Genomic DNA, 57671 nt, shown 5'->3' with positions numbered 1-57671 from the left:
GTAAGACTACCCCTGAAGAGTGCTGTAGAGGCAAGGTCTACCCGCCCGTGCTAAGGTAAGCTTTCTTGCAAGATAAAGTCTAAAGTCTTTATTTAAAAGGAAAGTTTGGGTGTATAGAAGAAAGTGCCCCGAACATACTCAAACCTTATTAAAGCTGCTCGGTTGTTGTGCATTGAATTTGGACAATCCTAGCGAACATCTTGTTTGCAGTCCTAGGAGCTGACATTTTTAATTTTTAATTGCTTACCTGCTAGGCGATCGCTGATATGGCAAAGATTCTGGTAATTGAAGATGAAATATCTATCAGAGAGAACATTCTGGAGTTGTTAGAAGCAGAGGGATTTGACGCTATTGCAGCCGAAAATGGTCAAATAGGGTTGCAGTTAGCTCAAGCAGAAATCCCCGATTTAATTCTCTCCGATGCGCTAATGCCGGAACTCGACGGTTATGGCGTTCTGAAGGCACTTCGCTCTAACCCTGTCACGGCAACGATTCCCTTTATCTTTCTCACTGCCAAAGCAGCGAAAACCGATTGGCGTCAAGGGATGGAATTGGGTGCAGACGACTACCTCACCAAGCCATTTACGAGAGCGGAATTACTGAGAGCGATCGCAGCGCGGATGGAAAAACAGGCGGCGATTGAGCGACATTCGCAAAAAAAACTCGATGATTTACGCAGCAATATCTCTTTCTCCCTCCCTCACGAACTCCATACTCCCCTCAATGGCATTTTGTGTTGTTCGCAAATGTTAATTGATGAAGCCGACTCCCTAGAACCGCAAGAAATTCTAGAAATGGCAGTCGATATTCGTACCTCTGCGGAACGTTTATCTAAGTTAGTCCAGAATTTTTTACTCTTCGCTCAATTAGAGCTAATCGGAACCGATCCGCTTCAGATAGCGGATCTTAGACAAAACAGCCGAACTGATTCAGCGAAGAGCGCGATCGCAGAAGCGGCGATTAAAAAAGCCAAGCAAGTTTGTCGGGAAATGGATTTGGAATTAGACCTCCAAGAAGCTGCCGTCTTAATTTCAGAGCCAAAATTGCGAAAAATTGTGGAAGAACTAATCGATAATGCCTGTAAATTTTCGTCTCCCAACACCGCAATTCGCGTTGCCAGTCGATGTAAAAATAGCACTTTTGTACTGTCCGTGAGCAACTTCGGACAGGGGATGACACCAGAGCAAATTGCGACAATTGGAGCCTATATGCGATTTGAGCGCAAACTCGCTTCACAGCAAGGCTCTGGTTTGGGCTTGCTCATTGCTAAACGCCTAGCCGAACTACACGCTGGCGAATTATCAATTGAGAGTATTCCCACTCAAAAAACCATTCTGCGTGTTGCCCTGCCTATGTGAACGAATTTAAAACTATGTGCAATTTGTAGCACAACTGTTATCAGTAAATAGACGTAAATAAACTGCTAAATTAAATCTCTCCCCTTGCTGAGGAAAAATCAAAGTTTTGATTTTACATCTCTAATTGAGAGCCGATCGCTAATCGCCCATAACTATTAACAATTAGCCACGAGCGATTAGCCATTAGCGATTATCTGGTCTTAATTCAACCACGGAAACTGGCTGGAAGTAGCATCGGGTTCTTCAACTAAATGAGCCATATCGCCCTGGTAGTTCTCGTTAATGAAAACCGCTTTACTCTTCAAATGTTCGGGTACATAGCGGAGGTTGACAGGGATACCATGCGCCAGCAGAAATTCTGCCAGATGATCGGGATGAATGTACAAACCTTCTGCATGAAGCCGTTGCAACATTTCCTCAAAATTAGACCAATGATTATGGTGCTGGCTCTGAGATGCTGATTGAACTCTAACTGGATTGCGAGAGGAAAGATTGCTTGCCATCTTGTCATATTGACTGGACTGAGACAAAATCCTTCTCTGGATTAAAGCCATGAGAATGACCTTTTTCCAGTTTACAAAAATTTGAGATTTATCGAATTGTGGCGATCGCTTTTGCGATCCCCGCAGGGAGCTTTGCAACACCCCTATGATGGCAATTATGACTCAGCCGGTCTTGGTCAGTTTTTTGTGCTAAGGGAAAAAATCCCATGATTTTAGGCAAAATTGCAATCGTTCAAGGTGATATAACTCAGCAAAAGGTAGATGCGATCGTCAACGCAGCGAATACCTCCTTACTCGGTGGTGGCGGCGTCGATGGGGCAATTCACCGCGCCGCTGGACCAGAATTGTTGTCAGAATGTCGCCAGTTGAAGGGCTGTGCCACGGGTGAAGCAAAGATTACAAAAGGTTACAATCTCCCCGCCGAGTGGATAATCCACACAGTTGGCCCAATTTGGCGAGGGGGCGATCGCCAGGAAGATGAGCTGCTAGCTAGATGTTATCGCAATTCTCTGGCGTTGGCGGAGCAATACGAGATACGCAGCATTGCCTTCCCAGCTATTAGCACGGGTGTCTATGGGTTCCCGATAGAACGCGCCACTAGAATTGCTGTAACTGAAGTGAAGAAGTTTCTGGAGCGCACTACCTCGATAGAGCAGACGATTTTCGTTTGCTTTGGGGATACTGCCTATAATTCTTACTCGGCTGCGATCAAAGAAATTATTTAACACAAGGTAGCGATCGCCTGAAAAAATCCTAAGTGCTGTAAGGGCAAAAAGACCCCACCGATACTGAGTAGAATTCAATCAGATAAGGGATGGCGCGATCGCGATCGCTGCTTACCCGACAAAATTATCTGCGTGAGGATGCAACGAGTGCGATCGCTCTAGCGCTCATTTATCTTTTCCCCACACTTATATTTTTCCTGCTCCAGTTGGGTTTCTGACTCGCTTTTGCTGGTTATAGTTGACAATGCGGTTCATTCTTTTAAAAGTAAAAAATGTCACAACTGCCCGGTAACAAAATCGCACCCGCCCCCATGCCGACAGCAATTAATGTTGTCGATCTAATTGATGGTTACTTCAGCGCCTACAACTCAGCTCGTCTGCGGGAAATGTGTCACTTGCTCAGCCGAGAGGTCATGCGCGAGGGCGTCACCGTCGGAGTCAGCCTATCAGGCGCGATGACTCCCGCTGGAATGGGTGTGGGAATTTTGGCTCCCCTAATTCGCCACGGTTTTATTGACTGGATGATCAGTACGGGTGCCAATCTTTACCACGATATGCATTTCGGGCTGGGTTTCGACCTCTACGCGGGGAATCCGTTTGCAGATGATGTGAAACTGCGCGAAGAAGGCACCATTCGCATTTATGACATTATCTTTGGCTACGATGTGCTGCTGGAAACTGATGCCTTCATCCGAAAGATTTTGCAAGCAGAACCGTTCCAAAAACGGATGGGAACTGCTGAATTTCACTACCTGCTCGGCAAATATGTCCGGGAAGTGGAAAAGCAGTTGGGAGTGAAAAATTCCTGCTTATTGGCGACCGCTTATGAATGTGGTGTCCCCATCTATACTTCTTCTCCCGGAGATAGTTCGATTGGGATGAACGTAGCAGCATTGTCCTTGGAAGGCTCAAACTTAGTGTTAGATCCAGCCATTGATGTGAATGAGACAGCTGCGATCGCCTACTGCGCTCGTGAAACCGGCAACCCAGACGTAGAGGGCAAAAGCGCCGCCGTGATTATTGGCGGTGGTAGTCCCAAAAACTTCCTGCTGCAAACTCAACCGCAACTTCACGAAGTGTTGGGATTAGAGGAACGAGGTCACGATTACTTCGTACAAGTCACCGATGCGCGTCCTGATACCGGCGGACTCTCTGGTGCAACACCCAGCGAAGCCGTTAGCTGGGGCAAGATTGACCCCGAAGAGTTACCTAGCACCATTGTCTGTTACACCGACAGCACAATTGCCCTGCCTCTCATCGCCGCCTACGTGATGAACCAATGTCAGCCCCGCCCCCTGAAGCACTTGTACGATCGTCGAGAAGAAATGTTCTCAAAATTGCGGACGGACTATCAAGCAGCAAAAACCCAGCCTTCCGATGAAATTCCTGCCGCTGTTGCCGAAAATGCTTCTGAACAACCTGTAGCAACTTATCCCTGCGGCAGGCTAATTCCTAATACCCAATAGCAGGCTGCTTTTGGATCAAATCCCCCAGGTTGATGCAACTTGGGGGATTTTTTATTCCGTTTTATGCTCAATAAACTATCTTAATTGTTTACTCAACTAAGACTCAGTTTACTATTATCAAAGTGAAATCAAATTGTTTGCTCGTATCTTAATAAAAATTATTAAAATAGGGGGTTTTCGTAAATTTACGGAACGCCTAAAATTCTAAAAATATTTCAGTAAAATTACTGAGACTTGTTATTTCTATATAGTGCTATTAATTAAATTAATAGGCTTTTTTATCAGAAATATTTATAAATGTAAACTCTGGTTTTCGCTAAAGTCAAGCGAACTTTGCAAGAAGGAATCAAGAATTATGACCGCCCAACCTATGACGATTACTGCTTTTGCTAGCAAGCTGACTACTTTGAAGGAAGCTCGCTTTAGTGGGCGGCTGTTCCTGAAAGGTACTTTGGGGCGAGAGTGGATTCTTTACTTCTACCTGGGTCGGATTTTGTACGCAACTGGAGGAACTCATCCAGTTAGAAGGTGGCAAAGACATTTAGGAATAAATTGTTCTAATGTTAGTCCGAATCAACTTAGTTTACAAACTGATATTTCTGAAACTTCTTCCGATCTTAGCAAAAACTGTCGAGAATATTATTTGTTATGTTTATGGCTGAAGCAGCAAAAAATTACCCGTGAACAAGTTGTAAAAATAATTCAAGGCATTGTTCTTGAATTATTGTTTGACATTACTCAAGAAGTACCAAAAGCATTACAAATCAAGCAAGAAAATGCCTTAGCCCCCCAGTTGTTATTGATTGATGCCGAACAAGCGATCGCGAAAACTCAAGAAATTTGGCAAGCCTGGAAAATCGCTAAAATTTCTGATGTGCTTCCCAATCGAGCGCCATCGATCAAGCAACCAGAACAACTCCAACAAAAAACCTCGCCTACCGTTTATAAATCTCTGACATTGTTATTAGATGGGCAAAGAACCTTACGAGATATTGCGGTTCAAACTAAGCGCAATGTTGCGGAAGTAACCCGATCTCTATTGCCTTACCTTGAAACTGGATTAGTAGAGTTAAATGATATTCCTGATTTAGCAAATCCAGTTTCCCCGACTTCTTCAGAATTAACTGCTAAAAATCCTCCGACTTCTTCAGGCAAAATACCCGCTCAAGCGGCGACTCGAAAACCACTCATTGCTTGTGTGGATGATAGCCCGTTGGTTTGCAAAAATATGGAAAAGATTCTTACGTCAGCCGGGTATCAATTTTTGGCAGTACCAGATTCGATGCGAGCGATCGCTACTTTATTAAACCGCAAACCTCATATCATCTTTTTAGACTTGGTAATGCCCAATACGAACGGCTATGAAATTTGTACCCAATTGCGTAAAGTTTCTGCTTTCCGAGACACCCCAATTATTATTTTGACAGGAAATGACGGTATCATTGACCGAGTCCGAGCTAAGGTTGTCGGAGCTTCAGATTTCATGGGGAAACCAGTCGATGCAGAAAAGGTGCTAGCGATAACCAACAAGTACCTCAAGCACCTCAAAAACAGTTCCCTCGTGGTCAGTTGATTTTTGTTTTTCCTAGGAGCGTTAATACAATGCATACTGCTTTAATCGTTGAAGATACCCTAACTGAAAGGGAAACTTTTGCTAGCTGCTTGCGACGAGGTGGATTAAATGTTTTAACAGCCAATACTGGAGAAGAAGCCTTAGAAAAAATCAGTAGCCATAAACCTGATGTGATCATTTTAGACGTTGTATTGCCTGGTCGTAGCGGCTTTGAACTCTGCCGCGAACTCAAAGCAGATGCAGAAACCAGCAAAATTCCAGTCGTGATGTGTTCCACCAAAAGCACTGATATGGATAAATTTTGGGGCATGAAACAAGGAGCAGATGCCTACATTCCAAAACCAGTCGATCAAGAGGAACTACTGCGTACTGTTAATCAATTAATTAAAGGTTAGGAAAAATCTTCGTCAGCACCGTCAAGAGACAAGCAATGGAATCTGAATTTTTGTCTGGAAACAAAGCTTTAATTCAACAATTTGAAATCCCAACCGCAGAACATAAAGCAGTCGTGGGAGAGCAATTTTTGCGGTTTCATCTTTTTCCTGACATTACCGCACTATTCCCCATGCACCAAATGACAGAGGTGCTGACAATTCCAGTTAGTCAGATTGTCCCCATTCCTCATATGCCAGCTTGGGTGATGGGAGTTTATAACTGGCGCGGTGAGATTTTATGGATTGCGGATCTCGGTCATTTAGTAGGGCTGACTCCCTTATACTTACAGGCAATTAACCGATCAACCTACACAGTCATTGTGATTCATGGGGAACAGCAAATCCTTGGTAAACAGCGAACTGGTAGCCAAATCACAGGAAAAAAGATGCTGGGATTGGTAGTGAATCGAGTCGAAGACATCGAAAGCTGCGATCCAGATTTAATTCAATCTCCTCCGCAATCATCTGTCACCCCGGAATTGGTGCCATTTTTACGGGGATATTGGCTGAAATCAAATGGTGAAATACTGGTGGTTCTAGAGGGAGAATCCATCATGGCTGGAATGCCTAAGCCAGAAGTTTGAATGGCTGTTTGAATATCCAGATGTCTTTCTTTGGGTCTGGAATTTCAATTTTTTAACCTCTATCTGTATCCCTTAATCAACTCAACTCGCCACACTCATCTACCTTTAGCAAAGTTTAAACTATGAAGACGCCTTCCGATCCTCAATCAGATACAACAAAAGCCAATATTAAGCGTCGTCTCCGGGGTCGCAAGACAGGTGTTAGCCATCAACCCCCTCCTCTTAAGCTCATTCCAAACCAACAAGATTTAAACGGCTCTCAAAATCTTGAGCAAAAGGTAGAGAACAAGGGAAAAGAGCAGCTAGAGCAAACAGAGCAAGACCACATTAACCCGCCGCCTCCACAACTGAATCTATCTAAAAGCCCCACGCTCCGCAGCCAATTGTTGAGGACAATCTTACCTGTGGTACTAGCACCGCTAGCGATCGCAGGTATCGTGAGCTGGGGGATGACGAATTATCAAGCATCTGGGCGCACCGAGACGAAATTATGGAATGACGCGATGCTATCCTCCAACTTGGCTGGCGTAAAGGTCAAGGATGCTTTGATTTCGTCGTCTTTGGCAGAAAATTCCTTAACTATTGATGTTGCGCGTGCTGCTAACTTTGACGAACTAGCGGTGCCGTTGGAGCATGTAGGACTGAGTAACACTGAAAAAATTCAGATTTTGGCTCCGGCAAGCAAAGCCGTTATTAGTACCATTACATCTAATGGCGCGATCGCTCAAAAAGAAGTATTGGGTGGCGATGCGGTTTTACAAACAGCCACCGCTCTGTTAGCCGAACTAGAAGTACAAAAGGCTAATTTTGGGGAAAACGCCACCCTAGGGAAAAAACCAAGCTACGTTGCCACTACAGGTCAACTCCAGGGACTTACCATTGTCCCTTACGTTCGCCAAGAGGGACAATTAGTTCTGAGTACTTCATTCGATCGGGACGGCAGAAAGTATAGCCTTGCCGCAGTTCCTGGCATCGATTTGGTCAGTGTCACCTCAATTGAACTTTCGGAAATTGCTGCCGCAGGAAATGAGCATGGGCTAATTTTTGTCCTAATTTTTCTTTCCTTGGGAGCCGTAGGTGCAGGCATTGTGGTGAGTTTAGCACGCCGCTGGTCTGCTCCTTTGAAAGAATTGACGGGTACATCAGAGCAGGTTGCTGCCGGAAATTTGGATGCCTACGTTGAACCTCGCGGGACTACTGAAACGCAAACTCTAGCTGTCAGCTTCAATAACTTGGTAGCACGAGTTAAAGACTTATTAAGCAAGCAAGAAGTTGAAGGCAAGCGATTACAACTATGTGCTGATATTGCTACCAGTGCCAGAGAATCTCTTGATATTCACGAAGTATTCAAGAAAGCAGTTCAAGGCACGCAACAAATCCTGAATGCAGAACGAGTATTCATCTATCGCTTCAATCCAGACTGGAGTGGCTATGTTGTTGCCGAAGCGGTAGCGCCCGGATTGCCGACCTGCATGAAAATCAAGGTAGCTGATACCTACTTCACCTCTTCAAAGGTGGGAGTAGAACTCTATCGGAAGGGCCGCGTCTTTGTCATTGATGACATCTATAAAGCCAATCTCACACCTTGCCACATTGAATTATATGAGCGATTAAAAATCAAAGCCAATGTAATTACCCCGCTGATTAGCGGCGACAAACTACTCGGCTTGATGTGTACGCAGCAGTGTTCTAATCCTCGGACTTGGCAGCAGTCTGAAGTCGATTTCTGTACCCAGGTGTCCACTCAATTAGGGCTAGCCATAGATCGGATTGGCTATTTGCAAAAGCGGGAAGTTGAAGCTAAACAACAAGAAGTTGAAGCCAAGCGATTACAGTTGTGTGCCGATATTGCCACCAGCGCTAGAGAATCGTTAGATGTCAAAGAAATTTTCGAGAAAGCCGTTCAAGGAACTCAACAAATCCTCAAAGCAGAACGGGTGTTTTTGTATCGCTTCAATCCAGACTGGAGTGGAGATATCGTCGCGGAATCTATTGCTCCAGGTTGGCCTTCCTGCTTAAAAATGACCGTCACGGATACCTACTTCACCGACTCTCCCGCAGGGGTAGAACGATACCGCAATGGTCGCGTGTTTGTCATCAATGACATCTACAAAGCCAATCTTACGGGTTGCCACATTGAGTTGTATGAGCGATTAAAAATCAAAGCCAATGTGATTACCCCGATTGTCAGCGGTGATAAACTATTAGGTTTGCTGTGTACGCAGCAGTGTTCAAATTCTCGGAATTGGCAGCAGTATGAAGTCGATTTTTGCTCCCAGTTGTCTACTCAAGTCGGCTTAGCTCTAGACCGAATCAGTTTCTTAGAACAGAAGGAAGCTGAAGCAAAACAGCAAGAAGTTGAAGCTAAGCGCATTCAACTGTGTGCCGATATTGCTACTAGCGCTCGTGAATCTCTCGATGTTAAGGAAGTATTTGAAAAAGCCGTTGTTGGCGCTCAACAAATCCTGAATGCGGAACGGGTGTTTTTATATCGCTTCAACCCAGATTGGAGTGGGGATGTAGTTGCTGAATCAGTAATGCCGGGTTGGCCTTCCTGTCTAAAAATGACTGTTACCGATACTTACTTCACCGACTCGAATGTGGGGGTAGAAAGATATCGCAATGGTCGCGTATTTGTCATTAATGATATTTATCAATCTGGTTTGACTTATTGCCACGTTGAGTTGTATGAGCGATTAAGAATTAGAGCCAATGTGATTACCCCGATTGTCAGCGGTGATAAACTATTAGGCTTGCTGTGTACGCAACAGTGTTCAAATCCTCGGAATTGGCAGCAGTATGAAGTAGACTTTTGCTCGCAATTATCTACTCAAGTCGGCTTAGCTTTAGACAGAATCAGTTTCCTAGAACAGAAAGAAACTGAAGCAAAACAGCAAGAAGTTGAAGCTAAGCGCATTCAACTATGTGCTGATATTGCTAGTAGCGCTCGTGAGTTGCTAGATGTCAAGGAAGTATTTGAAAAAGCCGTTGTTGGCGCTCAACAAATCCTGAATGCGGAACGAGTGTTTTTGTATCGCTTTAACTCGGATTGGAGTGGAGATGTTGTTGCGGAAGCGGTGACAACCGGCTTACCTTCGTGCCTGAAAATGACCGTGACCGATACTTACTTCACCGACTCGAATGTGGGTGTAGAAAAGTATCGCAAGGGTCGCGTATTTGTCATTAATGACATCTATCAAGCCAATCTTACAGGTTGTCACATTGAGCTGTACGAGCGATTAAAAATCAAAGCCAATGTAATCACCCCAATTGTCAGCGGTGACAAACTATTAGGCTTGATGTGTACGCAGCAGTGTTCTACTCCTCGGACTTGGCAGCAGTATGAAGTAGATTTTTGCTCGCAGTTATCTACTCAAATCGGCTTAGCATTAGACCGAATTAGTTTCCTCAAACAGAAGGAAGCGGAAGCCAAACAGCGAGAAGTCGAAGCCAATTTGACCCAACTGTTTGCAGATATTGCCAACAGCGCTCGTGAATCTCTCAATGTCAAAGAGGTTTTCGAGAAAGCAGTGATTGGCGCTCAACAAATCCTGAATGCGGAACGGGTGTTTTTGTATCGCTTTAACCCGGACTGGAGTGGGAATGTAGTTGCGGAAGCGGTGACACCTGGATTACCGACCTGCATGAACATGAAAGTAGCAGATACCTATTTCACCGACTCAGAGGCGGGGGTAGAGTTGTACCGCAAAGGTCGCGTGTTTGTTATCGATGACATTTATCAAGCGAATCTCGCCCCTTGTCACGTTGAGTTGTACGAGCGATTAAAAATCAAAGCCAATGTGATCACCCCGATTGTTAGCGGTGACAAACTACTGGGCTTAATGTGTACCCAGCAGTGTTCAACCCCTCGGACTTGGCAGCAGTCTGAAGTCGCTATCTGCACGCAGTTGTCCACTCAAGTTGGTTTGGCGATAGACCGCATCAGCTATCTGGAACAGAAAGAAGCTCAAGCTACGCGATCGCAACTTTTGTCGATGATTACCCTCCGCATTCGGGAATCTCTGAAGCTGGAAGACATTCTGAATACAGCGGTCGAAGAGGTGCGACGCGCGTTTAAAACAGATCGCTTAATCGTCTATCGCTTCGATGCGAACTGGGATGGGACGGTAATTGCAGAATCTGTAGCGACGGGTTGGATGCCCACTCAAGGCGTCAAAATCGAAGATACCTGCTTGAAAGAGACGCAGGGGGGAAGCTACAACAAAGGGCGCATTCGTGCCATTGAGGATATTTATCAAGCGGGTCTGAACGAGTGTCACATTAAAATGTTGGAGCGCTTTCAAGTCAAAGCCAACTTGGTCGTGCCCATCGTAGTAGATAACGAGCTATTCGGCTTGATGATTGCTCATCAATGTTCGGGGACTCGCATTTGGCAGAAGGGTGAAATCGATTTGTTCACCCAGTTGACAACTCAAGTGGGTATTGCCCTCAACCAAGCGACGCTGCTGGAACAGATTCAAACTTTGCTGGCGGCGCAAGAGGAAGCGACCCGCCAACAATCTGCAAATGCCGAACAGCAAAGGTCAGCCAAGGAAGCCCTGCAAAAACGAGCGCTGGAACTGCTGCTGGAAGTCGATCCTGTCAGTAAAGGAGACCTCACCATTCGGGCGCAGGTGACTGAGGATGAAATCGGCACGATTGCTGACTCCTACAATGCCACGATCGGTAGCTTACGGAAAATTGTTAGCCAGGTGCAAACCGCCGCCAAACAAGTGGCAGCAACCACCAGCAGCAATGAAGTCTCTGTTCAAGAGCTATCGGCAGAAGCTTTACGGCAATCAGAGGAAATTTTAGCTGCTCTGGATCGAATTCAGGAAATGTCCACCTCGATTCGAGCGGTTGCTGCCAATGCCGAACAAGCGGAAGCTGCGGTTCAACAAGCGACGCAGATTGTGAAGGAGGGTGACGCTGCCATGAACCGCACGGTGGACGGGATTCTAGCGATTCGGGAAACTGTTGCAGAAACCTCTAAAAAAGTCAAGCGTTTGGGCGAATCTTCGCAAAAGATTTCCAAAGTGGTGAACCTAATTGGCACCTTTGCCGCTCAAACGAACTTGTTGGCGCTCAATGCTTCAATTGAGGCGGCACGCGCTGGGGAAGAGGGTCGAGGCTTCGCCGTCGTTGCGGATGAAGTGCGATCGCTAGCGCGGCAATCGGCGGCAGCAACGGCGGAAATCGAAAAGCTGGTTGCAGGCATTCAGGCAGAAACCAATGAGGTGGTAGCGGCGATGGAAGCAGGCACCGAGCAGGTCGTTACGGGTACGAAACTGGTGGATGAAACCCGCCAAAGCCTGAACAAAATTACGACTGCCAGCGCCCAGATCAGCGCCTTGGTGGAAGCGATCGCCCAAGCGGCTGTCGTGCAATCCAAAGCTTCCGATGCAGTCACCAAAACCATGACCGATGTGGCAGCGATCGCCACTAAAACCTCAACGGGAGCCACCGATGTATCGGCATCCTTTAAGGAATTGCTAGCGTTGGCGCAAGAACTGCAAGCAAACGTGGGTCGATTTAAAGTTAGCTAATGGGTAATTGGTAATGGGTAATTGGTAATGGGTAATTGGTAATGGGTAATTGGTAATGGGTAATTGGTAATGGGTAATTGGTAGGGGGAAGAATCCAGCCAATTATTAATTACTAAACCCCTTTTCCCCAATTATCAATTACCAATTCCAAATTCCCATACGCCTATTCCCCAATTACCAATTACTAATTACCAATTACCAATTCAGTATTATGGCGCTCGACTCTGATATCCGCGACCAAGCCTATCAGTTCTTCATTCAAGAAGCTCCAGAGCTGTTGCAGGTCATCGAATCGGAACTGCTGACGCTCAAGACAGAGCGGACTACTGCTAAAATTCACAGTCTCATGCGTGCGGCTCACTCGATTAAAGGGGGATCTGCTTGCGTGGGACTCGAAACAATCAAAACGATAGCTCACCGCCTTGAAGACATCTTTAAGGCGCTCCACAACAAAGAGTTAGAGATTGATGCCGAACTAGAAAGCTTATTGCTGCAAGCCTATGATTGTCTCCGCCTCCCTTTAACGGAGCAGATTCTGGCGGGTCATTTCAACGCAGAACAGGCGATCGCGATCGCCGAACCCGTGTTTGCCAAAATTGAGGCGCAATTAGGAGATTTCCTCACCGGAGAGGAAGTTTTACCCAATGCGGTGGAATTGGGAATTGATATCACCTTATCGATATTTGAAGTGGACGTGGCGCAAGAACTAGAGCGCCTCACCCATGTTTTAGCCCATCCTGAAAGCAATCAAGTAGCCGGAGAATTGCGGGCACTCGCTGATGTATTTACCGGCATCGCAGAATTATTAAGTTTGCCAGGATTTGGAGCGATCGCGCAAACTACTTTGGCGGCGCTCGATGCTCATCCCGAACAAGCCTTGCAGATTGCTAAACTGGCATTAGCTGATTTTCTAGCAGCGAGAGAAGGCGTACTCGCAGGAGATCGCTTGATTGGCGGTTCTCCCTCTACCGCTTTAACAAAACTTGCTGCTACTTCTCCAGTTCAAACTTCCCCTGGATCAACGGTTACAGGCGTCCAACTGGCTCCCGAATTAGAGCTACTGACACTGACTGAAGATGAAGAGGAATCAGCGCTCTCCTTTTCCTTTTCTTCTATTGAAGATATTTTTGGTAGCTCTGTCCTCCCTTCTGAAATCAATGAAGATTTCCTAGACGTTTCGGCACTATTCACATCTGAAGAAATTTCCGAAACCGAGTTAGGCATTCCAGGGGAAACGCTAACTTCTATCGCTGCTTTCGACGAAATTCTTGATTTCTCAGATTCCAGCCTATCAACTCAAAATCAACTCCCTCTTCTCAAAGTTGATGAACCTGAGCATCTAACCTTAACTACAGATGAGGAAAGTCTCAAACCAAACTTAGACGAGCGAAAACAGAAACAAACTTCAGATAAAATTTTTAAGGATTCAAAATTAACAGCAGAAATTACAGATTTTTATAATAATTCATCTTTCGACGGGCTGAAACTTCCGGCGCTACCAGCAGCTAATCTAAATCAAGAATTTGAGTTAATCGCTCAAGAAGAAATCCTCGCTTACCCTCCTTCTCTAGATGAAGTTTTTGGTAGTTTTGCCTCAAATTTACCAGAGATAGAAATTGAAAACTCATCTTCTTTTGAAGTAGCTGAGCCGATGGCGCTGATTGAGGAAATTCCTGAATTAGAGCTAGCTGTTGAAGAAACTAACCTAGTTACTATTTCTCCCCCAGCTCCAGAACTACACTCAGAATTAATTGAAACAAAATCCCCAACGAATATTCAAGCAGTTGTTCAGAAAATCGAGCAATTATTTGAGACTTTACCTTCCGTAACCGAGCTTCCGGTCAATCTAGCCAACCCAGAAAATTCGCCTCAGCTAATTCAGGCTGAAATCGACAAACTAGGATCTAAAACCTCTAAACCTGCTAAATTGCCTGCTGCCAAAGACAAGAAGGAAACCATCGCCCCTACCAATTCTACTCCCCAACTTTCTGTTCGCGTTGACTTAGATCGACTGGAACGAATGAATAACTTGGTGGGTGAACTTGCCATTAACCGAAACGGTCTTTTCCTCCAAAACGAACAACTGCAAGCAACGGTGCAAGAACTGCTGCGGCGGTTTACTAAATTTCAGGAAATCGCCAATCATCTGCGCGATTTATCAGACCAGATGATAGTGGCTCCAGAACGCCATTCTATTGCGTCAGACCAGCAAACTTTCATACCTCGAAAAGCAGAAAAGCCGGATGTAAAAACGCGATTTCCTTCGTCTGAAACCGAGGAAAATATAGAGCATAATCCCCTGTCTTCTAGCACCTCTACACCCCTAACTTCTTCGTTTGACTCCCTAGAGATGGACAGCTATGGAGCATTGCACTCAATGGTGCAAGAGAGCCTCGAAGAGATGGTGCAACTCGAAGAAATCGTCGGGGATGTGGCACACTTAGCTGGCCAGTCAAGCCAAACTTTAGAAAGTCAACGTCAAATGATCGCCCACTTGCGGGATGATTTGATGTGGGCGCGGATGCTTCCCCTGCGCGAAGTGTTGAGCCGCTTTCCTAGAGTTTTGCGCGACCTTTCCACAAAATACAAAAAGCCAGTCGAGCTGAAATTAAGCGGGACGGGAGTTTTAGTTGATAAAGCCGCTTTAGAAAAACTCAACGATCCTTTACTGCACTTGCTCCGCAATGCCTTCGATCACGGGATTGAGCCACCAGAAGTACGCCGTCAGCAAGGGAAACCGGAGCGGGGTCAGATTGAAATTCAGGCTTATCATCAGGGGAGTCACACGATTATTGAAGTACGGGATGACGGTCAAGGAGTCAACCTAGAACGCATCCGTTTGAAAGCACTAGAGTTGGGGTTGCTTTCACCAGAACAAGTGGTTACAACTTCAACCACTCGACTTTTAGATTTACTATTTGAGCCAGGATTTTCCACTGCGGCTCAAGTCAGCGAACTGTCGGGTCGAGGTGTGGGATTAGATGTGGCGCGATCGCAACTGCGATCGCTCAAAGGTACCATCACGGTCACGACCACTCCTGGAAAAGGTACCACCTTTACGTTACGCATCCCGCTGACGCTGACGATTGCTAAATTACTCGTCTGCTTGGTTGGTTCCACTGCTTACGCCTTCCCCGCTGACAGCATTGAAGAGATCGTCATTCCGAAAACTGACCAGATGAAGCACTCTGGAAAACAGAGATTCTTGCACTGGCGCAAGCGAATCGTTCCTGTCTATCACTTATCAGAATTACTGGACTATAGTTGTCCGTTGCCTGAATCAATTCCCAGCCAAGCTTTAGTCGCCGTTCCCACTCCCGAAGCTTGGGCACCACCGATGCTGCTAATCCGCCGAGATAACCAAATTCTTGCCTTAGAAATCGATCGCTTGGTCACAGAGCAAGAATTGGTGATCAAACCCTTTGGTGCAGCGATCGCGCCTCCAAGTTATATTTACGGTTGCACGATTTTAGGAGATGGGAGCCTGATTCCGGTAATTGATGGGGCAACGCTTCTCACCCAGATGGTTGGGCAAAGTAAGAACGCGATCGCTACGACTACTTTCACCGATCTGCCAACTGCTTCCCCCATCCAAACTGCATCAATTGACAAAACTAAAGTATCCGCAAACACAGCTAAATCGCCTTTGATATTAATCGTAGATGACTCGATTACCCTCAGACAAACTTTAGCTTTAACACTCCAAAAAGCAGGATACCGCGTTTTACAAGCAAGAGATGGACGGGAAGCCATCGAACAGTTACAGCAAAATTCCAACATTCAAATGGTGGTTTGCGATGTAGAAATGCCGAATCTAAATGGCTTTGAATTTCTCAACCATCGTCGTCAAGATCCGCAGCTATCAAAAATACCCGTAGCGATGCTGACTTCCCGTAGTAGTGAAAAACATCGACAATTAGCAACTCACTTGGGAGCCAGTGCTTACTTTAGCAAACCTTACTTAGAGCAAGAATTCTTAGCAGCCCTCAAAGCCCTTTTTGAAAAAAGTGGATCTTTAGGAGCTGCCGTTCGTAGCTCATAATAATGAGAGCATCTCAATGTTTTTAAAGACATCAATTACAGTCCAGAAACCCACCCCAACCCTCTGGGTGAATCGGGAGGGATGAATCCTACTTTCCCCTGAAAAAAAAGGCATGAACAGCACTTTAATCAACTCAACCCCCCCGGATTTCGATCGGTTAGATGTTTCCGCGTCTGTACCCGCTATTAAAGTGCTTGTGTTTAGCATTGGTAGCTTAAACTTGGGTTTGCGGATTGAGTCTATCTACAAAGTGCTGAATTCTACCCAAATTTTTGGCAGCGGACTGAATGGAGTCGGTATTGCTCATGTAGGCGATCGCGAAGTGACCGTTTTGGCTCTACAGCAGCGGTTATTTTCATCCAACTCAACCCACGAAACCCTTCAGGGAGCCTATCTGATCGTTCTTCAAAATACCGAAAGAGAGTTGTATGGTATCCCCGTTGAAACCGTTCCCGCTTTGATAGATGTACCCTTATCCACGATTCGAGTCTTACCCGAATCCTTTCGTCACGCTAATACCCTAGGGATAGCCAGTCACGTTGCTGTCATTTCTCAACCAGAAACTTCTCTAACCTTATTTCTGTTAGATATTGATACAACAACAAAACTTTCTGGGGGCAATTTCGCTCTGCCACCTGCTACGGACGAGGAGACACGGCAGCATCAATAATACTCGGTTGGAATAGGTAGGAGTTAGCGATCGCATCCTCATCTCCTGAAGCGCGATCGATCTCATTAATTGATATCGACTCAAAACAAAATCCCCCAGTACCCTAAAACAGAGGGGTGCTGGGGGATCAAAATAATGAAATTGTCGATTAGCGGATTGGCGGACAGGGAACGGGTGGAAAACCTCCCGCCTCAATCACGAAGTCATCGAAATCCTCATCTTTTCCTGGTTGGGGTAGCCCTGTATCATCCCAGGCGATGCGAACACCAGTAATTTCTTCGTTCGTGCCCCCATCCAATCTGCCATTAAACGCAGCTGCTAGGTTGGTGGTGGATCTGACACTGCGGCGAGTTTGACCTGTAGGGCTAACAGATTCCAGGTAGAAAGCATACCGGGTATTCGCTTTAAAAGTATATTCGCTGAGTCGATTTTCTACAGCTCCCCCATCAACTGTCCCCAGAAAATCGATTGCCGTGCCAATATTATTTTGACCGGGCGAGGAAGGCTGAGGCTGTTCGCTTCCGAAGCCGTCATAGGGTTTGACTTCCTGAAACAGCACGGTCTCTTCACCCGTATCTAAATTGACAACGCCAAGCGTTGATCGATAAGCTCCGTGGGACTCTTTGAATTCAAATTCAATCGTCGTATCCACCGGGAACTGGACAGCTTCATTGCCAAACAAATCTTCAGCGTGAACGGGCGTTGCCACGCCCATAAACCCAGCCGCGATCGCTCCCAGTAGCCACTTGAACCCGGCGGTTCTACCGTTTTTACGCTTCATCTGCCTCATCGTATTCTTGCTCCTGCTCACACTAGAATGACTCTGCAACTGACAACCGAACCGCTACCAAGTCCGCAAACCGGAGTTGGCTCTGGAAATGTCTTTTTGCTGCAAAGTCGTTCTCAAGTTTTCGACTTCTGTCCTTAACTCCTCTAGACGCTGACACGCCTGGGGAACAGGGGGTGGTGTTTGAGGCTGTCGAGTAAACCGGCGGGTACCAGGAGTTTGTTCCGTCAGAGCAGCCCCGCAGGCTTGAAAGGCTGTTTCTGACTCTTGGTTAAGCCGGGTAATATTTGCCGTTAGTTCCGGATCTAACTTGTCATCAGTATCAAAAATGGGTGCCGTATTGTTCCAGATATTCGTTCCCGTGATATCAGAATAACTACGGTCGGCTCTCGCAGGCGCAGCCATACCCAGCGCCACAATTGATAAGCCAACAACCCAACCCAGAGATTTTATGGTGTGCATTTGGGGTACTCCTCCTTAAAACTTCAATGCTGTCCCAACACCTAATACAAATCGAGAGCCATCACCCGCACCCGCAACGTCGCGCAAGGCTGGAGTAATCACAAAAGGAAAGTTTTTGAAGGGAGCGATGGAAAGACCCAATGCTAAGTCCTGTCCTGTCCATTCCGCAATCAAACTAACAGGTCGAACAACACGAACTGCCAAATTTCCAAATACATTGATATTGTTTTCACCCGCATCAACCGCACCGTTGGAACGGAACTGTCCATCGCCGACACCAACCGTAAAAGCAACGCGGCTGAAAGCATCATTGAGAGATTCTCGCGTTCGGAATATTTTGGTAACAACTCCATATTTGGACTGTTCAAAGTCGTTGTGACCAATATTTAAAAAACCATTCCAGCCTAATGCTGCTGATACATCTCCCCCAAATCGACGATGCAGCTTGCCATTAAAACCACCTTCGCCGAAGCTGTCATTTGTCGCTAAAGCGTAGGATAGTTCTACCCCGACGGCTTTATCAGCATTGCCTAAGCCGATGCCGATTCCCGCAGCCCCCACAGAACCACTATCTTCTCGCACGTTGGGTTGATAGGTGCCGCTGATAAAGGCGGTGTTTCTATCGGCACCATAGCCAACTGGGATATAAATGCTCAGGGCGGGCGAAGCTTCAAATTCCTCGATGGGTGCTGGCAACGCTAGCGGCGCAACAGGTTCCGGACCCGGACAGCGTTCTGTAGCCGGTGTGCTTACTTCTTGAGCAACTTGATAAGTTGCATTATCTAAGGATTTAACGTTCTTGATTCTTTGCGAGGCACAGGTATTTCTGGCTTTCGGTTCCGTTGCCATTGACTGGCTGGTTTGTACCGTTGACGAGTTAGCGATCGCCTCATCTGGACGGAGTGCCTCAGCCTTGGATGTAAATACACCTCCACTGGGTATCGTTCGTTCATTTACAGCCGCTTCGTTAACAGTTTCCCCGTTTCGGAAGGAAGCTAAGTCAGAAGCTTTCCTCCCGGATTCCTCAGATGCAGACTGGTTAATATCAGAAGCTGTTGATAACTGGGAGAGGAGGTTATTTGAGGGAAGCGCCGCAGTTTCAGGGATTTCTGGCAAATCAGTTTGGGGGGCAGCTGTCAATGCCGGAAGTTGCCTTGCAGCGAATCCTGGGGCATTCTGAGAAGGCAACGGAAATTCCTGCCTGGATGCCAATTGTGGTTCTGGTTGGATTTCTGGTGCAGCGATCGCTGTCATACTTCTAGGAGTCACCATCGGGGTGGCAACACTCCCCTCATCGGTCACGGCTGCCTGGGGAGAACCTTCGGAACTCGGACTTTCACTTGCTTGGGCTGTCATCCCTCCAGCCACAAAAGCAGCTAAAGTACAAACAGCAACATGAGGAAAACGCATAAATTAGCCCTACTAAACTCACACCGCTCCAATTGAGAAGTCGGTCTTCCCAAATCGTTGAATAGATACTTATACAGAGTTGGGCGCGTGTATCCGCAGTGATAATCGCGCAAATTTTGCCTCGATTTGAGTAAAAATCATCGCTTCAAATCCCGATCGCCGCTTCCTCTCCCTTCAGCGCGATCGCGTTAGAGAAGCGAGGCGTTAGCCGCACGCTGAGTTCTCAGTTCGCTCCCCTATCCTTCACCGGATAAACTAGCTGTGTCGATATCTATATTTACGGCATGATTGTTTTTGTTGCCCTGCTAGCTTTCTACGTTGCCTGGAATCTGGGCGCAAACGACGTTGCTAACTCGATGGGAACGTCGGTGGGATCGAAGGCTGTCACCCTACGGCAGGCATTGGTGATTGCCGGAGTGTTGGAATTTACAGGTGCCGTGCTGTTTGGTCGTTCCGTATCGGAGACGCTGGCAACCGGGGTTGTCAATCCAGAACTGTTCGCTGCCGTACCTCAGATGCTACTGATTGGCATGGTTTCGGTATTGATAGCCTGTGGCGTCTGGCTGCAAATTGCCACCAGTCTGGGCTTGCCAGTCGCATCATCTCATGCGGTAGTCGGCGCGATCGCCGGTTTTAGCTGGGTGGCGGCGGGTGTCGGTGCCATTGATTGGTCATTAATTGGTCTAATCAGCTTCGCCTGGGTGATAACGCCGATCATCAGTGGCACGATTGCCGCGTTATTCTACAGCGTTGTCAAGCGTTGGATTCTCGATCAACCCAACCCACTTTTTCAACTGCGCGAATGGATCCCCTGGTTGAGCGTGACGTTGCTGGGCGTCTTTGGGGTGATTGTTCTACCCTCTGTGAGTCAACCCATCGATACCTGGCTGACAAATCGTTTCGGCATCAACCTTCCTGCCCACGATATCCCTCTCTTGATTGGCGCGATCGCATCAGTTGCCCTTACCCGGTTCATCTGGCGACAATTAGCCCGCGAGGAAGCAGAGCAGCTTGTAGACACAAGGGTTATCGCGGGAGCCAATGAGACGGACAACCGCGAAATCCCAAACTCCCCATCTAAAATTCTCAATCCTATTGAGCGTCAGCTAGCACGGTTTCAGCTATTAAGTGCCTGCTTCGTCGCCTTTGCCCACGGTTCCAATGATGTTGGCAACGCGATCGCTCCCTTAGCGGCGATCGTTTATATCAATCGCACAGGTTCCGTTCCTATCACTGGCTTTAGCATTCCCCTCTGGATTCTAGTATTGGGCGGTGCCGGTATCGTTGCCGGTCTTGCCGTCTGGGGCAAAAAAGTCATTGCGACAATTGGAGAAGGCATTATTGCCCTCCAGCCGAGCGGTGGCTTCTGCGCCGAACTCGCAACCGCTACGACCATCTTGCTTGCTTCCCGGCTCGGCTTGCCCGTCTCCACCTCCCACGCCCTTGTCGGTGCTGTGGTTGGCATTGGTGCAGTCAAAGACTGGAAATCCATCCGGTTCCAAACGCTGCAATCGATTGGACTCGCTTGGCTAATTACCCTTCCCATTAGTGCGGGTTTGGGGGCAATTATCTTTCTAGTTATCCGTCAGATAGGGGGACAATTCGGAATTTTCCACTTGATGGATTCAATTTAAAACTTTACATCCCCTCTCCGGTTGCCCGATTGGGATACACTCTTTCTGGAAGGAGTTTCTAGGCGGCGGCTGCTACCCTGTTGGGGAAAATGCGTCCGCGTCCAAAAACTCGATCCTAAATGCCAGCGATCAATTGGCTTTCAGGCAGGGAGACACGGCGCTGTTTCATCCGCGTATTGCAAAGCTCAAACCTCTGCTTTTAAACGTGGCGCGAACTTTCTTCCCCCTTTTATTGGGGCTTTAGGGATCAAAATATTAGACTTCTTGCAAAAGTTGTCTGAACCCTCCAAAAGTCTCTCGCTCGCGGGAAGAAGAAACTCCCTCTTTGTTCTTCAATATGTCGAGGGAGGATAGTGTCTAAGTAGTTTTTCTTGCAGGCACTGCAAGATTCAACAGTCTAGAAAAAAATTAAATTCACCAGAAAAATCTCTTAAAAATCACCAGAATTTTGGAGTAATCTGTCAGGATTGATGACAAAAAATCAAACACTTTCCTTCATCAGAGAAACAACACCTAGTTGAGCAAAATCACATCCATCAGAAAGTGTATCTGCCAAAATATCAGAAATACTAACAAGACTTAAGTAAACTAAGTTAAAACTACACTTCGTTATAGCCAATCGTACCGAGGTTATACGCTAATGGGGCAACTGGACAATCTACCGGAAAATCACAACACCGGAAATGCTACGGCAACAGAGGCTCTTTTGAGGGCGATGACGCAGGAACTTGAGAACCTGAAGCAAAATCTCATCGTCCAGTTGAATCAAGACGTTGAGCGACTCCAGGCTGAGAAATCCCGGTTGGTCGATGAGATCAATCATCTACAAGCTCAGCGTCAGCAATTACCCTCGTCCCAAAGCTCTCTGCCTCAAGAACAAATTGATCAGGATCAGCAGCAATATTTAGTTGGGCAACTCACCCAAGCGATCGCAGAACACCTGCAAGATCTGCTGATGCAACGGCTGTCCCAGCAACCAGGTAGCTCCTATCACCCGCTGGGTGGCACTAGCAGCGCCAATTTGCCGCCCTCGGCAAATGACTACAACGACAGTGCCTACCGAATCCTCTCTTCCTTGGATACAACCCTAAGAACGACTTTTAAAACACTGCAACAAGACATCAGCAGCTATCAAAGTTCGTTCTCCCAGCAGCTGTCACGGATGCACGGCTTGGAGCAACAAGGAGAAGCAATTTTAGAAACTCTCGTCAATCGCCTGCACGAACAACTGCAAGCAGAAAGCGATGCGCTGCCATTAGTACCATCAGAGTCAGAGGTGGGAGGGCAAGCTTATAGCGATCGCAAACAGCCTCCAGAAGCGAATGCGATTCCGTTCTCGGTTCCGGCTGCCCCGCTACCACCGCCACGCCAACCTAAACCAAGCTCCCAAGGTCAGTTAGGGTTATTGTTGATTTTAATTTCTACCGTGGCGCTGTCGGTTCATAACGTGGTTGTCCAAATCATTGGCAGAGAAAGTCAAATTTTTAACTTGTTTTCCTTGGGAGGATTCATCAAGCTAGGTTTGGGCAACTCGCTGTTAATTTTGTGGTTCCGGATGATGGTGGTGCTGCCTTTAATGGCTTTACTTGCCATCGTTCTCTATCCCAACGTGTGGAGGGATATTAAGAAGTTTTTATTAGATCCAGACCGGCGCGGACTTTTAACGGTAGTCGGGAGTGGATTCTTCCTGTTTTTGTCGCAAGTCCTGATTTATATCGCCATCCCCCAAATTGGCCCAGGGGTTGCAGTGACAATTCTGTTTATGTATCCAATTATTACAGTCCCGCTGGCGTGGCTGTTTTTTGGCGATCGCCCCACCTTCCTGCGCGTTGGAGTGATGTGTACGATTTCCTTGGGTGTTATCCTCGCAGCTTGGCCTAAAATCTTCCCGGCGGTTAATAGTGGGGTGGCAAGCATTTCTGGGGTGGGAGTTGGCACCGCCGCCGCCTCAGGAATCGCCTTTGCCTTCTACCTGATTTTTATGCAGCTTGGCTTTCAAAAGCTTCACCCCGTCCCCGTCAGCTTGGTTCAGTTTACAACCATCTTTGTCCTGGCTAGCATCAGTCTGATGTTGCCATTACCAGAAAATTTGGCTGTTCAGGTCATCCCGGATAAGCGCCTGGGTTTGATTATCGGCGGCGTTGTCTTGGGGATATTAACTCTAGCGGGCTATTTGTTAAATAACTTTGGCGTTCGCTTCTTGGGTGCCGCACGAGCCTCGATTATCGCTTCTAGTGGCCCTGTGTTAACAGCAGTTTTGGCATTTTTGATTATTCCGAGCGCTCAGAATGCTTTACAGCCGATATCAATTTTCGGCATCGTACTGGTGACGCTGGGAGTGTTTGCCCTAAGTTTTGAGCGGCTGCTGGTTCAAAACAAGGCGCAACCCGCAAAATAAACGATGCTGTTGGTTAATTGATTCGTCTTAGGGTGGGCAATGCTCACCCTTTTTTTATTGTTTTTTATTAGGCACTTCTAATTTATTCAAAAGGCGCGATCGCGTCTTTCTCTCTAGTCAAATTTGAATCCGATCGCTCTTACCCCACCAACGTCAACACTCCTGCTGCAAAATCAAATACCAATCGCTTTTTCTGCTGGGGATTCACGCGCTGATACTGAAGCGCTCCCCAAAAATAAATATCGCCCCAGAGGATACTTCTAGGGCGATAAGCCTCTCAGCAATGCTGAGTTTTGATTTTCAACGGAGAGGGTGGGATTCGAACCCACGTTAAGTTGCCCTAAACAGCATTTCCAGTGCTGCGCCTTCAACCACTCGGCCACCTCTCCAGAGGTTTATTTATTTTGAAATGTGCAACTCAAAGCTGCGATTTTTAATAATACACTAAAACTATGACGAATTACCACACCATTCGGATACGCAATCGCCAAACCGGCACTCACCATGACCTTCAGGTGCCAGAAGATCGCTATATCCTATCTAGCGTCGAGCATCAGAGCGTCGAGTTGCCTTTTTCCTGTCGCAATGGCGCTTGTACCACCTGTGCCGTGCGCGTCCTCTCAGGGGAAATCCATCAGCCAGAAGCAATGGGGCTTTCTCCGCAACTGCGCGACAAAGGCTATGCTCTACTCTGCGTAAGTTATCCCCGCTCCGACTTGGAAGTAGAAACTCAGGATGAGGATGAAGTTTACGAACTCCAGTTCGGTCGCTATTTTGGCAAGGGCAAAGTCCGTTTCGGTTTACCGCTGGATGAAGAATAACCAAAGGCGATCGCGAAAAACAAAAAGGCAAAAGAATTTTCTCTTTTGCCTTTTGGCTTTTGGCTTTTGGTTTTTCTTGGTTGGTTGCCAAGCGAAAGAAGTTCCGACAGGCGTCACCGTGAAGGTGGAGCGGGTTGTCACCGGACAAACCCTGGAAGTGCTGGATACCAGCAAGCAATCCGCTTTGGTAGAGCGAGTGCGACTGCTGGGAATCGAGGCACCCGACATGAAACAGCAGCCTTGGGGATCGGCGGCTCAAGAGCGGCTCAAGCAGTTGATTGCCGGACAATCCGTTTTGTTAGAGTCGGATGGGTCAAGCAAAGACCAGTTTGAGCGCCGATTAGCTTATGTGTGGAAAGATGGGGTATTGCTGAACGAGCAGATGGTGGTAGAAGGGTATGTGTTTGTACCGCGATCGCTCAACAACAAATATGACCAACGGCTCACCACCGCTCAAGAATATGCTCGAATTATGGGCAAAGGCATTTGGAACCCAGAAAAACCCATGCGCTGGACTCCAGCAGAGTTTCGGCGTCAAAATCGCTAACGGCTTATTGCGAATGGCTAATTATTCATTGTTCAATGCCATTAGCTATTAGCCACAAATATGACACACCATACCCCTGACCAACTGCAAATTTTTCTAGATATTGCCACCGAGGCGGCGCTAGCTGCTGGTGCCGTCTTGCAAAGCTACTGGGGCAAATTAGAAGCCGTTGAAGAAAAAGGACGTCCAGGCGACCTCGTAACTGAAGCAGATAAAGCCGCCGAAGCCACCATTCTTTCAGTCATCAATCGTCATTTTCCCCACCATCAAATCCTGGCAGAAGAATCAGGGCAACTGGGAGATACAAAAAGCGAATACCTCTGGGCAATCGATCCCCTAGATGGCACCACAAATTATGCTCATCAGTATCCCTTTTTCTCCGCCTCAATCGGGTTACTAATTGACGGAGTTCCCCAAGTCGGTGTCGTTTACGATCCATTTCATCAGGAGTTGTATCGCGCTGCCAAAGGCTTAGGAGCCACTTGCAACCGGAGGAGCATCCGAGTTTCCAAAACAGCCGAGTTGAGCAAAAGCTTGCTTGTCACCGGCTTTGCTTACGATCGACGCGAAACCGCAGACAATAACTACGCTGAATTTTGTCACCTTACCCATCTCACTCAGGGTGTCAGGCGCAGCGGTTCCGCATCCATCGATCTCGTGTATGTTGCCTGCGGACGCCTGGATGGTTACTGGGAAAGGGGTTTACAGCCTTGGGATCTGGCAGCCGGAGTGGTAATCGTGGAGGAAGCTGGGGGCAAAGTCAGCGCCTATGATGGGAGTCCTTTAGCAATTCATTCCGGTCGGATTTTGGCAACAAATGGTTATCTACACCCACAGCTCAGTCAAGAACTTTTGCAAATTCCACCTCTAAGTAGATGGCAATAAGCAGATGGCAAAGTGCTAAAAATCAGGATTCTCTGTAAGCAAGGTCACACATAGCTTTCGCAAGGGCAGTATATTAGAAAGAATACTCGGCTCTGACGGTGGGAAAGCGGGCTATGTCATTTCGGATCGACCGTGGACTGTTCAAGTTTGATTTCACAGACCACCACGCAATTTTAGGGGTGCCAGTAGATGCAGGCGTCAATGACATCCGCAAACGGTATCTCAAAATTGCCCGGAGATTGCATCCGGATAGTTGCAAGGCTGAAAACGAAGCAGAAAAACAGCGTGCCAGCCAGATGTTGTCAAAATTGGTAAATCCTGCCTACGAGCAACTGTCTCAGGATCGCACGCGGGCAGAATACGTGGTTATGGTCGGGCGAATGGGTAAGCGCTTGGCTGGGGAAGGGGCGAACGCTCAACCCCAAGGTGAAACCGCGAAACAGTTAGCTCAGGCGGGGGGCGATTTAGAGCATTCCTACAAAACGGCACTGCAAAAGCTAGCACAAACGCAATATGAATCTTTGAGCCAAGTCCTAGAAGTGACGGCTCAAATCAGCGAACTGAATATGGTTTATCTGAGGCGGAAGGGGGGTTCTGGGGTAGCAACCCCGATGATGTCAGATAAACGTCCTGTCACGGGGGCTGCTGGCGGAAATGCATCGCCGCCCCCAGCGCCGCCCCCACCGCCACCAACACCAACACCATCATCAGTGGCGGAACCCTATTTCCGTCGTGCTGATGAGTTGATAACGAAGAACCAGTTTGCGAAGGCGGAGATAGAGTTGCGGGAAGCCCTGAAAATGGAGCCGAACAATAGCCGTTGCCATAGCTTATTGGGGATGGTTTATTTAAAGCAAACTCCGCCTAAGGTGACAATGGCGAAGGTACATATCACCCAAGCTTTGAAATTAAACCCTCAAGATCCGATTGGGATAGAGGGCAAACAGGCACTAGACAAGCTGGCACAAAAAGTTGCGGGTGGCAAGACAACGACGCCGCCTAAGCCAGGGCAGGGCAAGCCAGGGCAGGGCAAGCCGGAGGATAAGTCTGGAGGCGGTTTATTTGGTATGTTTGGTAAGAAGAAATAAGAAAGCGATTTCTTCGATTAGCAACTCGGCTATTAGATGTTTGGAAGTTCTCGGTGAGAGCTAGAGTCAAACCGTCAACTCGCTAATCGTGAATACTTCGCTTGAAAATCGCTTGTCAACTAACAAAAAACAACGACTGAATGGTTTATCAACCCCCGGCAGGCGCGAGGGATTTGCTGCCTCTCGATGTCGCTCAAAAAAGCTGGATTGAAGATCGGTTGCAGCAGGTGTATCACCGCTGGGGCTATCACCGGATTATCACCTCCACTCTAGAGCGGTTGGATACTTTGATGGCAGGCGGAGCAATCCAGCGCTCCACAGTGATTCAAATCCAGGATGCTGAGGAGGGGACGCTGGGACTGCGCCCAGAACTGACGGCTTCGATCGCCCGTGCATCTGTGACGCGGATGGCTGGTGTTACTTATCCGCAACGCCTCTACTACAACGCAAATGTATTCCGCCGTTCGCAGGGCAGTAATTACGGACGTCAGCAGGAATTTTACCAGGCAGGGGTAGAGCTGTTGGGTGCGGGAGGTGTCTTGGCAGATGCAGAGGTGCTGTTATTGCTGGGAGACTGTCTGAAGTGTCTGGGGTTAAGCCAGTGGCAGGTAATTTTGGGAGAAGCGGGGTTAACGCGATCGCTTTTTTCCCCGTTTCCAGTTCATCTGCAAGAAAAAGTGCGACGGGCGATCGCGCATCTCGATCGAATCGCACTGGAAACTCTGCCCCTTTCCCCCGAATTGCGAGAACGAGCTTTATTTCTATTTGAGCTGCGGGGACATCCTGCTGATGTGCTGCAACAAGTTTCCACCCTAGATTTAGCAGAATCTGAGCGGCAAACAGTCAATACTCTGAAATCCCTGATCGATCTTCTCAATGAAGGCTGTTCCCATCAGCAAAGCTTCCCCGTAACTCTGGATCTCAGCTTGATCCAAACCTTTAACTATTACACCGGCATTGTGTTTGAAGTCGTTAGCGATACAGACACTCAAGCACGGGTTTTAGCCCAGGGTGGACGCTATGACCAACTGCTGGGACTCTATCATCCCCAGGGGCAAACTTACCCCAGTATTGGCTTTGCGCTGAATATTGAAGACTTATATCAAGTCTTGCTCTCGAAGGCTGGGATGCCCCGCGAAACGCCCGCGAGTGATTGGTTAGTCGTTCCTTCATCTCCCCAAGCCTATCTGGCAGCGTTTGCCTACGCCCAAACCCTGAGAGATTCTATTCATCTAGTACGGGTGGAAATGGATTTAGGGGAGCGATCGCCTGAAGATGTGCGAGAATATGCCCGTAGCCGTCACATCCGTCGCATTGCCTGGGTGGAAGCTGAGGGTGCTACTAAAATTGAGACGCTGAGTTAGATTTTTTAACGCAAAGGTACGCGCAGAGGTACGCAAAGGGGAGGCGATTTTTCTTGCAAAATTTCACCTTTATTTGCATACTTTTGCATTTAAAAAGTCTCGTTTCAGCTATCAGCTTTCAAAAGACTTTGGTAGGCTATAGAAGCAGCCGTCTGCCAATCCCAAGAGAGAGAACACTGTGCCGCATACGATTGTTACTAATACCTGCGAAGGCGTCGCTGATTGTGTCGATGCCTGCCCTGTTGCCTGTATTCACGAAGGACCTGGCAAAAACACGAAGGGGACTGACTGGTACTGGATTGATTTTTCCACTTGCATTGACTGCGGCATCTGCCTGCAAGTCTGCCCTGTGGAAGGAGCAATTGTCCCCGAAGAACGCCCCGATTTGCAAAAGACGCCTTAATTGTTGAGAATTCAGGGTTCATGATTGATGCAGAAATTGCAATAAATCATGAACCATAAATAATAAATATTAAATAATAAATTAGAAATAATGACGAATGAACCTTTATTAGAAGTTGAAGATGTTTGGGCGGGATATGTCAAAGATTTAGATATCCTTCAAGGGGTTAATTTCAAGATATATCCGGGTGAATTAGTTGCCGTAATTGGCCCTAATGGTGCCGGGAAATCAACATTAGCAAAGACTATCTTTGGACTTTTAAGCCCTCATAAAGGCAAAATTACTTTCAAAGGCGAAAATATTGCTGGCTTAAAGTCGGATCAAATTGTTCGGCGGGGAATGTGCTACGTGCCCCAAATCTCGAATGTGTTCCCATCGCTGACGGTGGAAGAAAATCTGGAGATGGGCGCGTTTATTCGCAATGTCCCTTTGCAACCGCTCAAAGATCATATCTTTGCCACCTTTCCGGTTCTGGCTCAACGGCGGCATCAGCGGGCTGGAACTCTTTCTGGGGGAGAACGGCAGATGCTGGCGATGGGAAAAGCTTTGATGTTGGAACCTACTCTGTTGCTGCTGGATGAACCTTCGGCGGCGCTGTCTCCCTTATTGGTCAATAACGTTTTTGAGCAGATTCAAGCGATTAATCAAACGGGCAAAGCAATTGTCCTGGTGGAACAAAATGCCCGGAAAGCTTTAGGCATGGCACACCGGGGTTATGTGCTAGATACAGGACGAGATCGCTTCACAGGTCCCGGCTCCGAACTCTTGAACGATCCGAAGGTAGGAGAACTGTATCTGGGCGCAGGTAAAGCTCACTGACGCATTGAGCGATCGCTGCTAAAAATTAAAGAAATTGGCACTATACAAATATTGTTCGCTTTGGTACTATATTTTTTATAATTGGAATCTATGCGCCCATATATATTGCTGAAATTTAGAACAATACAATTAACTTCTGGAATTTTACAGCAACCCTCCGGAAATTAAAAATATTTTTGATTGAATTCCCGATAAAATTTGTCGTTTCAATCTCAACGAATTGATAGACAAGGCAGCAGCGAGAAGAGAGAAGATTTTCTTCAAAATTCCTATAGAAGCAAGGCTGTTGTGAAAGAAAAGCAGATAGTCAGACAATCAAAACGAGAGACATCTGTGGCATACAATAGTTCCACGTCTCGCGCAGGATGATTTGGCATCTTGGCAGTATTAAAACTCCACCCTCACCATTTGCAAGCCATCCGCACCCATGCCGAAAGCACCTATCCCGAAGAGTGCTGCGGCTTACTGCTGGGTAAACTGGCGGAAGATGGCAAAACCGTAGTGGAAGTTATGCCAACCGAGAACAGCTGGAATGCAGAAGCAGTGGAAGCATTTCAAGAGATTGAAGGTTCCGCCAAACTGGGTTCAGATAAGCGAGACAGATACGCGATCGCTCCCGAAGATATGCTGAAAGCACAAAAGCAGGGACGCGATGCTTCGCCCAGCCCACTAGATATCATTGGGATTTACCACTCCCATCCCGACCATCCAGCAATTCCTTCGGAATTCGATCGGGCGTGTGCCTGGTCAGTGTACTCGTATATTATTGTCTCTGTTCAACAAGGTAAAGCTGGCGCTCTCCGCAACTGGAGTCTCGACGACGCCCACCAGTTCCAGCCTGAAGAAATGATAATTGTTGAAACAACCTAAATTACAAACTTAATTTTAAAAACGATTAAGACCCAAGGATACAAAGACTATTGTATTTTTGGTAGGCTGTTAACTCTGTCTGCCCTCACTAAAAGGCCATGCTCAATCCCAATCTGGATGAAATCCAGCTTTCCAAAGAAGAATACGAACGCTACTCTCGCCACCTAATCCTGCCCAAAGTTGGACTGGAAGGGCAAAAACGCCTCAAAGCCGCCAGTGTCCTGTGTGTTGGTACAGGTGGACTGGGTTCGCCCCTGTTGCTGTATCTCGCAGCTGCTGGTATCGGACGCATCGGCATCGTCGATTTTGATGTCGTTGATAGTTCCAACTTACAACGGCAAGTCATTCACGGCACCTCTTGGGTAGGGAAACCCAAAATTGAATCGGCAAAAAACCGGATTTTAGAAATCAATCCTGATTGCCAAGTTGATTTGTACGAAACCCGCCTGAGTTCAGAGAACGCCCTGCAAATCCTTGAACCCTACGATGTTGTCGTAGATGGCACCGATAACTTCCCCACACGTTATCTCGTTAATGATGCTTGCGTGCTGTTAAACAAGCCCAACGTCTACGCCTCCATCCTCTTTTTTGAAGGTCAAGCAACGGTATTTAACTACGAAGGGGGTCCCAATTACCGCGACCTCTATCCGGAACCGCCACCACCCGGATTAGTTCCTTCTTGTGCTGAAGGAGGCGTTCTCGGCGTTCTGTGCGGCGTGATTGGCACCATCCAGGCAACTGAAGCGATCAAAATCATCTTAGGTCAGGGGAATACCCTGAGTGGGCGGTTGTTGCTGTATGACGCCTTGCAAATGAAGTTCCGGGAACTGAAACTGCGTCCGAACCCGGAAAGACCAGTCATTGACAAATTAATTGATTACGAAGAATTCTGCGGTATTCCACAAGCAAAAGCGGAAGAGGCAAAACAGCAGATGGAAATGTCAGAAATGACGGTTCGGGAATTGAAGGAATTGCTCGATAGCGGTGCAAATGATTTTGTCCTGCTTGATGTTCGCAATCCTAACGAGTACGAAATTGCTAAAATTCCGGGTTCCGTTTTGGTTCCGTTACCAGATATTGAAAATGGTGCGGGTGTCGCCCAAGTGAAGGAATTGCTCAACGGTCATCGCTTGATTGCCCACTGTAAGATGGGTGGACGTTCGGCGAAGGCGCTGGGTATTTTGAAACAAGCTGGAATAGAAGGCACCAACGTCAAAGGCGGAATTACCGCTTGGAGTCGAGAAATTGACCCTTCGGTGCCTGAATACTAAAAAGGTTACAGCTTTGAATTTAGTAACCTTTAATAGAGGCGTTCTGTGAGAACGTCTCTATTTTTCTAGATTTGATTCTAGATTTGATTCTAGATTTTAACTTGCTAACTTCTTGGGTGCAGATGTGGGGTTTGATTGTTATTCGCTTTTGGAGTGCGATAGCAAAGCGCCGACCTGTCGGTTCGCTTCCCCAATCGCATTTTTAGTTGCAGCCGATAACATTAGACTGAGTGCAAAGGTGCAAACTGCTACCAATGTCCAAGTAGGATAGCTTGTGACCTACTTATGTAGAACTATCATGCAAAACAAAAGTAGCGAACGAGCCTTGTCTCGTTCCCGACGATTATCCACGACTGGGCTAGCCTTTACCGCAGGATTATTTGCGATCGCTGTTGAGACCGTTCCTGCCACCGCCACCCATTTCAGCCCCTTTCAATACTGCGCTGCCGAATTAAGGGCGGTTGGTATCTCTACAGAACTCTCTGCCTCTAGCTGTTCGGATGCCCTCAAACCGACAGATTTATCCGCTTGCGTGTTTAATATTAACCGAGAAACTCAGATTGCCTCACAAGATGCTCTGGCTGCCTGTCTCCGGGTGCGACGTCCCATCGAGTTAGGCAGGTGCGTGATTAATATTTCCCAAGATACCAAAAACCCGCCATTGCTTGAGGTCCTCGAATCCTGTCGTCGTAGCCTCCTACCCATCCGCTTTGCTGAATGCGTTGTTGGCTTGAATCGTCAGTTAGAGATTTCTGCCACTAAAGCGCTGGATACCTGCATTTCCGCAGATAATTTGCCCCGCAACTTATCTCCCACCTTTGCGCCACCGCCACCCGCAAAGCCGACGCCTGACTTTACGCCGCCACAGGCACCTCTTCCTCAGTTGTCACCTTTGCCCAATTTGGAAGCAGAACCCGTTGTTCCGGCTGCGCCGGTTAATCCTTAAATGGTAATCGGTAATGGGTAATCGGTAGTGGGTAATGAGTAAAAGGTAAAAAGTTTATCGCGTCTCTACAACTCAAAATTCAAAACTCTTATTACCCATTACCTCTCCCAAGTCAGCCGGTGTGTTGCAATTAAATAAGAGCGATCGCTCGGTTAGGGGCAGTTCTTGTACGGGATGTTGAGACAACCATTGCTGAAAGGATCTGCCCCCTTTATGAATGAATTCAGTCAAGCTAGGCAAACAGTGGCGGCGATAAAAACCGCATAACGGTTCCCAGCCTTTGGGATGTCGGGGAAGAAACGCAATACAATCTTCTGGCACCTCTGGTAAATGCTGTACCCAATTAAGCAAAATTTCCTCTTTCAAATTGGGCAAATCACAGGCAAGTAACAGCACCCATTCTGTTTGCACTGGCGCGAGTCCTTGGGCAAAGCCAATCAGTGGCCCGTGGGGTTTCTCATCGTTAGAAAAAGGGCGGAGTTCTCCTGTCCCGACTTCTCGAATTAATTTACATGTGCTGGGTACAATATCTTGGTATCGTTCGATCCACGGCGTTACCACATATACTTTTGAAGCACACGCTTGGGCAACTTCACAAACCCGCCGAATCAGGGAAACGCCATTCACAGAAATTAAGGCTTTATCCCGCCCCATGCGAGAGCTTTTCCCACCTGCCAAAACAATTGCTGTCAGCGATACAGCCGAGGATAGGTTCATTTTATATTCATTGAACCATAGGGGAATCGGGAATCGGTAATCTTAAAGCGATCGCGCATAAGCAGTGAGTCATGAGTTGTTTATTCAAAACTCAAAAATTTAACCGATTATAAATTACCCATGACCCAATAAATTGAAAGCAAATTAATAGGTTGTTAAAACGACTGTGCGGGTTGGATTGTCCCATTTAACGGATACTTTAAATGGCTGCAAATCTACCGCTTTGATATATTCGAGATTTCGGTGAGTAGTGGTGCGGAAGTCTGCGACTTTACTCGGATCGATTCCTAAAGACTTTAGAAAAACAACCGGAATACAAGCATTCCCATTCACCAAAATTCCTTGATTTTGATATAGCTGGGCGTTGATTTTGACACTAATAACGGGGTAGCTAGGAGGAGGGGGAGGCGTTAAGCCCTGCCTCTGAGCTTCCTTCCGACTCCATGCTTCTAGACCATCCGCCAATCCACGGGCGAAGTCTAGGCGCTTGGTTTGAAATAAAGCGCGATCGCTCGGATTGGTAATAAACCCCAACTCCATCAGCACAGAGGGAATATCCACTTGACGGCAGAAACCCAAACTCCCGACACCTGTGGCGATATCCGACTTAACACCACGAGACGGCAAACTGGGAACTGCCTTGAGTAAGGATTGCAGTAGTAACTGGGCATCGGTTTCGCGTTGCTCGTTGCCGTCAGTATAGAAGGCGCTGGCACCTCGGATATTGGTGTTTCCGACGGAATCGGCGTGGATTTCTAAAGCGACATCACCACGGCGGGAATAGGCATTGATCCAAGTAATCGTTTCCTTCAAACTCAGGGAATCGGGAACAGAGGAAACATCTAAACCGCGCGATCGCATTTCCTTAACCGCAGCATCGCGGGTAAGCCGCATTTCTCTGTCTTCTGTAGTGCCTCCAGATTGTGCGCCCGGATCGCCAGCACCATGTCCAGCGGAAAGAAAAATTCGTACCATTTTACGATCTCTCCAAAATTTTAATCGCCTGGAATGTTGTCGTAATTCATTCCGATCCATCCCCACAAAGATAGAATCCGCAGGCTCAGCTGATACTTTCTTGCCCACACATCCAGGCTATGATACGCCGTATTGTAACTTAGCCCTGAGAGAGTCGATGGAGCGGTTGATTTCAGCACTGGGGTTGGCTGTTTTTGTGGGATTATCTTATGCCTTCTCAGTGAACCGGCGTGCTGTGCGTTGGCGTCCGGTATTTTGGGGGCTTGGGTTAGAGTTTATTTTTGCACTGCTGATTCTGAAAACTCCCGGCGGTTTAGCTGTATTTAAGTTTCTCGGCGATGTCGTTAGCCGCTTTTTAGAATTCTCTGATGTGGGTGCCAAATTTGTCTTTGGAGATAACTTTGTCGAACACTTTTTTGCTTTTAAAGTGCTGCCGACGATTATCTTTTTTTCTTCCTTCATCACGGTGCTATACCACTACGGCATTGTGCAGCGAGTGGTGAATGGGATGGCGTGGGTCATGATGAAGACGATGGGAACATCAGGGGCTGAGTCTTTATCGTGTGCGGGGAACGTCTTTTTAGGGCCAACTGAGTCACCGTTACTGGTGAAGCCTTATGTGGCGACGATGACGCAATCAGAACTTCATGCAGTAATGACCGCGGGCTTTGGGACAATTGCGGGTGGCGTATTAGGGGCATATCTCTCCTTTGGGATTCCACCGGCACATCTGATTGCCGCTTTCTTCATGACTGCCCCGACTTCGCTGGTTGCCTCAAAATTGCTTTATCCAGAAACGGAAGTCCCCAAGACGGTTGGCAAGGCAGGGATAGAGGTGGAGAGTACCTTTGTGAATGCGATTGACGCAGCAGCTGGGGGAGCAATTGACGGGACAAAACTGGCAGTGAATGTCGCGGCGATGATTATTGCCTTTTTGGGGTTACTGGCTTTCGTCAATGCGCTCCTGGGATGGTTGGGGGGGCTTCTTGGCGTGCCTTTGCTGTCGTTGGAGTGGATGTTGTCTTTTGTAATGGCTCCCGTTGCGTGGCTGCTCGGAGTGCCTTGGGCTGACTGCGCTCAGGTGGGGGTGTTGTTAGGAAAAAAGACAATTTTGAATGATTTTATCGCCTATCTGGATCTGAAGACTCTAATTGAGCAGAAGGCAATATCCGAACGGGCGGTAATTATCTCAACCTACGCTTTGTGCAACTTTGCCAATATTGGCTCGATTGGAATCACAATCGGCGGGATTGGCGGGATGGCACCGAACCGTCAAAAAGATTTAGCGAGAATGGGTGTCAGGGCGATGATAGGCGGTTTGTTCGCGGGTTTTATGACCGCTGCGATCGCGGGAATATTATTGTGAGCAAGGCATTCAGTTGAAGAATTCTCTAGAAGCACTAATTCTCTAGAAGCACTATTGTTATGTTAATTCGCTATAGCTAGAGGTTCGGGTAGTCGCAGCAAAGGATATCATCGGCGGTGGTGAAGGCGATCGCTTATCCCGTTACTTTGCTTCCCGCCCGGATGTTGTTGTAAGTTAAAAGCGAAGCGATCGCAGGTCAATATGGAAAAATACATCCCCCTCATAGCACGAGCTTTCTTAGCCGCCATTTTTTTGAAATCCGGCTTTGATAAGATTACGGGCTTTAGTGGCACGCAACAGTTTATGGCTAGCAAGGGTTTACCCCTGACAGCACTGTTGCTAGTTGCGGCAATTATTCTTGAGCTGGCTGGCGGATTATCCGTATTGCTCGGTTACAAAGCGCGTTGGGGAGCGATCGCGCTAATTATCTTTATGATTCCGGCTACGCTAATTTTTCACACCGATTTTGCCGATCGAATGCAGGTGATTGCGTTCATGAAAAACTTAGCAATTATCGGGGGATTGCTCATGGTCTACTATATTGGCTCTGGGCCAATTAGTTTGGACGAGCAGATGGTATCTAAGCGTTCTGATTAACTCACTAGCTGAGTTGATGAAAGATGAGATCGCGTTTCCCCTCACTAGCAAGCGTGCGAGCAACACTAAGAAGACATACGCTGACGCGATCGCTTTTTAGGATTTAACCTTGTATCTGCTCGCCCATCTGCTGCTCCAATCGCTCTAGCAATGTATTAACATCTGCGGCGACTTTCTCAAAGCAAGCGGGAGGTGGAGGTTCTGGTTGAAACTGAACCAGCTTTATTTGCCCCTCACCAATGCCAATGATCAGAACCTCCACTTCAGGGTTATGAGCCTCCACAACTCCTACCATCTCCTGAAGCTGGTTTTCGACTTTATTATTGAGTGTTTCTATTGCCTCTTTTGGACAATAGACGAAATGCGGCTTTGGTTGGACATCGATCCCTAGATAACCTTGAGTGTCTCCATTTTCTAACCACAAACCCCAAGATAATGCTGCCAATTCTTGCTGATTAGCTTTGACAAACTGAGCCAGCTGGTTTCGCCAGCTTTTTTCTCCGGAATCAGAAGGAGTTTTACCAAATTGAATCATTGCTTATCTTCTTGGGTGGTTACAGATGCATTTGGCGCTGCGAATGAGAGAAAAACTTAAGAGCGCGATCGCTGCTCAAGTCTGAATTCTCGCTGACGCGATCGCGCAGCGGATGCGCCTAAGCAGAGAAATTAGCTCTCAGGAGACTTTAAAGCTTGATCTAACACGCTCCGAGCTTGCTCTGCTTTCGAGCGAGCCTCGTGGTAGCGCAGATTCACTTGAGCAAAGGTTTTGAGAACCTTAAAACCGTCCTTGAGTTGCGCGATTTCCTCTTCACTCACCGACTTTTCTGAAAATAGGATATCTACTTGAGCGCGAACCTTGAGCGCCTCGGCGCGTGATTCCTGCACCTTCAGCTTCAGTGTGGCAAGGTTGCTCAAAACTTGTACAGCTTGGGTTACGGCGTCTTCATCGCTAGTCCCATCCGCTTCCAGCTCTTTGACTTCAATCAGTTGTTCCGGACTAAATCCATCTTCGAGATCGGTGGGTAGCTTGTCTGCATCCATGAGTTCCATGAGCTGCTCCATCGCTTTCTCACGGGCTTTTTTTGAATCTTTGCCTGAAACAGTCAGGATGACTTCTGGGCTTTGTGCGAGAGTGTACTGAACCATATCTAATGCAGGGAGAATGCAGAGAGAACTTGTCTAGCCGTAACTTGTCTAGCCGTAAAAGTCTGGTTAGTTTAACCAAGCCGACAGGATTATTTTAAGGCAAACGAAAGCTGTTCCTGTAGGAGATATGCTGACTGGGGGAAAATGAGAACTGACAAGTCAGCGCGAGGCTAATCCCTCGCAACGCTTTCGCGAACTGACAAGTCAGCGCTTCGCTATCGCGCCTTTGGCATATCTGCCAAGCATGAATTACCGAATCCCAAGAGGTTGCATACAACGTCTCTAGACAAAATTCTTGCTCATAAAGACTGATTTTCAACCCCCTTCCTTTGCGTAGCCGCAAATTTCTCTTCGCTAGGGGAATCTGTTTTAAGTCTGCCAAGCTTTGAGAACCTTATCCCAAACAGTGGTCAGTGATTGTTTCAATTGGTACTGACGATACCATTTTTGAAAGGCTTTTTCGTAATCTTCGCCTCCCGATTGAAAGGTATTCAAAGCATTAAGCCCTAGAGCTAATCCCCAGAATAAGGCGATATATAAAGACCAAGAAAGCTGACCGGCATTTACTAAATTCAGCAGCATCAAAAACGAATTGACAACTGTATATTTGCCAGCTTGTTTCTGTAATTTGGTGCGTCGGTAGAGATTAAAATCCTGCCGCTTTTGGATTTCTCCCTGTTTGGCTTGCCACTGCTGTTCTGCCACCTGAAGGCACTCTGGAGAGATTTCTAATTCAGAGGCGATTTCCAGTAGCTGTTCGCGGGTAAATTCTGTGTCGTCAGTTTGACGCGCGATCGCTATCTGGAGAATTTGCTGAATCTGTTCTTGATTATAAGAGCGGGTGATTTGAGTTTCGGAGACGGGCATAGGAAGGCACCTGCGGTCGTCGAGGTTGGGAGAGATTTTCTGCCCCAAGGACGTGATGCAGAAGTCAGCCTTTCAAGAGCAGTACTGATTCTATTATGCCGAGGCAAAAGTAAGAATGCCTCACACTAGGCTATTCCAAAACCGAACCTTAACGGACGGATAGTACGGTAGGTGAAAGATTAAAATCCTCGTTACATATCGTTACGATAAAGAGGTGCAAGAAAGAGAGGTTCAATTTAAGCCTCTCAGATGTTAAAGCAGAGGTGGCGTAATGAACGGCACGATTCGCGTCGGCAATTTATTCGGAATTCCCTTCAACGTACATCCAACCTGGTTCTTTGTCCTGGCTTGGGTGACGGTGAGTTATGGCAGTGGACTAGCGGCTCAATTTCCCGGACTCGGCGGGGGATTACCCTGGCTACTGGGATTAATTGCGGCGCTGCTGTTGTTTGCATCCGTCTTGGCGCACGAACTGGGACACAGTTTTGTGGCTATCAAGCAGGGAATTGAAGTTAAATCTATCAACTTATTTCTGTTTGGTGGTCTCGCCAGCTTAGAAAAAGAATCAAAGACCCCAGCAGGAGCATTCTGGCTGGCAATCGCAGGGCCTTTAGTCAGTTTGGCGCTGTTTGGTCTAATTAGCGCGATTGGCTTTACCACGAGCATTTCCGGGCCGTTTGGAGCAATCCTCGGAGTGCTGGCTTACGTCAACTTAGTGCTGGCGCTGTTTAACCTGATTCCTGGCTTGCCCCTGGATGGTGGGAATATCCTCAAGGCGTTGGTTTGGAAGATCACCGGCAATCCTTATAAAGGTGTCGTGTTTGCGGGTCGCGCCGGTCAAGTCATTGGTTGGATAGCGATCGCTTCTGGTCTGGTTCCGCTACTATTAGGCGGCGGTCTTAACTTCTGGAACTTGTTAATCGGTTGGTTCTTGCTGCAAAACGCGGGTCGAGCAACCCAAGCTGCTAGAGTGCAGGAACAACTAGCTGCTTTGACCGCAGAAGACGCAGTTATGAGTGATAGCCCAATTGTGTCTGAATCGCTTTCCCTGAGAGAGTTTGTTAACGAGTACATCATTGGCAAAAACGAAGCGTCGCGGTTCTTAGTTACCAATGAGGAAGGACAATTAGTGGGAGCGATCGCAGTTGACGATCTCAAAGCTGTCCCAACCTCCCAGTGGACTGAAATATCAGTCGCACAGCTAACAAAACCCGTCGAATTCTCCACAACCGTCAAATCCGATCAATCTTTACTAGAAGTGGTGACACTACTAGAACAAGAAAAACTCACTCAACTACCCGTGATTCGTGAAAACGGCGTGCTAGTAGGACTTCTGGAAAAAGCTTCGATTCTCAACTTACTCCAGAGAAGAGCGCAAGCAAATCCTGCTTAATCAATTTCGGATTTTGAATTCAGCTAAATAACAAGTGCGCTTAGATGTAGGGGCGGGTTAATAACCCGCCCCTACTGCTATACATCCCAATCTTGCAAATATACCTGGCAATTAGAAATCGCGGCTACGCCAACCCCCTTACCCCCCTTCAAGAAGACGGGGGGCAGAAGTTGCTTCGCTTCTATTCAACAAAATCCGCCTATGCGCTAACGCACACGCTACGCTAACGCGGACTTTTGAAACCCGCATAGGTGGGTTTAGTCTGTATAGATGCGAATTCTATTCGCCCTCTTTACTAAGAGTATTTACAGCAACCAACTTTTTGAGGCAAAATCAGCAGGCTCATCGGTTGGAGGTTCAGAGAAAATGTTAGATACCCGCTCAGATGTTTTGTGCTTCTGTGGTTGAGCAGCTTGCGGCACTTTGTGTAGAGCATTGGCTTCTTCAATTAGCTTAGAGTTCGCTTCTGCAAGTTGCATCGCTGCTTTTTTGGCTTGCTCCAGCTCTGCTTTCAACTGTTTGGCTTGCTCTTGAGCTTTTTGATGCTTGTTTAGCAATTTTTTTTGCTCATCCAAATCCGCCTGCAAATTGGCAATTTGCTGGTGTAAAGAAGCTTCCACTTTACGGGTTTCCTTCACAACACCTTTTAAGTCAGCCATCAGAGATTTTTGCTCATCCAAATTGGATTGCAAATTGGTAATTTGCTGTTGTAGAGCTTCTTCCCTTTCGCGTGCTTGATCCAGAGCTGTTTTTAACTCTGTCACACTTGCTTCTAAGTCAGCCTTCGTTGGATTTGAGTTTTTAGCAGGAGTTTTATCGGGCGTATCTGTTGATGAATCCTCTACGAGTTCCGCCTCCACTTCTATAACTTCCTCAACGGTCGCCTCTAGAACAGGTTCATCTGCTGAATCTGGGGATTTTTGTGCTTCTTCGTGTAGTAAGTCTGAGATACGTTTTTTAGCCATTATTTTTAGTTTCTCCAATCACGCTGTATTTCATTAGCCACGCGGCGGTAGTCTGCTTCCGCCTCCCGTGCCTTTTTCCCCGCCCATTGATGAATTGGCACCCCCTCAAGAGCCGCTCGTTCGTGGGCTTTGTAGGCACGGACAAAGCTATGGCAAGCAGGAATTCCTAACTCTTGAAGTGTGTTTTGAGCCTCCAGTGCTTCCCCCAAACTTCGCGCATCCACCTTGGTCAGAAGTACCCGATGGGCAACTCCAACTGGCATGACGGCTTCCCTTACTGTCTCAATGAGTACAGCCAGATCCATCGGCGCACAAGGCGTGGGTAAAACCAGATAATCAGCGATCGCTACTACCGCCGCTAATGCTTCCGATCGCAATGCTGGAGGCGTATCCACTACTACTAAATCGTAGCCTTCTATCTTACGTAAACGACCTAAAAGTTTTGGATCTGTCTCTTGAGCGAGATCGAAGCCCATTCCTTTCTCGCTACGCTCAACCCACCAAGTCGCCGAACCCTGAATATCTGCATCGACCAGAAGAACCCGTTTTTCTTCCGAGAAGGTTGCAGCCAGATTGACTGCTGTAGTGGTTTTACCGACTCCTCCCTTTCCGTTGAGAATCGCAATTATTCTTGGCACTGCTCGCTTGTGATGCTGACTCCACCGAATATACCGCTTAATGGGATCGAGGGGAGCTTTTTGTGCCTTAGCGCAGCGCTTGACTGGCGCAATCTTTGTCAATCGCTACGATAAGAAGCAAGCGATCGCCCTCTGAGGACATCGGGTTGAAAGCCAACACTCCGCCCTCCAAACTCGCCACAATAGAATCGAATAGCTCTGAACACAAAACGCCTCAATGGAACTCACTCATAACCTGCCTAAGGGGCCAAACACTCCGCGATCGCTGCGGTTAATGAAATTTATTTTTCAGCCCATCAAGTACCTGGATGATTATGCAAAAGCTTATGGTGACACCTTCACCATCCAGGGAAGCCAGGGGACTCCGATTGTCTATTTCAGCCAACCACAAGCACTGCAAACGATTTTCACTGCTGATTCTAGTCAGTTAGACGCTGGGCGAGGGAACAGCGGGTTAGAGTTTTTAATGGGAGACAATTCTCTGCTCCTGCTGGATGGCGATCGCCATCAGCGCCAACGACAGATGTTAACCCCTCCCTTTCACGGCGAACGGATGCGGGCTTACGGTCAGATTATCTCTGAAATCGCCGAGCAGGTGATGAATCAATGGACGGTTGGCAAACCCTTCAACATCCGTGCGTCGATGCAAGAAATCACCCTGCGCGTCATCTTACGGGTGGTGTTTGGACTAGATGAGGGGTCGCGTTTGGAACAACTACGCAGCTTAATCGGTTCAACCCTGGACTTGATGACTTCCCGCTTCAACTCCAGCGCCTTCTTTTTTGAGTTTCTTAAACAAGATTTAGGCGATTGGAGTCCTTGGGGTCGGATGCTGCGCCAAATAAAACAAATTGACGAACTGATTTACGCTCAGATTGCGGAACGTCGAGCGGAAGCTAACCCGAATCGGCAAGATATCCTCAGCTTAATGATGTCTGCTCGCGATCAAGCGGGTCAACCGATGACGGATGTAGAGTTACGCGATGAGTTAATGACTCTGCTAGTCGCCGGACATGAAACCACGGCTTCTGCGCTGACGTGGGCTTTGTACTGGGTTGACCAATTACCGCAGGTGCGCGACAAACTGCTCGCTGAGTTGGATGTTGACGCCGATCCAGATCCGAGTGTCATTGCCAAACTGCCCTATCTAACGGCAGTTTGCTCTGAAACGCTTCGTATTTATCCAATTGCTGCGAATACCTTTGTTCGGGTTGTGCGATCGCCCATTGAGATATCCGGCTACAAATTGCCCCCAGGAACGGTTATCGTCCCCAGTATCTATTTAGCCCACCATCGGGAGGAAACTTTCCCACAGCCGAAGCAATTCAAGCCAGAGCGCTTTTTAGAACGGCAATTTTCTCCATACGAGTATTTGCCTTTTGGTGGCGGAAATCGTCGCTGTATCGGGATGGCATTTGCCATGTATGAAATGAAATTGGTTCTCGCGACAATTGTGTCGCATTTTCAAGTGTCGCTCGTTAATAAGCGTCCGGTGATTCCAGTGCGTCGGGGTTTGACTTTAGCCGCACCGGAAGGAATGAAAATGGTTGCAACTCCTCGGCTAAAGAAGCTTGTAAATACTCCAGTCTCGGTGTAATTCGGTTTTTGAAAACTTAAAATCAAACTCCCTCAGATCATCTGGGGGAGTTTTTATCGATTTATTGCCAATGAACATGGACTAAATAACTTACAAAAGTCCCAATCTGTAGGGGTATGGCAATGCCATACCCCTACGCCGGAAATGGGGGGTTAATCAACCCATACTCCTAAGCGCCCAATCCGTGCCAATAGATGTAACTTAATAGCTGTCTCCGCCTGCAACTTGGTCGCTATCAGTAGGCACGCAAAAGTCTTGATCTAGGGAAGCATCGCGGATGGCTTGCCACTTACAAATGAGTTCAGTACCGCTGATATCGCTAGTGATGTATTGCTCAACGGCTTGTTCCAATTCTTGTGGGGTTTTGGGAACGGGAACAGTACAGATAAGTTCTGGCATAAGACAACCTCTGCTGATAGAACGGGTACGCGGTAAGACCGTATAAGTCATATTTTAATGACATTTTCAGTAAAAAGTAGCTAAAGTTACATTTTTGAAACATGAGTTAGGGTAAAGACTTGAAAGGCCCCAAGCATAAGCGCGATCGCGTTTATGGATGAATTGCAAATGACAAGCACAGTTTCTCAAGCGATCGCTACTCGCTCAGCCATCTTCCAGAAACTTTGCTACAAGGAGAAAGCGGCTGGTGATAACTCTAATCGGATCTTCTGGGGATGTTCATGAAAAAGTTGTGCATGGCGAGTGCCAAAGCAGCGATCGCAAAGCCTAGGCGTGTCCTTGCGCTTCTCACGCTCTTCAGCGTTTTGGGATTTCCGAATCCGGTTTCGGCAGAAAATTTTAATCAGATTTATGTTTTTGGAGATAGCCTCTCTGATGTTGGCAATGTATTACAGGCTACCAACGGGCAATATCCCCCAAATCCACCCTACTTTCAAGGACGCTATTCCAATGGCCCTGTTTGGGCAGATTATCTCGCCTCTAAGCTGAAATTAAAATCTAGTACAGAGACGAACTTCGCCTACGGAGGTGCTACCACAGGCAATTCTAGGCAGATTACCCCCGGATTGCTGGCACAAATCGAGACTTTTAAAGCAACCCATTCCGCTGCTAATCCGAGGGCTCTGTATGTTGTCTGGGCTGGTGCCAATGATTACCTAAGAGGCGCTACCGACTCTACGGTCCCCATCAACAATTTAGCGATCGCCGTGAAGTCCCTCTCCGCAGCAGGTGCAAAAAATATCGTAGTCGTTAACTTACCAGATTTAGGAAAGCTTCCCGGCACGCGCACAACTCAACGTTCCGCTTCCCTCAACGTTTTAACAAAGAAGCATAATTCTGGATTAGCCGCATCCCTCAACGGTTTGCGTCAGCAACTCAACTCTGATATCAAAATCACCTATCTTGATGTCAATTCTCTTTACAATCAAGTCACCAACAATCCAAAAAAATTCGGCTTCACGAATGTAACCAACGCCTGCGTTAGCAGATCCAAAATATGTAACAATCCAAACGAATATTTATTTTGGGATAGCATTCATCCTACGACTGCCGCCCATAAGTTATTTGTAGAATTAGCCTTCCCAGCGCTAAAATCTACGCTCGAACCTCGCACAGTTTCTAGCTCTCAAACCACGGTTGAACCTACTATCGCAGTAGGCGGGATTATATTATTAGGTGCTGTTGGTGGCGGATTAATCGTGACGCGCATTCAGGGGATGAAAAACAAATCCTAAGAAGCGATTTGCCCTTTCCTGCGTGGCTAGTATAGGAAGGACGCGATCGCGTTAGCATCGCTAACTTGTCAGTTCGCATTTTTCTCTTTTGCTAAGGGCTAATAATCTCCAACACATTTAGCGATTAGTGAGGTTCTCAATGAACGTGCAATACATATTGTTTGTAAGGACACGGCAATGCCGTGTCCCTGAGAGTTAACAAGGTAGAGACTTCAAACTGAAGACATCTGCAAAAATACCATTCGGCTTCACGACTCTATTCTCATCCGGAGAATCATAAACCACCATTAGAGAATTTGGTTGTCCTAAACAGGGAAACAGTGCCAACCCTTCCGCATGATCGGAACCAAATCTGAAAGGCAGATCAAACAACACTTCCAAATCTCCCTCTTTCTGCCAAGAGATGCTGTTTTCATCACGTTGTAAGGCATTTTTCAGGCGGAAGACTCTCAGCGCACCTTCTAAATCCATCGTGGGTCCCGCTAGAACGATCAAGTCTTCACCATCCAGACATAGTTCCCGGACACCTAACCCATTCAACTCTACAAAATGTTTTTTGTATTGCTTCCCATCTTTGCCAATTTTCTTCAGCGTTAAAATTCCTGGCTCGGTTTCTGCAACTTCAACCTCTAAAATAATTGCCCACCCTCTCAGTACAGGGCCTCGCAAGCCGATAAAAATCCTATCTCCCCGAATCGCTAAGCCTTCGATATCAAATCCATTTTCTTTAGAGGGGATAGAAGTTGTTAGAAATGCCCCTAGGTGCCGATCTTGTTTGAGTGCTTCTATCAGAACGTTACTATTTCCTATTTTTTGCAGACAGGCTGCTGTCAGTTTTTTATCTGGCTGCTCTGGGTGAGAGACTGATTTAACTAATTCACCTTTTACTACAGGAATCCGGGCAAGTAAATAACGGTTTGGTTCAAACTTTATGGTTGCTAGTTTATCAAGATCCTTCTCAAGGTCTTTGCCCTTTATTTTTTTACGCTTTGTACTGTGGGAACCGATGAACCAAAGATAATGGTTTGTATAATCCATTCCCTCGATATCGATTTCGCCTTCCGGATCGGCTAAATCGATAAAATCTTTTACAAAAAATTGCTGATGTTTGCTGAAGATATATGGCTCGACAGGGGATAAGCGCTCAATCGTTCTCGTTTCATCAGAACCTACCCACAAACTGCCATCAGGTGTCAAAGCAGCCGCTGATAAATCTTGACTAAGAGGTTCATCAGCTTTGCCGTTGAAGCGAATGAGTACGCGGCTGAGCAAGAAACTTTCTGGCATAACGGCTGCTTTCCTAAAACGGTTTGGACTCGATAGAAATCACTGCCAGCATAGCTCACGCTTGACTGGTTTTTACCCTCTACCGGAAGACAGAAGTTTTGGAAGTATTTGAGGAGGCAAACTGGAAGGTAAGGCGATCGATGCTCACCCGACTATCTTGAGAGTGCGATCGCTTAGAGGCTATTGATCAACTCCGCCGTATCATTCATTGGTTTATTTACCTTTGTGCTGACTGGATAAGTTGCCATTTCTTCTGCTGAATATGGACGCAACAAAGGCTGTAATAACTCCGGCTTTTGCACCTGTGAATCCAACCACAAATCATAATCTTTTGGATCGAGAATGACTGGCATTCGGTTGTGAATCGGGCGCATTACCTCATTGGGTTCTGTTGTCAAAATCGTGCAAGAATCTATTTCCTCACCATCCTCTCCTTCCCAATGCTCCCACAAACCAGCAAAGCCGAAAGGTTGTCCATCATTCACGCGACAATAAAATGGCTGCTTTTTCCCGTCTTGCTGCTTCCACTCATAAAAACCATCCGCGACTACTAAGCAACGTCGTTGTTTAAAAGCTGCCCGAAAAGCCGGTTTTTCGGCTACCGTTTCCGCCCGTGCATTAATCAGTTTTGCTCCCATTTTTGGATCTTTTGCCCAACGGGGAATTAGCCCCCAATGCAGCATTTTGAACTGTCGTTGAGACTGTTCGGTATTTTGTAAAACTGTCTGTACTGGCTGGGTGGGCGCAATATTATAACGAGGCATCAAAAGAGGAACATCATTTACCTGGAATGCTTGGGCGATTGTCTCAGCGGACTTACTTTGGGTAAATCTTCCACACATACTTCTATCCCACGCGGTAAATTACAAATTTGCAAGCTTATTTCAATCGAGCAATTAACACTCAACGGTCGAATAATATATACATCCTATTATAACAAATGCCAATAATTCAATAAAATTGTACGGCAAATACTTTACGTTATTTTATGGGTAAACAGTTATTTTGCATAAGATGCGATCAACAATTCAGATATTTTGCCCCGTTTTCTAGCATTGGAATTAATCATTCTGGAAGCTGATATCTCATAAATATTAAAATTGCTGTAAATTTCTCGGATAAACAGGCAGTCAGAATTAGAAAGCATCACTTTGACACCACGATTCGCAAGCTCTGCAAAGACATCCCTAAGCCGAATTTGGTCAGCTTCATTAAAAGAATTACGGCTATAGGCGGTAAAGTTACTAGTAGGGCTTAGAGGATAATAAGGTGGGTCAAAGAAAACAAAATCTTCAGCGGTCTTTGCAGATTGCAAGACAGCTTCAAAAGGTCTAACATCAATCAGGGCACTCTGAAGCGCAGCGGAAACTGCCCTAAGTAAAGCTGGATTACAAATCTTTGGATTTTTGTATTTCCCAATGGGAACATTAAATTCCCCTTTTGAGTTTTCTCGATATAATCCGTTAAAGCAAGTTTTGTTGAGGTAAATAAATCGAGCAGCTCTTTCTAGAGGGGTGTTAGGTTGCATCAATCGCACGCAGTAATAATACTCCTTACTATGATTCATTTGATGCTGGTGCAAGAATTCAATTAGCGGTTCTACTTCATCCCTTACACATCGGAAAACATTGACCAAATCGGCATTAATATCCGTCAAAATAGATACTTTTGGCAATAAATGAAAGAAAAGAGCGCCGCCACCCAAAAATGGCTCATAGTAAGTTGTAAATTTTGGGGGAAAATAGGGAATATATTGCTGAATTAGCTGGCTTTTACCACCAGCCCATTTTAGAAAAGGACGCGCTATTTCTTGTTGTGTCGTCTGAGTTGACATTGCTTCTAGCTATCTAAAAAAATTAAAGCGTTTGTAACAGTTGTTGTGGAAGTGGGGGGATATGATTTAATTTAGAATACCTAGCGGGTTCGACAAGAGGAAAAAAATGACTATCACCGCGACCAAAACACGCGATCGCTCTTATGAGTCCGTGTGTTATCGGGCAATGTGTTATGAGTCAATATGTCGCGGTTGCACAAATATAGTGGGTAGTAACCTGCTACCACCGGACGCTTGGTGAACCATCTCTCGACGAAACCCCATTTAGGGACGATGCCGAGCTTGTCGAACTCGCAGACAAATGTTACCAGTTAAGATGCAGTGACTTATCGCCGCTTTTTGTGTCGGCTACTTTAAATAATATGTTTGATGGCTTTTGGGAAAATATCTCTCGCTACCCCCGCTACTTTGTCACCATTATCCTAGGGGTATTCTTTTATACCTTTGGGTGGTTGAAACCGCTACTCCAAAATCGAACCAGCGCGATCGCTTTGATGGGCTTTCTGGTGGCAGCCTTAACTTTTATTACCCTAACCCTACGGGCGATGCTGGGAGTGAGTCCGATTTAGGTAGGATGAGTAAAAGCATTGCTCACACTGTCTTAAAGGCAGCAGATGATTATGGCTACAAGTCGCCGCGTTTCTCGCGTTGCCGCATTGATTAAACGCGAAATCAGCCAAATGCTGCTAACCGAAATCAAAGATGATCGCGTGGGTGCTGGCATGGTCAGCGTCACCGATGTGGATGTGTCAGGCGACCTACAACACGCTAAAATCTTCGTCAGCATCTATGGCACCGAGGAAGCAAAGGTAGAAACGATGGCTGGGTTAAGAGCAGCAACTGGCTTTGTCCGCAGCGAACTCGGTCAACGGTTGCGGCTGCGTCGGACACCAGAGTTACTGTTTCAGGAAGATCGTTCTCTGGAAAGGGGCGATCGCATTTTGTCTTTGTTGAATCAGCTTAATCAAGACCGTCCGGCGGCGAGAGTGGAAGAAGAAGACATCGTTGAGGCAGAAGATTGAAATCTGTGGCATTGCTGCCGGAGTGGGAATCGCTCTCTCTAGCAGAACAGGTAGCGCAAATGGTCGTGGTACGGGCGTCAGGCTACCTGTTCGACCACCAAATTCAGTATCCAGATTGGGAACCACCGGCGGCAGTTCTGCAACACTGGGTGCAGGATTTGGGCGTCGGGGGGGTCATTTTGTTGGGAGGCAGTGCTGGAGAATTAGCACTGCGATCGCAACAACTCCAAGATTGGGCAAAAACCCCCTTGCTGATCGCGGCTGATATTGAAGAAGGCGTCGGACAACGCTTTTCTGGGGCAACTTGGTTTCCGCCACCGATGGCAATCGGGGCAGTATTCCGGAAAGATGCCTCTCTTGCCTTGAAATACGCCGAACAAATGGGAGGCATCATCGCCTCGGAAGCCCTCGCGATTGGCATCAACTGGGTGCTTGCGCCGGTTGTGGATGTGAATAACAATCCTAATAATCCAGTGATTAACGTCCGGGCGTTTGGCGAAACCCCAGAGGAAGTGAGTCAACTAGCGTCTGCTTTCATCCGGGGGGCGAAAGCTTATCCGGTGTTAACGACTGCCAAGCATTTTCCCGGACATGGCGATACGGCGGTGGATTCCCATCTAGATTTGCCCGTCTTGCCCCATTCCCCGGCACGACTGGCTGAGATTGAGTTACTGCCGTTTCAAGAAGCAATCGGTACGGGTACAGCCTCCGGTGTAGATGCCGTAATGAGTGCCCATCTCCTGATCCCGGCTTGGGATGCCGAACGCCCTGCCACCCTTTCCCAACCGATTTTGACTCAACTGCTGCGGCAACAGCTGGGATTTGAGGGATTAATTGTTACCGATGCATTGGTGATGGGAGCGATCGCCAACCGCTATGGAGCAAATGAAGCTCCAGTCTTAGCTGTCGAAGCCGGTGCAGATATTTTGCTGATGCCAGTCGATCCTGCGGGTGCTATCCAAGCGGTGTGCGACGCGGTAGCACAGGGACGCATTTCAGAGGCGCGAATTCGTGCCTCTGTTGAGCGTATCTGGACAGCCAAGCGCCGAGTCCAACAAGGCACAGCACAGCCGCCTGTAGAGGCAAGGGCGCTCGCGCCTGAAGTCCAACCAGCGCCTTCACCATTCCCTCCCCATCTCCTCCAACTAGCTCAACCACACGCCCTCGCCACATCTGCCAACATCGTGCGAGAGGCGCTCGTCGTTCATGGCGAAATTCCTTTACTTCCCAGTCAGGGCAACTTACGCAACTTAATCGTGGTGGATGACACCCTGAATTGTGATTTTCTCGATAAACAAGCACCGGCTGTGGCTCTGCCAAAACAGCACGGTTATCAACTCCAACTACTCGATCCCCACACCACCTTAATTCCTGGCTGGGTCTTTTATCATAAATCGGGTTTAAATGCCCAACCGACCCTACTCCAGCTGTTCATCCGTGGGAATCCTTTCCGGGGCAGTGCTGGCTTGACACCGTTGGCTCAGGACTTGTTTAAAAAACTCTTAGGCAATGCCGAACTCCAAGCGCTAGTGATTTACGGCAGTCCTTATCTTCTGGAACAGTTTCTCCCACATCTGCCCCCACATATCCCTTGTGTGTTTTCTTACGGGCAGATGCCAGCGGCTCAGGCGATCGCCCTTGAAGTTTTGTTCGGTGCCCCAGCTCTAAGCATTTAGCAACTGTGCAACACATTGATTAATTTTGTTAATCAATGTCATAACCGTTATCACCGATTATTTACGGTGTCTTCAATTTGAAAATACAGGCTTAATTATAAATAGACCCGTTCTTCGACAATTTCATCAGCATAAGGATATATTTTTATGTCAAAGTTCCCTGACTTTTGAAATCCTTATTAAACGAATAAATTCATTTGTAACTTGATATACTGTTCAAAAATTATTTCCGCGCTAAGCAGTATTGGATTATATTAAGTTATAGTCGTAGCTCGTTAGTTTCGAGGCTGAGACCATGACTGCTGATATAATGCCGCCTAAATCATCTGTGCAATACTCCATCGACGTTCTTCAAGAAGAAGCCCGTCAATTGGTGGAGAAAGGAATTGTGACTCGTCAGCAACCCATCTACGTTCTGTGCCAGTACATCCCTGCACGGGAGTGGGTTTGTGTTGAGTGTGAATTAGAAAGATGCAATATCTTACTCCGCGATCGCATAGGCGATCTGATGGGGCAAGAACAATGGGAGAACGATTGATATTTTTTTACCTTTAAGACAATCCTAAAGTTCCACTGGAAACAGTGAAACTCAGGACAAGCTTGATTCCACGCTTGTCTCAACTTAAGGAAAGACTGCTTTTATTCTTTCACCTGTTGATTCTTAATTAGCCTGGTTTGGAGAATATTCTGATTCTTTCTAGTGCGAATAATTAAGTTCGCTTGTTAGACCTATCCAAAAAGTGAAGATGCCATTCTGAGCAAAACGTTGTGGAGCGTTGGCGTAACGTTGTCATCAACAATCGCGCTGCGATCGCGCAAATCTCTTTGTAGGATCTCTGCTCAAACCGAGATGCGTGACAACACTTCAACTCCTTCGTTTTGCTCAGCACAAACTTTCAGATAGGCTACTAGGAGCAAGCCTAATAAATGCTTTGATAAAGCTGCTAGCAATCCCCGACCTAAATCCCTGAGTTGGGGTCGCGCAGCTTTTCTAACTCAGTTCGCATTGCAGCAATTTGTGCAGTTAGCTCCTCTAGCTCCAATTGCATATCTGGCTGGGCAACCGTTGTCACCGGCGTTGTCGCAGGGCGGCTCGGAGTTCCAGAAGATTGTGTGCTAGCTGCATCATTGGCTTGCGCCATTAGAGAATTCAGGAAAGTGCGGGCTTCAAGCTCCGTAATCTCTCCTTTTTCTGCTAGCTGTTGAACCACCAGATTGACGTCTGACTTTAACAGCTCAAGATTTTGCTCTCGCTTTTGAGTGTCTTGTACGCTCTCAACTAGAGAAGCGGTTGCACCCAAAGTAACGCGAAATCCTTTTTGTACTAACTCCAGCAGATTATTAGAGTTCATTAGATAAATCAGTCAGATTGAATGAAGGTTAGACAGCCCTTAGCGATCGCTTTCGATAAATAACCGCTCGGCACCACTCACTTTTAAGTTTCTAGCTTTCGGCTTTCCGCCAAGCGAGTAAACAAACGCAGGATCTGGCGTCTTAATGCTACCATTTAGCACACACAAAGGGACATTTTGCAGACTTCTTAGGGTAGTAGCATCTGTCCTAAGAAAGAATCTAAAGAAACCATTTGCCCGCCCAGTTTTAGCCCATCTGTTCTAAATACTGATTAACATCCTCAATTAAGCGAGTGAGTTCTGCCTCCGTAGTCAGGCGAATGCGGTCATCTCGGAGGGAGATCAAAACTTTAGCGGCAAAGGGAGTCGGCCAGATATTAGGATTGCAGAAAATCTCTAGAAAGACATCCCCCGTGTATCGATATTCCATTGGTTTTTGGGGATTGGTTTTGCCGCCGCCACCTGCAATGACTTTGAGACTCTGCATCAACTGAGCGATCGCGCCTTGTAAATCTTGGGCTGCCTGGGGCGTAAAGCTGAAGGAAACAGAACCTTCAACCAAGTTGAGGATGAGTTTTGAAGAAGACATGAGCAATCAAGAGTTTTGAATTGTGAATCAACTTATCACTCATAACTTAGAACAGACAGCATTTACAAGAGGATAGATGCAAGGTGAAGCCACAAGCTTTAGACTGAATGCCATAGAACTCTAAATGGCGAGTGAGGAAAATTCTGTGGTAGCAGATAACCGCTCGGCAGTGCGTAAGGTTTTAATCATTACCCTACTGCTCAACCTGTTCGTAATGACGTTGAAGGCAGTGCTGGGGTCGTGGACGGGTTCTCTCAGCTTGCTAGCGGATGCCTTGCATAGCGTTACCGATAGCGCCAACAACATTTTGGGATTAATTGCCAGCCGATTTTCTTCACCTCAACCCGATCGGGATCATCCTTACGGACACCAGAAATTTGAAGGTGTGGGAGCGTTAGGAATTGCCGCCTTCTTAGGAATTGCCTGCTTTGAAATTCTGCAAGGGGCAATTGAGCGAATTCTCAGCGGCGGTGGTAAACCCGTCATCATTTCCCCCTCAGAGCTGTGGTTGCTGCTGATTGTGCTGGGCGTGAATATTTTTGTCACGTTCTACGAACGCCATGTTGGGCAGCAGGTAGGCAGCCCCATTTTGATTGCAGATGCCCAGCACACCATGAGCGATGTCTGGGTGACAATTGCTGTTTTGGGTGGGTTGATTGGCGTCTGGCAAGGACAGGTATTGAATCTGCCGCAACTTCAGTGGTTGGATATTATTCTCTCCTTTCCCGTTGCCTTGTTAGTGTTTCGCAGTGGTTGGAACGTGATTAAAGATAATTTGCCCTGGCTAGTCGATGAGATGGCGATCGCGCCCGAAGCCATTCATGGGATCGTCATCCAAGTTCCAGGAGTGATTAATTGTCACGAAATTGCTTCTAGAGGCGTTGTTGGGCGTCAGGTATTCATCGAAATGCACTTGATTGTAGACGTCACCGATGTAGAAACTGCCCACCAAATTACAGAAGAAGTCGAGAACCGCCTAAAAGAAAGATTTAGCCCCGTCCGAATTTTGATTCACATCGAGCCACCTGCTTACCAATCCGATCAAATTACCTACGAAGCAGAATCAAAATCTAGGTAGTTTTCCACAGATGAGGGGACTTTTCCACAGAATTTTACGAGTTTTCCACAAAAGTTAAAGAAAACATAATTTATTTCAAAATCCAGTTGAACCGCTCTTTCAAGCCAAAAAGAGACAGAGTGAAAGCTCTGTCTCTTAAACTTTGCGTACCTTGGCGCTAACCTTTGGGTACCTTTGCGTTAAAAATTCTTACTACTTTATTATTCCCACTCGATAGTTCCAGGTGGCTTAGAAGTAATATCGTAAACCACTCGATTCACACCCCGAACTTCATTCACAATTCGGGTGGAAATCGTTTCCAACAAATCGTAGGGAACACGCGCCCAGTCTGCCGTCATGCCATCTTCGCTAGAAACAAAGCGCAAGACAATCGGGTAAGCGTAGGTGCGCTGATCGCCCATTACGCCTACGCTGCGGATCGGCAGCAACACGGCAAAAGCTTGCCAGAAGTCGTGGTACATCCCCTGGCGATTAATTTCCTGACGAACAATTAAGTCAGCATCCCGCAGGATATTTAACCGTTCTGCCGTCACTTCGCCTAAAATGCGAATCGCCAGTCCGGGACCAGGGAAGGGTTGCCGTTGTACAATTTCCTCTGGCAATCCAATCGAGCGACCGACTTTTCGCACTTCATCTTTGAACAATTTTCGTAAAGGTTCGATCAACTTGAAGCGCAAATCTTTGGGCAAGCCGCCGACGTTGTGATGACTCTTAATTTTCACTGCCACCCGTTCGCCACTTTTGGGATCGACGTTCGTGTCGGCTGATTCAATCACGTCGGGGTAGAGAGTACCTTGGGCAAGGTAGTCAAAGGGGCCAAGGCGTCGAGATTCTTCTTCAAATACGCGGATAAATTCGTGCCCGATGCGGCGACGCTTTTCTTCAGGATCGCTAATTCCTTCAATTTGATTGAGGAAGCGATCGCGTGCTTGCACATACTCGACAGAAATGTGAAATTGCTCGTGGAACAGCTTCACCAACCGTTCTGGTTCATACTTACGCATGAAGCCTTGGTCGATAAATACGCACGTCAGTTGGTCGCCAATTGCCTTGTGCAGCAAAAAGGCAAGCGTGGAAGAATCAACGCCGCCAGAAAGTGCTAGCAACACCCGCTTATCGCCGACTTTTGCCCGAATCTCTCGAATCGACTCCTCAACAAACGCCGCTGTTGTCCAAGTCGGTTCGCAGTCGCAGATGTGATAGACAAAGTTACGGATTAAGGCAATTCCCCCAATTGAGTGAACGACTTCAGGGTGGAATTGAACTCCGTAGAGCTTTTTCTCGTGATGAGCGATCGCTGCGGCTGGCGTATTTATCGTGTGTGCCAAAACTTCAAACCCCGACGGCATCTTGGTTACAGAGTCCCCGTGGCTCATCCACATGGTCGTGCCATCTTCCACATTGGTGAGCAAATCTGTGGGATCGTCAATCAATAGCGACGCCTTGCCATACTCACCCCGGTCAGCTTTGGTGACTTCCCCACCCAATTGCTGCACCATTATCTGCATCCCGTAACAGACTCCCAGGACGGGAATCCCCAGGTTCCATATTTCCGGATCGCAATGGGGGGCACCCGTGTCATACACTGAACTTGGGCCACCAGAGAAGATAATGCCCTTGGGATTTAGCTGTCGTAGCTGTTCGGCAGTGGTGCGATAAGAAAGAACTTCCGAGTAAACTTGTGTTTCCCGAATCCGACGGGCAATCAGTTCAGAATACTGAGAGCCGAAGTCAAGAATCACAATCATTTGGCGATTTAGTTGCCCCAAATACTCGATTTGAGGCGGTGTTTCAGTCTGGAGAGTCACCGGCTTATCCTGAGTAGGTAGAGTACAGATGTACAGATAGTCTTTAATGGATTAAAAACTGGCTAATTGTTTATTGCTATTAGCCAGTCTTCCATGATTCGATTACGCCACTGACAATAGCGGCAGATAAAAAACTTCTTTATTGCTATTTATTAAGTTGATGTGTATTCATATAAAACTAACACACTTGATACAGTAACGAGGTACCTGTTTTACTTTTAACGATAATTTGGCGATCGCGGTCAAACAGGACGGAACCGACCGTAACGAGTTGTTCGCTGTGAGTGCGGATGTAATCGTGCGCTCGCTTGTCAATGCTTTGAGCGATCGCGCCATAAACTTGCCCCACCCAATCGGTACTACCTGCTGCATCCAATTGGCGCAGATATTTCAAGGCGTCTTCAGCAGTGGCACTTTTCAAAACTGCCTGCAATACCGGCGTTGGTAAACCGAGATTCGCACAATGAGCGGTCAAAATTTCCTGACGTCCATCTGCCAAGTGATGATGGGTGTGAAAAATTCCACCCGCAAGTTTCATCAATTTTCCGTGGTAGCCAAATAATAAAATATTCTTGACTTTTTGCACACCTGATGATGCTAGCAATGGTCCCAGCCAATTCGCTGTCTTAATCATTCTTTCTGGATTGATTCCCAACTGCTGGGCTAAATCTAAGCCATTTTCCCCGATACAAAACACCAAACAATCAAAACAGTTAGCCTTCTGTTGCAGTTCCTCGCGGAAAGCCTCCAGTTGTCCGGGGGCACTCAGGGGTTGGGAAATACCGCTTGTTCCGAGTAAGGAGAGTCCTTCCACAACCCCAAAGGCTTCATTTGAGGTGCGTTGAGCGAGTTTACGCCCTTCTGGCAAAATAATCGTCACCTGGATTTTCTCGTCAGGTTCCAGCATCCGCTCCAAATTCTCTCGGATCAGCCGCTGAGCATAACGATAAATAGCGGGTTGATCGTCAGCACTCACCAAACGCCCGATCCCTTCACCGCCTTTGATCGTGACTGAGGGCGGAGGATCTAAAAACTCTTTTTGTTCATTATTAATTTTTAATCCTTGATTTTTAATTTCTACCAGCGCCCAGACTGGCGTGTTGCGGGTAAGGTCAAGGTTATCGCCAGGATCGCTACGAGCGATCGCTAACGCCATCCCTTCACCGATACCGGCAACCTGCTCAATCGGAATCAACACCGTTTCGGCGGGTTCAATTAAATCTACTGGCACGGCGTCCAACGGTGACGCTCCTTGCTGCAACCAGCGCAAGGCGGCAACAGCAGCGGCACAGGCAAACACGGGCAATGTATATCCAGACCGGGGTTGGGGACAGATCATTGTTTAATAGCGATCGCAAACACTGACAAGCGTGACATTTGACATCAGAACCTTCGGGATTTTAGTGGAATGTGTTTGTAGATAGGTTGTGTTCTTCGATTGACGACACGTTTTAAAAAATCCCATGAAAGCCATTATGAACTCAGTCACCAAACCCCGCGCTCAATTTGTCTGCCAGGAAATTCGCCCTAGCACAGTGGTACTAAGACCCAGCGGTTGTCTAGATAGTGTCACCAGCCCCGCCTTCGGCAAGTCTCTAGAGCAAGCCTTGGAATTGGCAACTGACACTGTCGTAGTAGATCTGCTGTCAGTCAACGCCGTGAAAAGGGACGGAGTCAAGTGCTTACTGACTGGAATGAAGCGAGCCGTAGCACTAGGCAAGACTCTTTCGATTGAATTTCTGGATGTGGCGACGCAAGCCGTTCTGGAATCGGCTCAGAACAACTTTGCGTTATAGCCGTTGTCAATGAGCGTTCAGTACATCGGGAGGTTAACACAGAGCTAGCTGTGTTAACCTCCCGATGTATTAAATACAAGTGAGAACCGCTCAATCATCCCAGTTGTGAGCCAAGATAGAGAAGCATATTTTTTTGGAGCGGACAAAGTTAACGCCTCACCTTACTGCTTTGTCCGGTTCAGGAGTCACTTCATCAGTACACGTGAATTCAGCAATGGCAGCCTTTTCAGAATCCATTCGCTTGTTATTGGTCATTCAAGCGATCGCCTTAACGAATTGACTAGGAAAAACGGTTCTCAACTCAACATTTGGGTGGTATAGATTTCTTCTCCAACAGTCGATTTATTACATTGTGTTGCTATATCTAACTCTCCGAAATTAGAAAATCCGTAAATATACTCTACTTACAGCGTGAGTTCTCGCTTAGGTTCGATCTATGAGCCTAATGGCTCTCAGTTATTCCTTAACTGAACTAAATAGAAGAAGTTATTTGTAACTATGGCAACGCGATCGCACGACCCCCAAAAAGCTCCGCAAAATTCTACTCTCGTACCAGTTAACAGCCAGTTTCAGCCGCGCCCTTTCCCAGTTCAGGAGAAACCCCAAACTCACGAAACACCAGACCTACAGGCACAACTAGAAAGTGCCCAGCGTTTTGGTCACAATTT

Annotated in this window: 54 protein-coding genes and 1 tRNA gene (1 of these 55 running past the window's edge); 35 read left to right on the top strand and 20 right to left on the bottom strand. The window is 47.1% G+C overall.

What is annotated here, in order from left to right:
* Together NC994_RS16495 and NC994_RS16490 are read left to right on the top strand one after the other, a co-directional pair.
* Nucleotides 1-54: the final stretch of an ATP-binding protein gene (locus NC994_RS16495; protein WP_190437530.1), read on the top strand. The gene continues 1551 nt to the left of window position 1, outside the view; the window shows 54 of its 1605 coding nt (coding positions 1552-1605); its start codon lies off the left edge, out of view; it ends in the stop codon at nt 52-54.
* Nucleotides 55-266: 212 nt separating this feature from the next.
* Nucleotides 267-1358 carry a response regulator gene (locus tag NC994_RS16490; protein ID WP_190437527.1) on the top strand — a complete coding sequence of 364 codons (1092 nt, stop codon included), beginning with the start codon at nt 267-269 and terminating at the stop codon, nt 1356-1358.
* 200 nt (nt 1359-1558) lie between these two features.
* Here the strand turns inward: NC994_RS16490 and NC994_RS16485 are convergent, their stop codons facing one another.
* On the bottom strand, nt 1559-1999 hold the full coding sequence (locus tag NC994_RS16485; RefSeq protein WP_190437524.1) for a hypothetical protein: 441 nt from the start codon (nt 1997-1999) through the stop codon (nt 1559-1561).
* Between the two features lie 68 nt (nt 2000-2067).
* Between NC994_RS16485 and NC994_RS16480 the strand changes: the two genes are divergently transcribed.
* The 8 genes from NC994_RS16480 (at nt 2068) to NC994_RS16445 (ending at nt 16901) form a co-directional block, all read left to right on the top strand.
* Nucleotides 2068-2586, top strand: a complete 519-nt coding sequence (locus NC994_RS16480; protein ID WP_190437520.1) for an O-acetyl-ADP-ribose deacetylase — start codon at nt 2068-2070, stop codon at nt 2584-2586.
* Between the two features lie 272 nt (nt 2587-2858).
* A complete protein-coding gene (gene speY / locus NC994_RS16475) occupies nt 2859-4052 on the top strand; it encodes a deoxyhypusine synthase (RefSeq protein WP_190428682.1) in 1194 nt (397 codons plus the stop codon).
* Between the two features lie 355 nt (nt 4053-4407).
* The gene (locus NC994_RS16470; protein ID WP_190437517.1) at nt 4408-5625 is read left to right on the top strand and encodes a response regulator; all 1218 of its coding nucleotides are present in this window, start codon (nt 4408-4410) and stop codon (nt 5623-5625) included.
* A 29-nt stretch (nt 5626-5654) separates the two neighbouring features.
* Nucleotides 5655-6020 carry a response regulator gene (locus NC994_RS16465; protein WP_190412983.1) on the top strand — a complete coding sequence of 122 codons (366 nt, stop codon included), beginning with the start codon at nt 5655-5657 and terminating at the stop codon, nt 6018-6020.
* A gap of 35 nt (nt 6021-6055) precedes the next feature.
* Nucleotides 6056-6643 carry a chemotaxis protein CheW gene (locus NC994_RS16460; protein ID WP_190437513.1) on the top strand — a complete coding sequence of 196 codons (588 nt, stop codon included), beginning with the start codon at nt 6056-6058 and terminating at the stop codon, nt 6641-6643.
* Nucleotides 6644-6765: 122 nt separating this feature from the next.
* The gene (locus NC994_RS16455; protein ID WP_190437510.1) at nt 6766-12189 is read left to right on the top strand and encodes a GAF domain-containing protein; all 5424 of its coding nucleotides are present in this window, start codon (nt 6766-6768) and stop codon (nt 12187-12189) included.
* A gap of 211 nt (nt 12190-12400) precedes the next feature.
* Complete coding sequence (locus tag NC994_RS16450) at nt 12401-16231, top strand: response regulator (protein WP_190437498.1); 3831 nt, start codon at nt 12401-12403, stop codon at nt 16229-16231.
* Between the two features lie 112 nt (nt 16232-16343).
* Complete coding sequence (locus tag NC994_RS16445; protein WP_190437494.1) at nt 16344-16901, top strand: chemotaxis protein CheW; 558 nt, start codon at nt 16344-16346, stop codon at nt 16899-16901.
* 148 nt (nt 16902-17049) lie between these two features.
* Here the strand turns inward: NC994_RS16445 and NC994_RS16440 are convergent, their stop codons facing one another.
* The 3 genes from NC994_RS16440 to NC994_RS16430 all read right to left on the bottom strand — a co-directional run bounded on the left by NC994_RS16440 (nt 17050) and on the right by NC994_RS16430 (nt 19560).
* Nucleotides 17050-17682 carry a hypothetical protein gene (locus tag NC994_RS16440; RefSeq protein ID WP_242032559.1) on the bottom strand — a complete coding sequence of 211 codons (633 nt, stop codon included), beginning with the start codon at nt 17680-17682 and terminating at the stop codon, nt 17050-17052.
* 63 nt (nt 17683-17745) lie between these two features.
* Nucleotides 17746-18150, bottom strand: a complete 405-nt coding sequence (locus NC994_RS16435) for a hypothetical protein (RefSeq protein ID WP_190437486.1) — start codon at nt 18148-18150, stop codon at nt 17746-17748.
* A 15-nt stretch (nt 18151-18165) separates the two neighbouring features.
* Nucleotides 18166-19560: a hypothetical protein gene (locus NC994_RS16430; RefSeq protein ID WP_190437484.1), complete on the bottom strand. Its 1395-nt coding sequence runs from the start codon at nt 19558-19560 to the stop codon at nt 18166-18168.
* A 284-nt stretch (nt 19561-19844) separates the two neighbouring features.
* On the opposite strand from NC994_RS16430, the gene NC994_RS16425 reads away from it, so the two are divergent.
* Both NC994_RS16425 and NC994_RS16420 read left to right on the top strand, forming a co-directional pair.
* Entirely contained in the window at nt 19845-21194 is a 1350-nt protein-coding gene (locus NC994_RS16425; RefSeq protein WP_190437481.1) for an inorganic phosphate transporter, read from the top strand.
* Nucleotides 21195-21834: 640 nt separating this feature from the next.
* Nucleotides 21835-23592 (top strand): EamA family transporter, encoded by a 1758-nt coding sequence (locus tag NC994_RS16420; RefSeq protein ID WP_190427481.1) that lies wholly within the window; start codon nt 21835-21837, stop codon nt 23590-23592.
* 304 nt (nt 23593-23896) lie between these two features.
* Here NC994_RS16420 and NC994_RS16415 read toward each other — a convergent pair.
* Nucleotides 23897-23981: transfer RNA gene (locus NC994_RS16415), tRNA-Ser, on the bottom strand.
* 63 nt (nt 23982-24044) lie between these two features.
* On the opposite strand from NC994_RS16415, the gene NC994_RS16410 reads away from it, so the two are divergent.
* The 10 genes from NC994_RS16410 to NC994_RS16365 all read left to right on the top strand — a co-directional run bounded on the left by NC994_RS16410 (nt 24045) and on the right by NC994_RS16365 (nt 32606).
* The gene (locus tag NC994_RS16410) at nt 24045-24413 is read left to right on the top strand and encodes a 2Fe-2S iron-sulfur cluster-binding protein (protein ID WP_190414758.1); all 369 of its coding nucleotides are present in this window, start codon (nt 24045-24047) and stop codon (nt 24411-24413) included.
* A 52-nt stretch (nt 24414-24465) separates the two neighbouring features.
* Nucleotides 24466-24960: a thermonuclease family protein gene (locus NC994_RS16405; RefSeq protein WP_242030333.1), complete on the top strand. Its 495-nt coding sequence runs from the start codon at nt 24466-24468 to the stop codon at nt 24958-24960.
* Between the two features lie 60 nt (nt 24961-25020).
* Nucleotides 25021-25845 carry an inositol monophosphatase family protein gene (locus tag NC994_RS16400; RefSeq protein ID WP_190437479.1) on the top strand — a complete coding sequence of 275 codons (825 nt, stop codon included), beginning with the start codon at nt 25021-25023 and terminating at the stop codon, nt 25843-25845.
* A 113-nt stretch (nt 25846-25958) separates the two neighbouring features.
* Nucleotides 25959-26933 carry a J domain-containing protein gene (locus NC994_RS16395; protein WP_190437476.1) on the top strand — a complete coding sequence of 325 codons (975 nt, stop codon included), beginning with the start codon at nt 25959-25961 and terminating at the stop codon, nt 26931-26933.
* A 140-nt stretch (nt 26934-27073) separates the two neighbouring features.
* Nucleotides 27074-28297 (top strand): ATP phosphoribosyltransferase regulatory subunit, encoded by a 1224-nt coding sequence (locus tag NC994_RS16390; RefSeq protein WP_190427493.1) that lies wholly within the window; start codon nt 27074-27076, stop codon nt 28295-28297.
* A 178-nt stretch (nt 28298-28475) separates the two neighbouring features.
* Nucleotides 28476-28700 (top strand): 4Fe-4S dicluster domain-containing protein, encoded by a 225-nt coding sequence (locus tag NC994_RS16385; protein WP_190414753.1) that lies wholly within the window; start codon nt 28476-28478, stop codon nt 28698-28700.
* 90 nt (nt 28701-28790) lie between these two features.
* Nucleotides 28791-29519, top strand: a complete 729-nt coding sequence (locus tag NC994_RS16380; protein ID WP_190427495.1) for an ABC transporter ATP-binding protein — start codon at nt 28791-28793, stop codon at nt 29517-29519.
* 378 nt (nt 29520-29897) lie between these two features.
* Nucleotides 29898-30389 (top strand): M67 family metallopeptidase, encoded by a 492-nt coding sequence (locus NC994_RS16375; RefSeq protein WP_190427498.1) that lies wholly within the window; start codon nt 29898-29900, stop codon nt 30387-30389.
* Between the two features lie 98 nt (nt 30390-30487).
* Entirely contained in the window at nt 30488-31660 is a 1173-nt protein-coding gene (moeB, locus tag NC994_RS16370) for a molybdopterin-synthase adenylyltransferase MoeB (RefSeq protein ID WP_190414751.1), read from the top strand.
* A gap of 298 nt (nt 31661-31958) precedes the next feature.
* Entirely contained in the window at nt 31959-32606 is a 648-nt protein-coding gene (locus NC994_RS16365) for a hypothetical protein (RefSeq protein ID WP_190427502.1), read from the top strand.
* A gap of 72 nt (nt 32607-32678) precedes the next feature.
* Here NC994_RS16365 and NC994_RS16360 read toward each other — a convergent pair whose 3' ends face one another.
* Both NC994_RS16360 and NC994_RS16355 read right to left on the bottom strand, forming a co-directional pair.
* Complete coding sequence (locus NC994_RS16360; protein WP_190437466.1) at nt 32679-33323, bottom strand: molybdenum cofactor guanylyltransferase; 645 nt, start codon at nt 33321-33323, stop codon at nt 32679-32681.
* A 144-nt stretch (nt 33324-33467) separates the two neighbouring features.
* A complete protein-coding gene (locus tag NC994_RS16355) occupies nt 33468-34298 on the bottom strand; it encodes an N-acetylmuramoyl-L-alanine amidase (protein ID WP_190427254.1) in 831 nt (276 codons plus the stop codon).
* A gap of 157 nt (nt 34299-34455) precedes the next feature.
* On the opposite strand from NC994_RS16355, the gene NC994_RS16350 reads away from it, so the two are divergent.
* Both NC994_RS16350 and NC994_RS16345 read left to right on the top strand, forming a co-directional pair.
* Nucleotides 34456-35664, top strand: coding sequence for a NupC/NupG family nucleoside CNT transporter (locus NC994_RS16350; protein ID WP_190437462.1), 1209 nt, complete (start codon nt 34456-34458; stop codon nt 35662-35664).
* 201 nt (nt 35665-35865) lie between these two features.
* Nucleotides 35866-36261 (top strand): DoxX family protein, encoded by a 396-nt coding sequence (locus NC994_RS16345; RefSeq protein WP_190437459.1) that lies wholly within the window; start codon nt 35866-35868, stop codon nt 36259-36261.
* A gap of 103 nt (nt 36262-36364) precedes the next feature.
* Here the strand turns inward: NC994_RS16345 and NC994_RS16340 are convergent, their stop codons facing one another.
* From NC994_RS16340 to NC994_RS16330, 3 genes are all read right to left on the bottom strand, one after another.
* Nucleotides 36365-36796: a hypothetical protein gene (locus NC994_RS16340; protein ID WP_190437457.1), complete on the bottom strand. Its 432-nt coding sequence runs from the start codon at nt 36794-36796 to the stop codon at nt 36365-36367.
* Between the two features lie 131 nt (nt 36797-36927).
* Nucleotides 36928-37407 (bottom strand): hypothetical protein, encoded by a 480-nt coding sequence (locus NC994_RS16335; RefSeq protein WP_190414745.1) that lies wholly within the window; start codon nt 37405-37407, stop codon nt 36928-36930.
* A gap of 369 nt (nt 37408-37776) precedes the next feature.
* A complete protein-coding gene (locus NC994_RS16330) occupies nt 37777-38274 on the bottom strand; it encodes a 2TM domain-containing protein (protein WP_190437454.1) in 498 nt (165 codons plus the stop codon).
* 271 nt (nt 38275-38545) lie between these two features.
* Here NC994_RS16330 and NC994_RS16325 point away from each other — a divergent pair, with 271 nt between their 5' ends.
* Complete coding sequence (locus tag NC994_RS16325; RefSeq protein WP_190429797.1) at nt 38546-39667, top strand: site-2 protease family protein; 1122 nt, start codon at nt 38546-38548, stop codon at nt 39665-39667.
* A 305-nt stretch (nt 39668-39972) separates the two neighbouring features.
* Here the strand turns inward: NC994_RS16325 and NC994_RS16320 are convergent, their stop codons facing one another.
* Both NC994_RS16320 and NC994_RS16315 read right to left on the bottom strand, forming a co-directional pair.
* The gene (locus NC994_RS16320; protein WP_190437451.1) at nt 39973-40632 is read right to left on the bottom strand and encodes a hypothetical protein; all 660 of its coding nucleotides are present in this window, start codon (nt 40630-40632) and stop codon (nt 39973-39975) included.
* A 5-nt stretch (nt 40633-40637) separates the two neighbouring features.
* Nucleotides 40638-41270 carry an AAA family ATPase gene (locus NC994_RS16315; protein ID WP_190429809.1) on the bottom strand — a complete coding sequence of 211 codons (633 nt, stop codon included), beginning with the start codon at nt 41268-41270 and terminating at the stop codon, nt 40638-40640.
* 217 nt (nt 41271-41487) lie between these two features.
* Between NC994_RS16315 and NC994_RS16310 the strand changes: the two genes are divergently transcribed.
* On the top strand, nt 41488-42867 hold the full coding sequence (locus NC994_RS16310; protein ID WP_190437448.1) for a cytochrome P450: 1380 nt from the start codon (nt 41488-41490) through the stop codon (nt 42865-42867).
* 201 nt (nt 42868-43068) lie between these two features.
* Here NC994_RS16310 and NC994_RS16305 read toward each other — a convergent pair whose 3' ends face one another.
* Nucleotides 43069-43266: a hypothetical protein gene (locus NC994_RS16305; RefSeq protein ID WP_190414739.1), complete on the bottom strand. Its 198-nt coding sequence runs from the start codon at nt 43264-43266 to the stop codon at nt 43069-43071.
* Nucleotides 43267-43547: 281 nt separating this feature from the next.
* On the opposite strand from NC994_RS16305, the gene NC994_RS16300 reads away from it, so the two are divergent.
* On the top strand, nt 43548-44561 hold the full coding sequence (locus tag NC994_RS16300; protein WP_242030334.1) for an SGNH/GDSL hydrolase family protein: 1014 nt from the start codon (nt 43548-43550) through the stop codon (nt 44559-44561).
* Nucleotides 44562-44756: 195 nt separating this feature from the next.
* Here NC994_RS16300 and NC994_RS16295 read toward each other — a convergent pair whose 3' ends face one another.
* The 3 genes from NC994_RS16295 to NC994_RS16285 all read right to left on the bottom strand — a co-directional run bounded on the left by NC994_RS16295 (nt 44757) and on the right by NC994_RS16285 (nt 47682).
* The gene (locus NC994_RS16295) at nt 44757-45848 is read right to left on the bottom strand and encodes a DUF3616 domain-containing protein (RefSeq protein ID WP_190429801.1); all 1092 of its coding nucleotides are present in this window, start codon (nt 45846-45848) and stop codon (nt 44757-44759) included.
* Between the two features lie 173 nt (nt 45849-46021).
* A complete protein-coding gene (locus NC994_RS16290) occupies nt 46022-46690 on the bottom strand; it encodes an SOS response-associated peptidase (protein WP_190414736.1) in 669 nt (222 codons plus the stop codon).
* Nucleotides 46691-46848: 158 nt separating this feature from the next.
* The gene (locus NC994_RS16285; RefSeq protein WP_190437440.1) at nt 46849-47682 is read right to left on the bottom strand and encodes a DNA adenine methylase; all 834 of its coding nucleotides are present in this window, start codon (nt 47680-47682) and stop codon (nt 46849-46851) included.
* Between the two features lie 106 nt (nt 47683-47788).
* Between NC994_RS16285 and NC994_RS16280 the strand changes: the two genes are divergently transcribed.
* From NC994_RS16280 to NC994_RS16260, 5 genes are all read left to right on the top strand, one after another.
* Nucleotides 47789-47923: a hypothetical protein gene (locus tag NC994_RS16280; protein ID WP_277879659.1), complete on the top strand. Its 135-nt coding sequence runs from the start codon at nt 47789-47791 to the stop codon at nt 47921-47923.
* Between the two features lie 121 nt (nt 47924-48044).
* Nucleotides 48045-48251 carry a DUF751 family protein gene (locus tag NC994_RS16275; RefSeq protein WP_190414768.1) on the top strand — a complete coding sequence of 69 codons (207 nt, stop codon included), beginning with the start codon at nt 48045-48047 and terminating at the stop codon, nt 48249-48251.
* A gap of 51 nt (nt 48252-48302) precedes the next feature.
* Entirely contained in the window at nt 48303-48704 is a 402-nt protein-coding gene (rbfA, locus tag NC994_RS16270; RefSeq protein WP_190414734.1) for a 30S ribosome-binding factor RbfA, read from the top strand.
* Nucleotides 48705-48709: 5 nt separating this feature from the next.
* On the top strand, nt 48710-50380 hold the full coding sequence (locus NC994_RS16265; protein ID WP_190437437.1) for a glycoside hydrolase family 3 N-terminal domain-containing protein: 1671 nt from the start codon (nt 48710-48712) through the stop codon (nt 50378-50380).
* Nucleotides 50381-50675: 295 nt separating this feature from the next.
* Nucleotides 50676-50918, top strand: coding sequence for a DUF4327 family protein (locus tag NC994_RS16260; protein WP_190437435.1), 243 nt, complete (start codon nt 50676-50678; stop codon nt 50916-50918).
* Nucleotides 50919-51339: 421 nt separating this feature from the next.
* On the opposite strand, the gene NC994_RS16255 is transcribed toward NC994_RS16260, so the two are convergent.
* Both NC994_RS16255 and NC994_RS16250 read right to left on the bottom strand, forming a co-directional pair.
* Complete coding sequence (locus NC994_RS16255; protein ID WP_190429804.1) at nt 51340-51732, bottom strand: hypothetical protein; 393 nt, start codon at nt 51730-51732, stop codon at nt 51340-51342.
* A 247-nt stretch (nt 51733-51979) separates the two neighbouring features.
* A complete protein-coding gene (locus NC994_RS16250) occupies nt 51980-52321 on the bottom strand; it encodes a hypothetical protein (RefSeq protein WP_190414730.1) in 342 nt (113 codons plus the stop codon).
* A gap of 145 nt (nt 52322-52466) precedes the next feature.
* On the opposite strand from NC994_RS16250, the gene NC994_RS16245 reads away from it, so the two are divergent.
* Nucleotides 52467-53399, top strand: a complete 933-nt coding sequence (locus tag NC994_RS16245; protein ID WP_190437619.1) for a cation diffusion facilitator family transporter — start codon at nt 52467-52469, stop codon at nt 53397-53399.
* A 200-nt stretch (nt 53400-53599) separates the two neighbouring features.
* Here the strand turns inward: NC994_RS16245 and guaA are convergent, their stop codons facing one another.
* Together guaA and cbiD are read right to left on the bottom strand one after the other, a co-directional pair.
* Nucleotides 53600-55147: a glutamine-hydrolyzing GMP synthase gene (gene guaA, locus NC994_RS16240; RefSeq protein WP_199292247.1), complete on the bottom strand. Its 1548-nt coding sequence runs from the start codon at nt 55145-55147 to the stop codon at nt 53600-53602.
* A 238-nt stretch (nt 55148-55385) separates the two neighbouring features.
* On the bottom strand, nt 55386-56546 hold the full coding sequence (gene cbiD, locus NC994_RS16235; RefSeq protein ID WP_190437432.1) for a cobalt-precorrin-5B (C(1))-methyltransferase CbiD: 1161 nt from the start codon (nt 56544-56546) through the stop codon (nt 55386-55388).
* Between the two features lie 136 nt (nt 56547-56682).
* On the opposite strand from cbiD, the gene NC994_RS16230 reads away from it, so the two are divergent.
* Nucleotides 56683-57003 carry a hypothetical protein gene (locus NC994_RS16230; protein ID WP_348225588.1) on the top strand — a complete coding sequence of 107 codons (321 nt, stop codon included), beginning with the start codon at nt 56683-56685 and terminating at the stop codon, nt 57001-57003.
* A 133-nt stretch (nt 57004-57136) separates the two neighbouring features.
* Nucleotides 57137-57283, top strand: a complete 147-nt coding sequence (locus tag NC994_RS16225) for a hypothetical protein (RefSeq protein WP_190437427.1) — start codon at nt 57137-57139, stop codon at nt 57281-57283.
* Nucleotides 57284-57671 lie beyond the last annotated feature (388 nt).

The organism is Trichocoleus sp. AS-A1 (assembly GCF_039962015.1).
In the GTDB taxonomy this organism is placed as follows: domain Bacteria; phylum Cyanobacteriota; class Cyanobacteriia; order Cyanobacteriales; family FACHB-T130; genus FACHB-T130.
The sequence above is the reverse complement of the archived record's forward strand: the minus strand, read 5'-3'. Positions and strand labels throughout refer to the sequence as shown.

Coding starts and splice junctions, on each gene's coding strand:
- NC994_RS16400 (WP_190437479.1), top strand. CDS start 25,021: ATGACACACCATACCCCTGACCAACTGCAAATTTTTCTAGATATTGCC.
- NC994_RS16275 (WP_190414768.1), top strand. CDS start 48,045: ATGTTTGATGGCTTTTGGGAAAATATCTCTCGCTACCCCCGCTACTTT.
- NC994_RS16355 (WP_190427254.1), bottom strand. CDS start 34,298: ATGGTACGAATTTTTCTTTCCGCTGGACATGGTGCTGGCGATCCGGGC.
- NC994_RS16250 (WP_190414730.1), bottom strand. CDS start 52,321: ATGTCTTCTTCAAAACTCATCCTCAACTTGGTTGAAGGTTCTGTTTCC.
- cbiD (WP_190437432.1), bottom strand. CDS start 56,546: ATGATCTGTCCCCAACCCCGGTCTGGATATACATTGCCCGTGTTTGCC.
- NC994_RS16300 (WP_242030334.1), top strand. CDS start 43,548: ATGAAAAAGTTGTGCATGGCGAGTGCCAAAGCAGCGATCGCAAAGCCT.
- NC994_RS16380 (WP_190427495.1), top strand. CDS start 28,791: ATGACGAATGAACCTTTATTAGAAGTTGAAGATGTTTGGGCGGGATAT.
- NC994_RS16360 (WP_190437466.1), bottom strand. CDS start 33,323: ATGAACCTATCCTCGGCTGTATCGCTGACAGCAATTGTTTTGGCAGGT.
- NC994_RS16305 (WP_190414739.1), bottom strand. CDS start 43,266: ATGCCAGAACTTATCTGTACTGTTCCCGTTCCCAAAACCCCACAAGAA.
- NC994_RS16335 (WP_190414745.1), bottom strand. CDS start 37,407: ATGGTTCAGTACACTCTCGCACAAAGCCCAGAAGTCATCCTGACTGTT.
- NC994_RS16260 (WP_190437435.1), top strand. CDS start 50,676: ATGACTGCTGATATAATGCCGCCTAAATCATCTGTGCAATACTCCATC.
- moeB (WP_190414751.1), top strand. CDS start 30,488: ATGCTCAATCCCAATCTGGATGAAATCCAGCTTTCCAAAGAAGAATAC.
- NC994_RS16455 (WP_190437510.1), top strand. CDS start 6,766: ATGAAGACGCCTTCCGATCCTCAATCAGATACAACAAAAGCCAATATT.
- NC994_RS16295 (WP_190429801.1), bottom strand. CDS start 45,848: ATGCCAGAAAGTTTCTTGCTCAGCCGCGTACTCATTCGCTTCAACGGC.
- NC994_RS16320 (WP_190437451.1), bottom strand. CDS start 40,632: ATGGCTAAAAAACGTATCTCAGACTTACTACACGAAGAAGCACAAAAA.
- NC994_RS16440 (WP_242032559.1), bottom strand. CDS start 17,682: ATGAAGCGTAAAAACGGTAGAACCGCCGGGTTCAAGTGGCTACTGGGA.
- NC994_RS16420 (WP_190427481.1), top strand. CDS start 21,835: ATGGGGCAACTGGACAATCTACCGGAAAATCACAACACCGGAAATGCT.
- NC994_RS16280 (WP_277879659.1), top strand. CDS start 47,789: ATGACTATCACCGCGACCAAAACACGCGATCGCTCTTATGAGTCCGTG.
- NC994_RS16345 (WP_190437459.1), top strand. CDS start 35,866: ATGGAAAAATACATCCCCCTCATAGCACGAGCTTTCTTAGCCGCCATT.
- guaA (WP_199292247.1), bottom strand. CDS start 55,147: ATGATTGTGATTCTTGACTTCGGCTCTCAGTATTCTGAACTGATTGCC.
- rbfA (WP_190414734.1), top strand. CDS start 48,303: ATGGCTACAAGTCGCCGCGTTTCTCGCGTTGCCGCATTGATTAAACGC.
- NC994_RS16445 (WP_190437494.1), top strand. CDS start 16,344: ATGAACAGCACTTTAATCAACTCAACCCCCCCGGATTTCGATCGGTTA.
- NC994_RS16325 (WP_190429797.1), top strand. CDS start 38,546: ATGAACGGCACGATTCGCGTCGGCAATTTATTCGGAATTCCCTTCAAC.
- NC994_RS16470 (WP_190437517.1), top strand. CDS start 4,408: ATGACCGCCCAACCTATGACGATTACTGCTTTTGCTAGCAAGCTGACT.
- NC994_RS16340 (WP_190437457.1), bottom strand. CDS start 36,796: ATGATTCAATTTGGTAAAACTCCTTCTGATTCCGGAGAAAAAAGCTGG.
- NC994_RS16460 (WP_190437513.1), top strand. CDS start 6,056: ATGGAATCTGAATTTTTGTCTGGAAACAAAGCTTTAATTCAACAATTT.
- speY (WP_190428682.1), top strand. CDS start 2,859: ATGTCACAACTGCCCGGTAACAAAATCGCACCCGCCCCCATGCCGACA.
- NC994_RS16425 (WP_190437481.1), top strand. CDS start 19,845: ATGATTGTTTTTGTTGCCCTGCTAGCTTTCTACGTTGCCTGGAATCTG.
- NC994_RS16450 (WP_190437498.1), top strand. CDS start 12,401: ATGGCGCTCGACTCTGATATCCGCGACCAAGCCTATCAGTTCTTCATT.
- NC994_RS16285 (WP_190437440.1), bottom strand. CDS start 47,682: ATGTCAACTCAGACGACACAACAAGAAATAGCGCGTCCTTTTCTAAAA.
- NC994_RS16230 (WP_348225588.1), top strand. CDS start 56,683: ATGAACTCAGTCACCAAACCCCGCGCTCAATTTGTCTGCCAGGAAATT.
- NC994_RS16350 (WP_190437462.1), top strand. CDS start 34,456: ATGGAGCGGTTGATTTCAGCACTGGGGTTGGCTGTTTTTGTGGGATTA.
- NC994_RS16330 (WP_190437454.1), bottom strand. CDS start 38,274: ATGCCCGTCTCCGAAACTCAAATCACCCGCTCTTATAATCAAGAACAG.
- NC994_RS16490 (WP_190437527.1), top strand. CDS start 267: ATGGCAAAGATTCTGGTAATTGAAGATGAAATATCTATCAGAGAGAAC.
- NC994_RS16365 (WP_190427502.1), top strand. CDS start 31,959: ATGCAAAACAAAAGTAGCGAACGAGCCTTGTCTCGTTCCCGACGATTA.
- NC994_RS16480 (WP_190437520.1), top strand. CDS start 2,068: ATGATTTTAGGCAAAATTGCAATCGTTCAAGGTGATATAACTCAGCAA.
- NC994_RS16395 (WP_190437476.1), top strand. CDS start 25,959: ATGTCATTTCGGATCGACCGTGGACTGTTCAAGTTTGATTTCACAGAC.
- NC994_RS16310 (WP_190437448.1), top strand. CDS start 41,488: ATGGAACTCACTCATAACCTGCCTAAGGGGCCAAACACTCCGCGATCG.
- NC994_RS16410 (WP_190414758.1), top strand. CDS start 24,045: ATGACGAATTACCACACCATTCGGATACGCAATCGCCAAACCGGCACT.
- NC994_RS16290 (WP_190414736.1), bottom strand. CDS start 46,690: ATGTGTGGAAGATTTACCCAAAGTAAGTCCGCTGAGACAATCGCCCAA.
- NC994_RS16435 (WP_190437486.1), bottom strand. CDS start 18,150: ATGCACACCATAAAATCTCTGGGTTGGGTTGTTGGCTTATCAATTGTG.
- NC994_RS16430 (WP_190437484.1), bottom strand. CDS start 19,560: ATGCGTTTTCCTCATGTTGCTGTTTGTACTTTAGCTGCTTTTGTGGCT.
- NC994_RS16465 (WP_190412983.1), top strand. CDS start 5,655: ATGCATACTGCTTTAATCGTTGAAGATACCCTAACTGAAAGGGAAACT.
- NC994_RS16255 (WP_190429804.1), bottom strand. CDS start 51,732: ATGAACTCTAATAATCTGCTGGAGTTAGTACAAAAAGGATTTCGCGTT.
- NC994_RS16390 (WP_190427493.1), top strand. CDS start 27,074: ATGGTTTATCAACCCCCGGCAGGCGCGAGGGATTTGCTGCCTCTCGAT.